Raw genomic sequence first — 57,671 nt, 5'->3', positions numbered from 1 at the left:
ATGCCAGCTTGTTGCTACAGGTGTTTTTCTTTGCCGCCAACATTTACGGTTGGTATGCCTGGTCACGACAAACCAGTCAGCATGAAGCTGAGTTAAAAATTCGCTGGCTGCCATTACCTAAAGCGTTAACCTGGCTGGCGGTTTGCGTTGCTGCTATCGGCCTGATGACGGTATTTATCAATCCGGTATTTGCTTTCCTGACACGTGTTGCAGTCACTATTATGCAGGCGTTAGGTTTACAGGTTGCGATGCCGGAACTACAACCGGACGCCTTCCCGTTCTGGGATTCCTGCATGATGGTACTATCCATCGTGGCAATGATTCTGATGACGCGCAAATATGTCGAAAACTGGTTATTGTGGGTCATCATTAACGTGATAAGCGTGGTGATTTTCGCCTTGCAGGGCGTCTATGCCATGTCGCTGGAGTATCTGATCCTGACGTTTATTGCTCTTAACGGCAGCCGGATGTGGATCAACAGCGCACGCGAAAGAGGTTCACGCGCGCTATCTCATTAATGGTGATGATGTGAATGGCCAGACACTCCTTCATTAAGGTGGCAGTCTGGCCCATGACAAGGTTGATATTCCATCTGAATGGTGGCGTGCTCAATCTGATAGTGATCCATCAGATAATGTTGGATCGTATCCAACAACGCGTCATGATCGTGTGGCGGGATCACCTGCACATGCAGCGTCATTACTGGCTTTTCACCCACCATCCACACGTGTACATGGTGCACATTGCGGACTTCCGGGATTTCCCGGCACATACGACGCTTCAGTTCAGCGATATCCAGCGACACCGGCGCCCCTTCAAGTAATTCATTCACGCTATCTTTCAATAATCGCCACGCGCTGCGCAGAACCAGAAGCGACACCAGTATCGAGAGAATGGGGTCAGCAGGCGTCCAGCCGGTCCAGATAATAATCAACGCGGCAACGATAGCACCAACCGAACCCAGCAGATCTCCCAGTACATGCAGTGCTGCTGCGCGCACGTTAAGGTTTTTCTCTTCACTACCGTGATGAAGTAACCAGAAAGAAAGTATATTAGCCAGCAGCCCAGCTACGGCAATCGTCATCATCATGCCGCCTTCCACCGGACGCGGCGTGCGAAAACGTTCTATCGCCTCCCAGACAATCAAAATGGTAATCACCACCAGGGCGATGGCATTCACAAACGCCGCGAGCGTGGTCAATCTTAGCCAACCGAAAGTGTGGCGAATGGTGGGAGGACGACGTGAAAATTGCACGGCGAGTAGGGCAAAAAGCAGGGCAGCAGTATCGGTAAGCATATGTCCCGCATCGGCCAGCAACGCCAGAGAACCTGAGAGAAAACCGCCAATAACCTCAACCAGCATAAACCCGGCGGTCACGCCGAAAGCATACAACAAGCGACGAGCATTATTATCTTCTGGCAGGTGTGAAGATGTGTGTGAGTGTGAGTGCGCCATGACGAGTCATCCCTTAATTAATCTCACTTAACTTTATGACATCATACCGCTTTTAGAGGGGAAAAATTAAAAGGGAGAGACTCTGCTCTCCCGGTATTGGCTTTTTGGCAGATTACTGCGTGGTACCGTCGGTTTTGGTATCGACATCATTATTGATGCCATCACCAGTTTGTACTTTTTTATTAATGTCCGGGCAGCGACCATCTTTGCACATCGTATTTTTGTGCTCTTCATCTTTGGTCATGCCGTCATTGTTCATTGAAGAACCATCCGGATGCAACATTGTGCCGCCAGAACCGGTATTTACCCCGTTATTGTCGACGTTATTTGGTGCGACATTTTCACGGGCGTCCGGGGCTACCTGGCCCGCATCAGCTGCGGCGTTTGCCTGGCCGTTATTAGTTTGCGCTCCGCTATCGGCGGCCAGTGCGGCACCGCTGGCAAGGCTTAGAGTGGCAGTCAGAAAAAGTGTGGCCAGTTTTGTCATTTTCATAGGATGCTCCTGTTATGGTCGTTATGTCGGATAACCTCTTCCAACAGTGCATTTGCAGGTGAATATCAGGTAATGGTTTAAGATTTCAGCCAGAAGAATAAATCCAGCAGAGAATCTTGAAAAAATTAATAAACAGAGAAGTTACAGTTAGAAATTGTAGGTCAGATCTCGTTATTCGCGACAATCTGGCGTTTTTCTTGCTAATTCCAGGATTAATCCGTTCATAGTGTAAAACCCCGTTTACACATTCTGACGGAAGATATAGATTGGAGGGATTGCATTCACTAAGATAAGTATGGCAACACTGGAACAGACATGAATTATCAGAACGACGATTTACGTATCAAAGAAATCAAAGAGTTACTTCCACCTGTCGCACTGCTGGAAAAATTCCCCGCTACCGAAAATGCCGCGAATACGGTTGCCCATGCCCGAAAAGCGATCCATAAGATCCTGAAAGGTAATGATGATCGCCTGTTAGTGGTGATTGGTCCTTGCTCAATTCATGATCCGGTAGCTGCTAAAGAGTATGCCACTCGCTTGTTGGCGCTGCGGGAAGAGCTTAAAGACGAGCTGGAAATCGTTATGCGCGTCTATTTTGAAAAGCCGCGCACCACGGTGGGCTGGAAAGGGCTGATCAACGATCCGCATATGGATAACAGCTTCCAGATCAACGACGGTTTGCGCATTGCCCGTAAATTGCTGCTTGATATTAACGACAGCGGCCTGCCTGCAGCGGGTGAGTTTCTGGATATGATTACCCCGCAGTATCTCGCTGACCTGATGAGCTGGGGCGCAATTGGCGCACGTACAACCGAATCGCAGGTGCATCGCGAACTGGCATCAGGGCTTTCTTGTCCGGTAGGTTTTAAAAATGGCACCGATGGTACGATTAAAGTGGCTATCGATGCTATTAATGCCGCCGGTGCGCCGCACTGCTTCCTGTCCGTAACGAAATGGGGGCATTCAGCAATTGTGAATACCAGCGGTAACGGTGATTGCCATATCATTCTGCGCGGCGGTAAAGAGCCTAACTACAGTGCGAAACACGTTGCTGAAGTGAAAGAAGGGCTGAACAAGGCGGGTTTACCGGCGCAGGTGATGATCGATTTCAGCCATGCAAATTCGTCCAAACAGTTCAAAAAGCAGATGGAAGTTTGCGCTGACGTTTGCCAGCAAATTGCCGGTGGCGAAAAAGCTATTATCGGCGTGATGGTTGAAAGCCACCTGGCGGAAGGGAACCAGAGTCTGGAAAGCGGTGAGCCGCTGGCCTATGGCAAGAGCATCACCGATGCCTGCATCGGCTGGGAAGATACCGATGCTCTGTTACGTCAACTGGCGAATGCAGTAAAAGCGCGTCGCGGGTAAGGTTTAATTGTCGGATGCACCGCCAGAGTGGCGTATCCGATTAATCACCGTAGGCATGATAAGACGCGCAGCGTCGCATCAGGCAATGTGCTCCATTGTTAGCAACAAAAAAGCCGACTCACTTGCAGTCGGCTTTCTCATTTTTAAACGAATGACGTTTACTTCGCTTTACCCTGGTTAGCCACCGCCGCTGCTTTCGCTGCGATCTCGTCAGCATTACCCAGATAGTAGCGTTTCAGCGGTTTGAAATTCTCGTCGAACTCATACACCAGCGGCACGCCAGTCGGGATATTCAGCTCAAGAATCTCTTCTTCGCTCATGTTGTCGAGATATTTCACCAGTGCACGCAGGGAGTTCCCATGAGCGGCGATGATCACGCGCTCACCGCTCTTCATACGCGGCAGAATGGTTTCATTCCAGTAAGGGATCACGCGGTCAATGGTCAGCGCCAGACTTTCAGTCAGCGGTAGTTCTTTCTCGCTCAGCTTCGCGTAACGCGGATCGTGACCCGGATAACGCTCATCATCTTTAGTCAGCTCCGGCGGAGTCACCGCAAAACCACGACGCCACTGTTTCACCTGCTCGTCGCCATACTTTTCAGCGGTTTCTGCTTTGTTCAGACCCTGCAACGCACCGTAGTGACGTTCGTTCAGTTTCCAGGATTTCTCAACGGGCAGCCATGCCTGATCCAGTTCGTCCAGCACATTCCACAGAGTATGGATAGCGCGTTTCAGCACCGAGGTGTAAGCAAAGTCAAAGCTGTAACCTTCCTCTTTCAGCAACTTACCTGCTGCTTTTGCTTCGCTTACGCCTTTCTCAGACAGATCCACGTCGTACCAACCGGTGAAACGGTTTTCTTTGTTCCACTGACTTTCGCCATGACGAACCAGAACTAGCTTAGTTACAGCCATATACTTACTCCTCAAATCATTATTAAATGATAATAATTCTCATTATATTGCCGTGACGAAGCAACAGCAATGCTTACGCATAACCATAGCGAAAATAGTGTCGCAGTGTAAGGTTGTTGTGAATATTGAGTTGCAAATATGTCGGTGTTTGCTGGTGATTTGAGCAATATGAGGATAAAGCCCTCATCACGAGGGCTTAAAATTATTCAGCAATAAACTGATATTCCGTCAGGCTGGAATACTCTTCGCCAGGGCGCAGGAAGCAGTCCGGCTGCGGCCATTCAGGGTGGTTCGGACTGTCTGGCAGAAATTCGCTTTCCAGCGCCAGTCCTTGCCAGTCGGCGTAAGGTTCGGTTCCCCGTGACGGCGTACCGCCGAGGAAGTTACCGGAGTAAAATTGCAGAGCCGGAGCGGTGGTGTAGACCTTCAGCTGCAATTTTTCATCTGCTGACCAGACATGCGCTGCCACTTTCTTGCCATCACCTTTGGCCTGCAACAAGAACGCGTGATCGTAACCTTTCACTTTGCGCTGATCGTCGTCGGCAAGGAACTCACTGGCGATGATTTTGGCGCTGCGGAAATCAAAAGACGTCCCGGCGACAGATTTCAGGCCGTCGTGCGGAATGCCGCCTTCATCAACGGGCAGATATTCGTCCGCCAGAATCTGCAGTTTGTGATTGCGCACGTCAGACTGCTCGCCGTCGAGGTTGAAATAGACGTGGTTAGTCATATTCACCGGGCAAGGTTTATCAACTGTGGCGCGATAGGTAATAGAGATACGGTTATCGTCGGTCAGACGATACTGCACCGTCGCGCCGAGATTCCCCGGAAAGCCCTGATCGCCATCTTCTGAAGTCAGGGCAAACAGTACCTGACGATCGTTCTGGTTCACAATCTGCCAGCGACGTTTGTCGAACCCTTCCGGGCCGCCATGCAACTGGTTAACGCCCTGACTTGGCGAAAGCGTTACGGTTTCACCGTCAAAGGTATAACGGCTATTGGCGATACGGTTGGCATAACGACCAATAGAGGCTCCCAGAAACGCAGCCTGATCCTGGTAGCATTCAGGGCTGGCGCAGCCAAGCAGCGCCTCGCGGACGCTGCCATCGGAAAGCGGAATACGGGCTGAAAGTAAAGTCGCACCCCAGTCCATCAGCGTGACTACTATCCCTGCGTTGTTACGCAAAGTTAACAGTCGGTACGGCTGACCATCGGGTGCCAGTGCGGGAGTTTCGTTCAGCACTGTCCTGCTCCTTGTGATGGTTTACACACGTAAAAAGTCTCTTTAATGCCTGTTTTTGCTTCATATTGTTCAGCGACAGCTTGCTGTACGGCAGGCACCAGCTCTTCCGGGATCAGCGCGACGATACAGCCGCCAAATCCGCCACCGGTCATGCGTACGCCACCTTTGTCGCCAATCACAGCTTTTACGATTTCTACCAGAGTGTCAATTTGCGGCACGGTGATTTCGAAATCATCGCGCATAGAGGCATGAGACTCCGCCATCAGCTCGCCCATACGCTTCAGGTCGCCTTGCTCCAGCGCGCTGGCAGCTTCAACGGTACGGGCGTTTTCGGTCAGGATATGACGCACGCGTTTCGCCACGATCGGATCCAGTTCATGCGCTACGGCGTTGAATTCTTCAATGGTGACATCGCGTAGGGCTGGCCGCTGGAAGAAACGAGCACCGGTTTCGCACTGTTCACGACGGGTGTTGTATTCGCTGCCAACCAGGGTACGTTTGAAGTTACTGTTGATGATGACCACAGCCACACCTTTCGGCATGGAGACTGCTTTGGTGCCCAGTGAGCGGCAATCGATCAGCAAGGCATGATCTTTCTTGCCCAGCGCGGAAATCAGCTGATCCATGATCCCGCAGTTACAGCCAACAAACTGGTTTTCTGCTTCCTGACCGTTAAGCGCGATTTGTGCGCCGTCCAGCGGCAGATGATAAAGCTGCTGCAATACGGTTCCGACCGCCACTTCCAGTGAGGCGGAAGAACTTAACCCGGCACCCTGCGGCACATTGCCGCTAATCACCATGTCCACACCGCCGAAGCTATTGTTACGCAGTTGCAGATGTTTCACCACGCCACGAACGTAGTTCGCCCATTGATAGTTTTCATGCGCGACAATGGGCGCATCGAGGGAAAACTCGTCGAGCTGATTTTCATAATCGGCTGCCATTACGCGAACTTTACGGTCATCGCGTGGCGCACAACTGATCACGGTTTGATAATCAATCGCGCAGGGCAGAACGAAACCGTCGTTGTAGTCGGTGTGTTCACCAATCAAATTCACGCGGCCAGGCGCCTGAATGGTGTGAGTGGCAGGGTAGCCAAATGCGTTGGCAAACAGAGATTGTGTTTTTTCTTTCAGACTCATTTCTTACACTCCGGATTCGCGAAAATGGATATCGCTGACTGCGCGCAAACGCTCTGCTGCCTGTTCTGCGGTCAGGTCTCGCTGGGTCTCTGCCAGCATTTCATAACCAACCATAAATTTACGTACGCTGGCAGAGCGCAACAGAGGCGGATAAAAGTGCGCGTGCAGCTGCCAGTGTTGATTCTCTTCGCCATTAAATGGCGCACCGTGCCAGCCCATAGAGTAGGGGAAGGAGCACTGGAAGAGGTTGTCATAACGACTGGTCAGCTTTTTCAACGCCAACGCCAGATCGTTGCGCTGGGCGTCGGTCAAATCGGTGATCCGTAATACGTGGGCTTTGGGCAGCAGTAGCGTTTCGAACGGCCAGGCAGCCCAGTAAGGCACAACGGCTAACCAGTGTTCGGTTTCGACAACGGTACGGCTACCGTCTGCCAGCTCGCGCTGAACATAATCCACCAGCATTGGCGATTTCTGCTCGGCAAAATATTCTTTTTGCAGGCGGTCTTCGCGCTCAGCTTCGTTAGGCAGGAAGCTATTTGCCCAAATCTGTCCGTGCGGATGCGGGTTAGAGCAGCCCATCGCCGCACCTTTGTTTTCAAAGACCTGCACCCATGGGTACGTTTTCCCCAGTTCTGCAGTTTGCTCCTGCCAGGTTTTGACGATTTCCGTCAATGCCGCAACGCTCAGTTCTGGCAACGTTTTACTGTGATCCGGCGAAAAGCAGATCACCCGGCTGGTGCCGCGCGCGCTCTGGCAACGCATCAGCGGATCGTTGCTTTCTGGCGCATCTGGCGTGTCAGACATCAAGGCCGCAAAGTCATTAGTGAAAACGTAAGTCCCGGTGTAATCGGGGTTTTTATCGCCTGTCACCCGCACATTACCTGCGCAGAGGAAGCAATCTGGATCGTGCGCAGGTAACACCTGTTGGGCTGGCGTTTCCTGCGCCCCCTGCCAGGGGCGCTTAGCGCGGTGCGGTGAAACCAGAATCCATTGCCCGGTGAGCGGGTTGTAGCGGCGATGTGGATGATCAACGGGATTAAATTGCGTCATGGTCGTTCCTTAATCGGGATATCCCTGTGGATGGCGTGACTGCCAGTGCCAGGTGTCCTGCGCCATTTCATCGAGTGTGCGCGTTACGCGCCAGTTCAGTTCACGGTCGGCTTTGCTGGCATCCGCCCAGTAGGCCGGAAGGTCGCCTTCGCGACGCGGTGCAAAATGGTAATTAACCGGTTTGCCGCAGGCTTTGCTGAAGGCATTAACCACGTCCAGCACGCTGCTGCCTACGCCTGCGCCGAGGTTGTAGATGTGTACGCCAGGCTTGTTCGCCAGTTTTTCCATCGCCACGACGTGACCGTCCGCCAGATCCATTACGTGGATGTAATCGCGTACGCCAGTACCGTCTTCGGTCGGATAATCGTTACCAAAAATCGCCAGTGAGTCGCGACGGCCTACAGCAACCTGGGCGATGTATGGCATCAGGTTATTCGGAATGCCTTGCGGATCTTCGCCCATATCGCCCGACGGATGCGCGCCAACCGGGTTGAAGTAGCGCAGCAGGGCAATGCTCCAGTCCGGCTGGGCTTTTTGCAGGTCGGTGAGGATCTGTTCCACCATCAGTTTGCTTTTGCCATAAGGGCTTTGCGGTGTGCCGGTCGGGAAGCTTTCAACGTATGGAATTTTGGGCTGATCGCCATAGACGGTGGCGGAGGAGCTAAAAATAAAGTTTTTGACGTTAGCGGCGCGCATGGCGCTAATCAGGCGCAGAGTACCGTTGACATTGTTGTCGTAATATTCCAGCGGTTTTTGTACCGATTCGCCAACGGCTTTCAGCCCGGCAAAGTGGATCACGGTGTCGATAGCGTGATCGTGCAGGATCTCGGTCATCAACGCTTCGTTACGGATATCGCCTTCAACAAACGTCGGATGTTTGCCGCCTAAACGCTCGATAACAGGCAGTACGCTGCGCTTACTGTTACAGAGGTTATCAAGAATGATGACATCATGACCGTTTTGCAGTAATTGCACGCAGGTATGACTTCCAATGTAACCGCTACCACCGGTAACCAGAACTCTCATAATTCGCTCCATTAGGCTTATGGTATGAAATAACCATAGCATAACAAAGATGCGAAAAGTGTGACATGGAATAAATTAGTGGAATCGTTTACACAAGAATTTAGCCGTTTTTTATGCCCGATTAAGTGATTATAAAACAGAGGGTTTATGAATGATTGCGCTTTTTATCTTAAAAAAAGACGCGGTTTCATGCCTGGATGTGTCTGACCGTGAGCCGGATAACACGTTTACGCCACATCCGGCACGGTCAGCACTACCGACTCAATTTATTTTTGTCAGCACATAGCGATAGAGTCCACCGTCCGGCACGAACTCCAGACGATGTGTAATACAGGCTGGCGCATCTTCGGCGTGGTGTGAAACAAACAACAACTGCGTTTCACCTTCGCTAATCAGCACATCAACAAATCTACGGATAAGCTGGCGATTGAGTGGATCAAGCCCCTGCAATGGTTCATCAAGAATAAGCAAGGTCGGATGCTTCACCAGTGCGCGGACGATCAGCGCCAGACGCTGTTGCCCCCAGGAAAGGCTATGGAAAGGAGCGTCTGCGGTGCGTTTATCAATGCCGAGAATATCCAGCCACTGCTGCACCAGTTTTTGCTGGCGATCCGAAACGGCCTGATAAATGCCAATCGAATCAAAATAGCCAGAAAGAATCACATTACGCACGGTAGTGCTGACCCGGTAATCCAGATGCAAACTACTGCTGACGTAACCGATATGTTTTTTGATATCCCAGATGGTTTCACCGCTGCCGCGACGCCGACCAAACAGCGTTAAATCGTTGCTGTAACCTTGCGGATGATCGCCCGTGATCAGGTTTAATAACGTCGATTTTCCTGCGCCATTTGGCCCGACAATTTGCCAGTGCTCGCCAGGATTCACCTGCCAGCTAAGGTTGTTAAGAATGGGGCGATCGTTATAAGAAACCACACCATTGTTCAGCACAATGCGCGGTTCGTTGGCGGGTAAGGCGTGACGCGCTGAAGGCTCATCCGGCTCCGGCAGTTGCATACCTTCAAGCTGTTCGCTATGCGCCAGTTGCGCAACGAGAGCTTGCTGGAGCAGTTCCTCTTTAGCTCCCGTTTCTGCTAACGTGCAATCCGCCAGCACTCCGGCAAACTGGACAAATTCCGGGATCTCATCAAAGCGATTGAGCACCAGTACCAGAGTAATACCGGACTGATGTAACGAGGCGAGCAGTTCTGCCAGTTGCTGACGTGAGGCAACATCAAGACCATCGAACGGTTCATCAAGAATCAGTAAATCAGGATCTGACATCAGCGCCTGACAGAGCAGGGTTTTTCGCGTCTCGCCAGTGGAAAGGTATTTAAATCGTCGGTCGAGGAGGGCGGTAATACCGAACTGCTGCGCCAGTTGCAAACAACGCTGTGCATCTTTAACTTCATCCTGAATGATCTCAGCCGTGGTACGCCCGGTGTCATCTTCGCCAGGACTAAGCATATCGGTGTTATTCCGCTGCCATTCATCGCTGACGAGCTTTTGCAATTGCTCGAAGGAGAGACGAGTGATGTGGAAAAACTGGCTTTGCCGTTCACCTTTCAAAAGCGGAAGTTCCCCCGCCAGCGCGCGGGCCAGCGCCGACTTCCCGCTGCCATTTGAACCGACAAACGCCCAACTATCACCCGCGTTTAACGTTAGCTGAGACAATTGCAGCGTTTTTGTGTCGCTAAGACGAAACGTGCCTTGCAAAATTTGCAACGATGACATTTTATATCCCATTTTTTGCAGCGATTACTGACAGGGATACTTGTTTCATAACAAATTGTCAACACGCTTAGCACAGCGTGGCGATAATCACGCTGTCGGCATTAAAGTAGGCCGTGACATTCTGCCCTTGCTCAAGAGAAGCCGCTTCATTTACCGGCACCGTGGCGCACAGGGTTTGCCCGTCGGGTAGCGCCATTAATACTTCGCACTGCTCCGCGCCGCGCTCAATATGACTAATAATGCCCGGCAATTGGTTGTCGGCGTTTTGTGCGACCGCCTCGTCCTGAGTAATACCTACCCACGGCGCTTTCAGCAGTATCAATACTTCTTTGCCTTCATCCAGACCCAGACGCGCGCCGCTTTGCGCGGTAATCGCGACTTTTAATCGTGTTTTACCATCAGCCAGTAGGACATCAACATGCTGTTGAACGTCATCATTATCGCGGGCGGTGATGGTGCCGAACCACTGGTTACGGGCGCTGGTCTGCAGTGAAAAACGTGAGATAGCTGCCAGCAGGCTGTTCAGCGGCAGGGCGTCGTCGTCACTTAACACATCAAAGGCTTTTTGCTGGATCTGCGCCAGGAGATCATAGAGCTGAATCAGCCGCTGGCCATAGCGGGTCAGTACCGCGCCACCGCCACCTTTTCCTCCTGTAGCACGTTCAACCAGCGTATGTTCGCTTAACTGATTCATCTCGTTAATGGCATCCCAGGCGCTTTTATAGCTGATACCGGCATCTTTCGCCCCCTGGCTGATAGAACCGGAAAGGGCAATGTGTTTTAGTAGCGAAATGCGGCGTGGGTCGGCAAATAGCTTTTGTTGAAGCTTAAGGGTGAGAAGGATTTCGGCCTGCATAACAATGTCCTGGCAAAAGTCTTATTGTGACGGAAAACGAACGCCACGCAAAGCTGACCGCACAAAAGGGGAGTGCTTTTCTGTGCTTAGCGGTTAGAATAGTGACAGGACTATATCTGGAGTTGACCATGTTAGAGTTATTAAAAAGTCTGGTATTCGCCGTAATCATGGTACCTGTCGTGATGGCCATCATCCTGGGTCTGATTTACGGTCTTGGTGAAGTATTCAACATCTTTTCTGGTGTTGGTAAAAAAGACCAGCCCGGACAAAATCATTGATTCCCTGAATGCCCGCTTAGTCGGGCATTTTCTTTTTCTCAACTTCCTGCTTTTCCTGCCGATATTTTTTCTTATCTACCTCACAAAGGTTAGCAATAACTGCTGGGAAAATTCCGAGTTAGTCGTTATATTGTCGCCTACATAACGTTACATTAAGGGGTTACCAATGGCTCGTAAATGGTTGAACTTGTTTGCCGGGGCGGCACTCTCTTTCGCTGTTGCTGGCAATGCACTAGCAGATGAAGGGAAAATCACGGTGTTCGCCGCCGCATCACTGACTAACGCAATGCAGGACATTGCTACGCAGTATAAAAAAGAGAAAGGCGTGGATGTGGTTTCTTCTTTCGCTTCGTCATCTACTCTCGCCCGTCAGATTGAAGCGGGTGCCCCTGCGGATCTGTTTATTTCTGCCGATCAGAAATGGATGGATTATGCGGTTGATAAAAAAGCGATCGACACTGCCACGCGACAGACATTGCTCGGCAATAGCCTGGTCGTTGTAGCACCGAAAACCAGTGCACAGAAAGATTTCACCATCGACAGCAAAACTAACTGGACTTCGCTGCTGAATGGCGGTCGCCTCGCGGTTGGCGATCCGGAACATGTCCCTGCTGGCATTTATGCAAAAGAAGCACTGCAAAAACTGGGCGCATGGGATACGCTCTCCCCGAAACTGGCTCCGGCGGAAGATGTTCGAGGCGCGCTGGCGTTGGTCGAACGCAATGAAGCGCCGCTGGGCATTGTTTACGGTTCTGACGCAGTTGCCAGCAAAGGGGTAAAAGTGGTCGCCACCTTCCCGGAAGATTCGCATAAAAAAGTGGAATACCCGGTTGCTGTTGTGGAAGGGCATAACAATGCGACAGTGAAAGCATTTTATGATTATTTGAAAGGGCCGCAGGCTGCGGAAATCTTTAAACGTTACGGATTTACAACTAAGTAATGATACTGACCGATCCAGAATGGCAGGCGGTTTTACTAAGCCTGAAAGTTTCTTCCCTGGCTGTGCTGTTTAGCCTGCCGTTTGGGATCTTTTTTGCCTGGTTACTGGTGCGTTGCACGTTTCCGGGCAAAGCTCTGCTCGACAGCGTGCTGCATCTACCGCTGGTGTTACCGCCAGTAGTCGTCGGCTACTTGCTGTTAGTTTCTATGGGACGGCGCGGATTTATCGGTGAACGCCTGTATGACTGGTTTGGCATTACCTTCGCCTTTAGCTGGCGCGGCGCGGTTCTCGCTGCCGCCGTCATGTCTTTTCCGCTGATGGTGCGGGCAATTCGTCTGGCGCTGGAAGGCGTTGATGTCAAACTGGAACAGGCCGCAAGAACACTCGGGGCTGGGCGCTGGCGTGTTTTCTTTACCATCACGTTACCGCTGACTTTGCCGGGAATTATTGTCGGTACGGTGCTGGCTTTCGCTCGTTCGCTCGGTGAATTTGGTGCAACCATCACCTTTGTTTCTAACATTCCTGGTGAAACGCGAACCATTCCTTCGGCCATGTATACCCTGATCCAGACCCCCGGCGGGGAAAGCGGTGCGGCGAGACTTTGCATCATCTCTATTGCGCTGGCGATGATCTCCTTGCTGATTTCAGAATGGCTGGCCAGAATCAGCCGTGAGCGGGCGGGGCGCTAATCATGCTGGAACTGAATTTTTCCCAGACGTTGGGCAACCATTGCCTGACCATTAATGAAACGCTGCCCGCCAACGGCATCACTGCTATCTTTGGCGTCTCCGGTGCCGGAAAAACCTCGCTGATTAACGCCATCAGTGGACTGACACGTCCGCAAAAAGGGCGGATTGTCCTCAATGGTCGGGTACTAAATGACGCCGAAAAAGGTATCTGTCTGACGCCAGAAAAGCGTCGCGTTGGCTATGTGTTTCAGGATGCGCGGCTGTTTCCGCATTACAAAGTGCGTGGCAATCTGCGCTACGGCATGGCGAAAAGCATGGTCGATCAGTTCGACAAGCTGGTGGCGCTTTTAGGCATTGAACCGTTACTTGAACGTTTACCGGGCAGCCTGTCCGGTGGCGAAAAACAGCGTGTGGCGATTGGTCGGGCATTGCTGACGGCGCCGGAATTGCTGTTGCTGGATGAACCACTGGCATCACTGGATATTCCGCGTAAACGCGAACTGTTGCCTTATCTGCAACGTCTGACGCGGGAAATTAACGTTCCTATGTTGTATGTCAGCCATTCTCTGGATGAGATCCTCCATCTGGCAGACAGAGTGATGGTGCTGGAAAACGGTCAGGTGAAAGCCTTTGGCGCGCTGGAAGAAGTCTGGGGTAGTAGCGTGATGAATCCGTGGCTACCGAAAGAGCAACAAAGTAGCATTCTGAAAGTGTCGATACTGGAGCATCATCCGCATTACGCAATGACCGCGCTGGCGCTGGGCGATCAGCATTTGTGGGTCAATAAGCTGGACGAGCCGTTACAAGCTGCGCTACGTATTCGCATTCAGGCTTCCGATGTCTCGCTGGTTTTACAGCCTCCGCAGCAAACCAGCATTCGTAACGTGTTGCGCGCAAAAGTTGTTAATAGCTATGACGACAACGGTCAGGTGGAAGTCGAACTGGAAGTCGGTGGTAAAACGCTGTGGGCGCGTATTAGCCCGTGGGCCAGGGATGAACTGGCAATCAGACCTGGCCTGTGGCTGTACGCGCAAATTAAAAGTGTGTCGATAACCGCCTGATTAAATCAGGTGGCTATAAATGAACTGGGCAATGCTGTCGGTGGTGTTATCCCCAATCACAATGTTGGCGCGTGCTTTTACTGCGTCATCGGCGTTGCCCATCGCTACACCCGTTCCGGCGGCTTCCAGCATACTGATATCATTAAAGTTATCGCCAAACGCAATCACATCATCCATCGACCAGCCTTGTGCCTCAATCCATTTCGTCAGGCGTCTACCTTTGCTGTTGCCGCCGCGTGCAATATCAACTTGATCGTGCCAGGACCATTCGCACTCCAGTCCTAATTCATGTTCAACATGCTTACCAAAATGCTGCAATCGCGGCAGGTCATCGTGCGTCAGGGCGAACTTCCACACCGCCTTAACTTCTTGTGCCGTCTCGGCCAGCGAGGCAACCTGGGTAAAGGTCGGACGCTGTTCTGGCGGCAGGGTTTGCGCCCAGTTAGAAGTACGAATAACATGCCCGGTCGGGTGTTCATACACCATTGCATCATCGACATACATCAGGCCGTGAATATGGTGTTCATTCAGCATCTCAATGAGTTGCAGGGCTTTATTAACAGGCATTGGATCGGCTTCAAGCACGGTTTTTGCATGATAATCATACAAATAGGTGCCGTTACAGCAAATAGCAGGTGTATCCAGCGCCAGCGCCTGATAAAAAGGATGAATAGCGACGTGATGGCGACCTGTGACGATGATTAATTGATAGCCAGCTTCGCGAGCGCGAGCCAGTGCTTCTATAGATGAGGGAAGCAGGGTCTTTTTCGGGGTCAATAAGGTGCCGTCTAAGTCGAGAGCAATCACGCGTGTGGTCATGGCGTTTTCCAGATTAAGGTTAAGAATTTTCGTCTAAGCGAATGGTACACCGATACCACTATCGGACAAAATTCTGCGCTTTAATTCAGCATTCACCGCCAAAAGCGACTAATTTTAGCTGTTACAGTCAGTTGCTAAATGCAAAGGAGCATTCATGAAGCAAACAGTTTATATCGCCAGCCCTGAGAGCCAGCAAATTCACGTCTGGAACCTGAATCATGAAGGCGCACTGACGCTGACGCAGGTTGTTGATGTGCCGGGGCAGGTGCAGCCGATGGTGGTCAGCCCGGACAAACGTTATCTCTACGTTGGCGTTCGCCCTGAGTTTCGCGTCCTGGCGTATCGTATCGCCCCGGACGACGGTGCTCTGACATTCGCCGCAGAGTCGGCGCTGCCGGGTAGCCCGACGCATATTTCTATCGATCACCAGGGACAGTTTGTCTTTGTAGGTTCTTACAATGCGGGTAACGTGAGCGTAACGCGACTGGAAGATGGCCTGCCAGTGGGCGTCGTCGATGTGGTCGAGGGGCTGGACGGCTGCCATTCCGCCAATATCTCACCGGATAACCGCACGCTGTGGGTTCCGGCATTAAAGCAGGATCGCATCTGCCTGTTTACGCTCAGCGATGATGGTCATCTGGTGGCGCAGGACCCGGCGGAAGTGACGACCGTTGAAGGCGCTGGGCCGCGTCATATGGTGTTCCATCCAAACGAACAATATGCGTATTGCGTCAATGAGTTAAACAGTTCAGTGGATGTCTGGGAACTGAAAGATCCGCACGGCAATATCGAATGTGTCCAGACGCTGGATATGATGCCGGAAAACTTCTCCGACACCCGTTGGGCGGCTGATATTCATATTACTCCGGATGGTCGTCATTTATACGCCTGTGACCGTACCGCCAGTCTGATTACCGTTTTCAGCGTTTCGGAAGATGGCAGCGTGTTGAGCAAAGAAGGTTTCCAGCCAACGGAAACCCAGCCGCGCGGCTTTAACGTTGATCACAGTGGCAAGTATCTGATTGCCGCCGGGCAAAAATCTCACCACATCTCAGTTTACGAAATTGTCGGCGAGCAGGGGCTACTGCATGAAAAAGGTCGCTATGCGGTCGGGCAGGGGCCGATGTGGGTGGTGGTGAACGCACACTAACCGTTGAGTTACCCGGCGCAGTATTTCCTGCGCCGGGGTATTACCCCATCTCCTGTAACGCATGTCTCTGGCGTTCGACGATATTGGTCCATAAATTGTCTTTATCATCAGTCCACAAATTAATCAGCAAAGCAAAAAAGCGTTCTGCTGCCGGAGAAAGCACGGCATCTTTGCGACGAATAATCCCCAATGTCCGACGTATAACGGGTTCCACCAGCGGGATACCAATAATCGAAGAATAGGGCGCATGAGGCATTGCCAGGCCTGGAAGCGCCGAAATCCCCAGTCCTGCTTCCACCAGTCCTAATGACGTCGAAAGATGACGCACTTCGTAAAACCAGTCCAGCTTCCAGGGTTTGTCGGACAATTTTTGCTCAATCAGCAGTCGGTTGCCGCTGGAGGAGCGCACGCCAATCATTTTGTAACCTACCAGTTCCTGCCATTCCACTAGCTGCTTTTTGGCTAATGGGTGGTCACGCCGACAGGCCAGCACAAACGGCTCGTTGACCAGTGGCGTAAAATCGATGGATGAATTTGTGATGTTGTTCATGTTTATGCCAAAGTCCGATTCGTTGCACAGCACCGATTCCATGCAATTATTCGTGCCTTGTTCCAGAATTCGCACTTTAATATTGGGATATAGCTCATTAAATTTGCCAATTGCCAACGGCAAGAAATAAAACACGGCGGTAGGAATACACGCTAATGTCACCATACCACGATGATAAATATTCATATCGCGAATATTAAACAGTGTTTCATCGAATTTTTTTATTAATTCCCGCGCCTCAGGAAGCAACATTCTCCCCGCTTTTGTTAAAGTAACCTTGCGAGTTGTACGCTCAAAGAGTTGAATATGTAAATCCTCTTCCATCTTTTTTATTCTGCGCGTTAATGCAGGTTGCGTAATATTAAGTAATTTAGCAGCATTGTTAAATGAACTGGACTCTGCCAGCGTGACAAATGCTTTCATACTTGATAACTCATGCTTCATTATTACTCCGGAAAATGGAAGCGGTGCTTTTTAGTGATTTGCAGTTAAACCAGTTTAACTGCCTTTTAATCACTTAAATTAATGAAAAAATGTTATTAATCGTGAAGCTAAAGTCATTAGAGATGCTTTGCCCTTAATGTAACCATATCGCAATAAGTTATGTTTTTAAATTGAGGGCATTATTATGAAAAAAATACCCTGCGTGATGATGCGAGGTGGAACCTCGAGGGGCGCGTTCCTGTTAGCGGAACATTTACCTGAAGATCAAACGCAGCGCGATAAAATATTGATGGCAATTATGGGTTCCGGTAATGATCTGGAAATTGACGGTATCGGCGGCGGTAATCCGCTGACCAGTAAAGTCGCCATTATTAGCCGTTCCAGCGATTCTCGTGCTGATGTCGATTATTTGTTTGCGCAGGTAATCGTCCATGAGCAACGTGTCGATACCACACCTAACTGCGGCAATATGTTATCTGGCGTTGGGGCATTCGCCATTGAAAATGGTTTGATTGCAGCGACATCACCGGTCACCCGCGTGCGTATCCGCAACGTCAATACAGGCACGTTCATCGAAGCCGATGTGCAAACGCCAAACGGTGTCGTCGAGTATGAGGGTAGCGCCAGAATTGATGGTGTACCAGGGACAGCCGCGCCGGTCGCGCTCACTTTCCTGAATGCTGCCGGAACAAAAACCGGAAAAGTTTTCCCGACGGATAATCAGATTGATTATTTTGACGATGTCCCGGTGACTTGTATCGATATGGCGATGCCAGTCGTTATTATTCCGGCTGAATATCTGGGAAAAACAGGCTATGAATTACCAGCGGAACTGGATGCCGACAAAGCATTATTAGCCCGCATTGAATCTATCCGTCTACAAGCGGGTAAAGCAATGGGCTTGGGCGATGTCAGTAATATGGTTATCCCTAAACCTGTACTTATTTCTCCAGCACAGAAAGGCGGGGCGATCAATGTGCGTTATTTTATGCCGCATTCTTGCCATCGCGCGCTGGCGATAACTGGTGCTATTGCCATTTCCAGTAGCTGTGCGCTGGAAGGCACCGTCACCCGACAAATCGTCCCTTCTGTTGGATACGGCAATATCAATATTGAACACCCCAGTGGTGCGCTTGACGTTCATTTAAGCAATGAAGGTCAGGATGCCACGACGTTACGCGCATCTGTTATTCGGACGACCAGAAAAATATTTTCCGGTGAAGTTTATCTTCCCTGAAAAAATTCTTTGTCGTGATAAGGACAATCAATAAAGGACTTCTGTATGAGTCATACAGAAAGAACAGGATTTTAAATGAATAAGAAATCGTTATGGAAGCTAATTCTGATATTAGCGATCCCATGTATTATTGGCTTTATGCCAGCTCCGGCAGGATTAAGTGAACTGGCGTGGGTACTGTTTGGTATCTACCTGGCGGCAATTGTGGGTCTGGTTATTAAGCCATTCCCGGAACCTGTCGTACTGTTAATTGCGGTTGCCGCTTCGATGGTGGTCGTGGGTAACTTATCCGACGGTGCATTTAAAACCACCGCCGTATTAAGCGGTTACTCTTCCGGTACAACCTGGTTGGTGTTCTCGGCGTTCACCTTAAGCGCCGCGTTTGTTACCACCGGCTTAGGTAAACGTATCGCCTATCTGCTGATTGGTAAAATTGGTAGCACAACCCTCGGGCTGGGTTACGTTACCGTATTCCTCGATCTGGTACTGGCTCCGGCAACACCGTCTAACACCGCGCGTGCGGGCGGCATTGTGTTACCGATCATCAACAGCGTGGCGGTGGCTCTTGGGTCCGAACCGGAAAAAAGCCCGCGTCGTGTTGGACATTACCTGATGATGTCCATTTACATGGTCACCAAAACCACCAGCTACATGTTCTTTACCGCAATGGCGGGGAACATTCTGGCGCTGAAAATGATCAACGACATTCTGCATCTGCAAATTAGCTGGGGTGGATGGGCGTTGGCCGCTGGTTTGCCGGGCATCATTATGCTGCTGGTCACTCCGCTGGTGATTTACACCATGTATCCGCCAGAAATTAAAAAGGTCGATAACAAAACCATCGCTAAAGCGGGCCTTGCCGAACTGGGACCGATGAAAATCCGTGAAAAAATGCTGCTCGGTGTCTTTGTGCTGGCGCTGCTGGGCTGGATTTTCAGTAAGTCTCTGGGGGTTGATGAATCCACTGTGGCAATCGTTGTTATGGCAACCATGCTGCTGCTGGGTATCGTTACCTGGGAAGATGTGGTTAAAAATAAAGGCGGCTGGAATACCTTAATCTGGTACGGCGGTATTATCGGTTTAAGCTCCTTATTATCAAAAGTTAAATTCTTCGAATGGTTAGCTGAAGTCTTTAAAAATAACCTGGCATTTGATGGTCATGGCAACGTTGCCTTCTTTGTCATTATTTTCCTTAGCATCATCGTGCGTTATTTCTTCGCTTCTGGTAGTGCCTATATCGTTGCTATGTTGCCGGTATTTGCCATGCTGGCGAACGTCTCCGGCGCACCGTTAATGTTAACTGCGCTGGCGCTGCTGTTCTCCAACTCTTACGGCGGCATGGTCACTCACTATGGCGGCGCGGCAGGTCCGGTCATCTTTGGCGTGGGTTACAACGACATTAAATCCTGGTGGTTGGTCGGTGCGGTACTGACGATATTAACCTTCCTGGTGCATATCACCCTTGGCGTATGGTGGTGGAATATGCTGATCGGCTGGAACATGCTGTAAATACTCAAAAATATCCATTCATTATTTTTCTGCGCACTTTACGGTGCGCAGATATCTGGAGCATTTGATGATCAAGTTATCTGAAAAAGGCGTGTTTCTCGCCAGTAATAACGAAATAATTGCCGAAGAACATTTCACCGGCGAAATTAAAAAAGAAGAAGCAAAAAAAGGCACTATTGCCTGGTCTATTCTCTCTTCTCATAACACGTCCGGAAATATGGACAAACTTAAAATTAAGTTTGATTCCTTAGCCTCCCACGATATTACCTTTGTTGGTATTGTACAGACCGCTAAAGCGTCCGGCATGGAACGTTTCCCGCTGCCGTATGTGCTGACCAACTGCCATAACTCACTGTGCGCCGTCGGCGGCACCATTAACGGTGATGACCATGTTTTTGGTTTATCGGCAGCGCAGCGTTATGGCGGTATTTTTGTGCCTCCGCATATTGCGGTCATCCATCAATATATGCGTGAAATGATGGCAGGCGGCGGCAAAATGATCCTCGGTTCAGACAGCCACACCCGTTACGGTGCGTTAGGTACAATGGCGGTCGGCGAGGGCGGCGGTGAGCTGGTAAAACAACTGCTTAATGACACCTGGGATATCGACTATCCGGGCGTTGTTGCGGTGCATTTGACTGGAAAACCAGCACCCTATGTGGGGCCGCAGGATGTGGCGCTGGCAATTATCGGCGCGGTGTTCAAAAACGGCTACGTCAAAAATAAAGTGATGGAGTTCGTGGGGCCAGGTGTTGCTGCGCTCTCTACCGATTTCCGTAACAGCGTTGACGTTATGACCACTGAAACCACCTGTTTAAGTTCTGTCTGGCAAACCGATGAAGAAGTCCATAACTGGCTGGCGCTGCACGGTCGCGGCCAGGATTACTGCCAGCTTAACCCTCAACCGATGGCGTACTACGATGGGTGCATTAGCGTTGATTTAAGTGCCATCAAACCAATGATTGCGCTGCCGTTCCACCCGAGCAACGTGTATGAAATCGACACGCTGAACCAGAACCTGACCGACATTCTGCGTGAGATTGAAATCGAGTCCGAGCGCGTGGCGCACGGTAAAGCCAGACTCTCGCTGCTGGATAAAGTCGAAAATGGTCGCCTGAAAGTACAACAGGGGATTATCGCAGGCTGTTCTGGCGGTAACTATGAAAACGTTATTGCAGCGGCGAATGCACTGCGTGGTCAATCCTGTGGCAACGACACCTTCTCGCTGGCGGTTTATCCGTCATCACAGCCGGTGTTTATGGATTTAGCCAAAAAAGGCGTGGTAGCAGATTTGATTGGCGCAGGCGCAATCATCAGAACTGCGTTCTGCGGCCCATGCTTTGGGGCAGGTGATACGCCAATCAACAACGGTTTGAGTATTCGCCACACCACGCGTAACTTCCCGAATCGCGAGGGCTCTAAGCCAGCTAATGGTCAGATGTCAGCGGTTGCATTAATGGACGCCCGTTCTATCGCTGCGACTGCGGCAAACGGTGGCTATTTAACCTCTGCCAGCGAGCTGGATTGCTGGGACAACGTGCCGGAGTATGCCTTCGATGTAACGCCGTATAAAAATCGCGTCTATCAAGGCTTTGTGAAAGGGGCGACCCAGCAATCGCTGATCTACGGACCAAACATTAAAGACTGGCCGGAATTGGGCGCGCTGACTGACAATATCGTCCTCAAAGTGTGCTCGAAGATCCTCGACGAAGTGACCACCACCGATGAACTGATTCCTTCCGGGGAAACCTCTTCGTATCGTTCAAATCCGATTGGTCTGGCGGAGTTTACCCTGTCACGCCGCGATCCGGGTTATGTCGGCAGAAGTAAGGCCACCGCTGAGCTGGAAAATCAGCGTCTGGCAGGAAACGTTAGTGAACTGGCAGGGGTGTTTGCGCGTATTAAACAGATTGCTGGTCAGGAACATATTGATCCGCTGCAAACTGAAATTGGCAGCATGGTTTATGCGGTCAAACCAGGTGATGGTTCTGCGCGTGAACAGGCGGCGAGCTGCCAGCGTGTGATTGGCGGTCTGGCGAATATTGCCGAGGAATACGCGACTAAACGTTACCGTTCTAATGTCATCAACTGGGGGATGTTACCGCTGCAAATGGCAGAAGTGCCGAACTTTGAAGTGGGGGATTACATTTATATTCCTGGCATTAAAGCGGCGCTGGATAATCCAGGTACAACCTTCAAAGGTTATGTGATCCATGAAGATGCGCCGGTAACGGAAATTACGCTTTACATGGAAAGCCTGACTGCGGAAGAGCGTGAGATTATCAAGGCGGGTAGTTTGATTAACTTCAATAAAAACCGTCAGATATAAAAAGCGCCATGTGAATGTAGGTCGCATCCGGCACTTATTGTCGGATGCGATGCTGGCGCATCTTATCCGACCTACAAATCACATCGACCCGTAGGCCGGATAAGGCGTTTACGCCGCATCCGGCAATGAGTTAATAGCTCTTATTTCTTTGCTTCTGCAACCACTTTGCTACCCACGCCACGGTTATTGTATTCCCACATGCGGTTGTAGTTAGTGTCATTCAGATTGCGCTGTACTTCGTCGTTATCATCAACGCTGCCGGTGTTACCCGCAAACGGACGATTAGAGATCACCGCATCGGCCCACGGTTTAGCCGTGTTAAAACCTTCGTTGATGGCGCTATCACGGATCACTACCTGACCGTTGGTATTGGCATCAACATCCAGCGAGCGGCCCAGCTGCGCGACGCCATCACCGGAAGCATTGAAACGGCTGTTTACCGCGAGGAAACCGTAGTAAATATTGGACAGCGTAGCCGGTGCAAACACATACGCTTCTTGCTGAGTACGTGAGTTCACCACGCGGAATTCGGTATTATCGAACACCACTGCACCACGGCCGGAAACGATATCCACATCCCCTTCGATGTAGCTATTAGTTACCAGAGTACGCGGCTGACGGTTGGTTTCCAGACGGTTCTGCACACCACTGTTGGTAACAAAGAAGGTATTCTGACGACCGAGAATGTTAACGTTGTTGATCTGCACTTTATCGCCGTCAGTACGCAACGCCACTGCCGGATGGTTACCCGCATCTACGCTATCGCCCAGGGTGTTTTCAATGGTCAGGTTTTGCAGTTGCAGACCATTGTTTTGTGACCAGAAGACCGCAGAACAGAGAACGCCGATGCTGTTGCTGCGTTTGCTCTGGCAGCTATCGTACATGTACCACGCTGGTTTACCTGGCATATATTTGCCGCGCGGGTTGACGTCATGACGCCAGTCGGCAGGGCTCATTCCACCATCAAGGGAAAGCCCAATCTTCACATCAATCGGTTTTTCGCCCATACCGTAGACAGTGATTCCCCCCGGAGCGGCAGGGACATAAACTGTACCTTCATACTCACCTGGCATCACGGCAATATACTGGCGCTTATTTGTACGCTTGATAATCGCCGCATCTACCGCCGCCTGAATCGTGGTATGCGTTACACCTTGAGTACCCGCCGGGCCGACAACAAAGTCAGGTTGCGCAGGCAGGGTAATCGGGGAAGGATTCCATGCTGTAGCACCTGGCGTCAGGGACGCAAAATAGTGTTGAGCATCGAAATTCTGCGCTTCTTTTGCCGACAGAATCGGGCGAGAAGACGTACCAGGTGCTACTTGATCGGAAGGACGTTGATCGGGCGGTGTTGAGCTACAGGCGGTCAGCGTCACGCCAAAAGCCAGTGCCAGCGCCAGACGGGAAACTGAAAATGTGTTCACAGGTTGCTCCGGGCTTTGAAATGGAAAAATGAATCCGTTGAAGCCTGCTTTTTTATACTAACTTTAGCGAAACGGGAAGGTAAAAAGACAAAAAGTTGTTTTTAATACCTTTAAGTGATGTCAGATGGCCTGGCACCATCTGACAGAACATTTAACTGAACATCGCGGTAATTGATGCGCTGGCGAGAGAGTGGAAATGAACGTTAAAACCGACCATCGCGCCGCTGGCACCTTCATCGACATCAATACGTTCTACATCCAGCGCGTGAACGGTAAAAATGTAGCGATGGGTTTCGCCTTTCGGCGGCGCTGCGCCATCGTACCCGGTTTTACCAAAATCGGTGCGTGTCTGGAGCACGCCATCAGGGATTGCTACCAGACCAGAGCCAAATCCTTGCGGCAATACACGGGTATCGGCAGGCAAGTTAACAACTACCCAGTGCCACCAGCCGGAGCCGGTTGGCGCATCCGGGTCGTAGCAGGTGACGACAAAACTTTTCGTTCCCGCAGGAACATCATCCCACGCCAGATGTGGCGAAATATTATCGCCATCGTAACCCATGCCGTTAAAGACATGACGATGCGGCAGCTTATCGCCATCGCGCAGATCATTACTGATGAGTTTCATTAACCCTCCTTTCTTGTTTGCAGAAAGTGTAGCCAGAAACCCTCACGCTGACTTCCCGTTATTGGCAAAAAAATGTTTCATCCAGTACGGCGTGATTTACCGCTGCGGTCAGGCGCTGCAACTGTTCCGGGCGAATAATATAAGGCGGCATCAGGTAAATCAGTTTGCCAAAAGGCCGGATCCACACACCCTGCTCGACAAAGAATTTTTGCAGTGCTGCCATATTCACCGGACGAGTGGTTTCGACCACGCCAATTGCCCCCAGCACGCGCACATCGGCAACCATTTCGGCGTCACGGGCTGGTGCCAGTTGCTCGCGTAGTTGCGCTTCAATATTTGCCACCTGCTGTTGCCATTTACCGGATTCGATAATCGTCAGGCTGGCGTTCGCTGCCGCGCAGGCCAGCGGATTGCCCATAAAAGTTGGCCCGTGCATAAAGCAACCGGCTTCGCCGTTACTAATAGTTTCCGCAACCTGACGTGTGGTGAGCGTAGCGGAAAGGGTCATCGTGCCGCCGGTTAAGGCTTTACCGAGGCATAAAATGTCCGGCGCGATCCCCGCATGTTCACAAGCAAACAGTTTGCCGGTTCGACCAAATCCGGTGGCGATCTCGTCGGCAATCAGCAAGATACCTTCGCGATCGCACATTTTGCGGATTCGTTTTAACCATTCCGGATGGTAGATGCGCATCCCGCCTGCGCCCTGGACAATCGGTTCAATGATCACCGCAGCAATTTCATGACGATGCGCCGCCATCAGGCGCGCAAAGCCCACCATATCGCGCTCATCCCATTCGCCGTCCATGCGGCTTTGCGGAGCCGGGGCAAACAAGTTTTCTGGCAGATAGCCTTTCCACAGGCTGTGCATTGAGTTGTCAGGATCGCATACCGACATCGCGCCAAAAGTATCGCCATGATAACCATTGCGGAAGGTCAGAAAACGCTGGCGCGTTTCGCCTTTGGCCTGCCAGTACTGCAACGCCATCTTCATCGCCACTTCTACCGCCACGGAACCGGAGTCCGCGAGAAAAACGCACTCCAGCGGTTGTGGCGTTATCGCCACCAGTTTGCGGCAAAGTTCGACGGCTGGCGCATGGGTGATACCGCCAAACATCACATGCGACATGGCATCAATTTGCGACTTCATCGCCGCATTAAGCTGCGGGTGATTGTAACCGTGGATCGCTGCCCACCAGGACGACATACCGTCAACCAGGCGTCTGCCGTCAGACAAAATCAGCTCGCAACCTTCCGCGCTCGCCACCGGATAAACCGGCAGCGGGGAGGTCATGGATGTGTATGGGTGCCAGATATGGCGTTGGTCAAAGGCAAGATCGTCCGTTGTCATAATTGACTTGTAAACCAAATTGAAAAGATTTAGGTTTACAAGTCTACACCGAATTAACAACAAAAAACACGTTCTGGAGAAGCCCCATGGCTCACCGCCCACGCTGGACATTGTCGCAAGTCACAGAATTATTTGAAAAACCGTTGCTGGATCTGCTGTTTGAAGCGCAGCAGGTGCATCGTCAGCATTTCGATCCTCGTCAGGTTCAGGTCAGCACTTTGCTGTCAATTAAAACCGGTGCTTGCCCGGAAGATTGCAAATACTGCCCGCAAAGCTCGCGCTATAAAACCGGGCTGGAAGCCGAACGGTTGATGGAAGTTGAACAGGTGCTGGAGTCGGCGCGCAAAGCGAAAGCGGCGGGATCGACACGTTTCTGCATGGGCGCGGCGTGGAAGAATCCCCACGAACGCGATATGCCGTACCTGGAGCAGATGGTGCAAGGGGTAAAAGCGATGGGCCTGGAGGCGTGTATGACGCTGGGCACGTTGAGTGAATCTCAGGCGCAGCGCCTCGCGAACGCCGGGCTGGATTACTACAACCACAACCTCGACACCTCGCCGGAGTTTTACGGCAATATCATCACCACACGTACTTATCAGGAACGTCTCGATACGCTGGAAAAAGTGCGCGATGCCGGGATCAAAGTCTGCTCAGGTGGCATTGTGGGCTTAGGCGAAACGGTAAAAGATCGCGCCGGATTATTGCTGCAACTGGCAAACCTGCCGACGCCGCCGGAAAGCGTACCAATCAACATGCTGGTGAAGGTGAAAGGCACGCCGCTTGCCGATAACGACGATGTCGATGCCTTTGATTTTATTCGCACCATTGCCGTAGCGCGGATCATGATGCCGACCTCTTACGTGCGCCTTTCTGCCGGACGCGAGCAGATGAATGAACAGACTCAGGCGATGTGCTTTATGGCCGGGGCTAACTCGATTTTCTACGGTTGCAAACTGCTGACCACGCCGAATCCAGAAGAAGATAAAGACCTGCAACTGTTCCGTAAACTGGGGCTGAATCCGCAACAAACCGCCGTTCTGGCGGGCGATAACGAACAACAGCAACGTCTGGAACAGGCGCTGATGACCCCGGATACCGACGAATACTACAACGCGGCAGCCCTATGACCTGGCAGGAGAAGATTAACGCGGCGCTCGATGCGCGGCGTGCTGCCGATGCTCTGCGTCGCCGTTATCCGGTGGCACAAGGCGCCGGACGCTGGCTGGTGGCGGACGAACGCCAGTATCTGAACTTTTCCAGCAATGATTACCTCGGTTTAAGCCATCATCCGCAAATTATCCGTGCCTGGCAGCAGGGTGCGGAGCAATTTGGCGTCGGCAGCGGTGGTTCTGGTCACGTCAGCGGTTATAGCGTGGCGCATCAGGCGCTGGAAGAAGAACTGGCCGAGTGGCTGGGCTATTCGCGGGCACTGCTGTTTATCTCTGGTTTTGCCGCTAATCAGGCGGTCATTGCCGCGATGATGGCAAAAGAAGATCGCATCGTTGCCGACCGGCTTAGCCATGCTTCCTTGCTGGAAGCTGCCAGTTTAAGTCCGGCGCAACTTCGCCGTTTTGCTCATAACGATGTCGCTCATCTGTCGCGCCTGCTTGCTTCCTCCTGTCCGGGGTTGCAACTGGTGGTGACAGAAGGCGTATTCAGTATGGACGGCGATAGTGCGCCGCTGACGGAAATCCACCGGGAGACGCAACAGCACAACGGCTGGTTGATGGTCGACGATGCACACGGTACGGGCGTTATCGGTGAACAGGGGCGCGGTAGCTGCTGGCAACAGCAGGTGAAACCAGAATTGCTGGTTGTTACTTTTGGTAAAGGATTTGGTGTCAGCGGTGCGGCGGTGCTTTGCTCTGAAACTGTGGCGGATTATCTGCTGCAATTTGCCCGTCATCTTATCTACAGCACCAGTATGCCGCCCGCTCAGGCGCAGGCATTACGTGCGTCGCTGGCGGTCATTCGCAGCTATGAGGGTGATGCACGGCGCGAAAAACTGGCGGCACTCATTACGCGTTTTCGTGCCGGAGTGCAGGGTTTGCCGTTTACTCTTGCGGATTCACGTAGCGCCATTCAGCCATTAATCATCGGTGATAACGCTCGTGCATTACGCCTGGCAGAAAAACTGCGCCAGCAAGGTTGCTGGGTAACAGCGATTCGCCCACCAACCGTACCCGTCGGCACCGCGCGTCTACGCTTAACGCTAACCGCAGCGCATGAAACGCAGGATATCGACCGTTTGCTGGAGGTGCTGCATGGCAACGGTCAATAAACAAGCCATTGCGGCGGCATTTGGTCGGGCTGCCTCACAATATGAGCAACACGCAGAGTTACAGCGCCACAGTGCCGACGTCTTACTGGCAATGCTCCCACAGCGTAAATACACCCACGTACTGGACGCTGGTTGTGGACCTGGCTGGATGAGTCGCCACTGGCGAGAACGTCACGCGCAGGTGATGGCGTTAGATCTCTCGCCGCCAATGCTTGCCCAGGCACGCCAGAAGGATGCCGCAGATCATTATCTGGCGGGGGATATCGAATCCCTGCCGTTAGCGACTGCGACGTTCGATCTTGCATGGAGCAATCTCGCGGTGCAGTGGTGCGGTAATTTATCCACGGCACTCCGCGAGCTATACAGAGTGGTGCGCCCCGGCGGCGTAGTGGCGTTTACCACGCTGGCGCAGGGTTCGTTACCCGAACTGCATCAGGCGTGGCAAGCGGTAGACGAACGCCCCCATGCCAATCGCTTTTTACCGTCAGCAGATGTTGAACAGGCGCTAAAAGGTTTTCGTTATCAACATAATATGCAGCCTATCACGCTGTGGTTTGATGATGCGCTCAGTGCCATGCGTTCGCTGAAAGGCATTGGCGCAACGCATCTTCACGCAGGGCGCGACCCGCGAGTATTAACCCGTTCACAGCTACAACAACTGCAAATGGCCTGGCCGCAACAGCAGGGGCTATATCCCCTGACGTATTATCTTTTTTTGGGAGTAATTGCTCGTGAGTAAACGCTATTTTGTTACCGGAACGGACACCGAAGTGGGTAAAACCGTTGCCAGTTGTGCACTGTTGCAGGCCGCGAAGGCCGCAGGTTACCGAACGGCAGGCTACAAACCCGTTGCCTCCGGTAGCGAAATGACTGCAGAAGGTTTACGCAACAGCGATGCACTGGCGTTACAGCGCAACAGCAGCCTGCAGCTGGATTACGCCACGGTGAATCCATACACCTTCGAAGAGCCGACCTCGCCGCATATCATCAGCGCGCAAGAGGACAGGCCAATTGACCCATTGGTGATGAGCGCCGGATTACGTGCGCTGGAACACCAGGCTGAGTGGGTGTTAGTGGAAGGTGCTGGCGGCTGGTTTACGCCGCTTTCGGATTCCTTCATGTTTGCAGATTGGGTAACGCAGGAACAACTGCCGGTGATTCTGGTCGTTGGGGTAAAACTGGGCTGCATCAATCATGCAATGCTGACAGCACAGGCCGTACAGCAGGCAGGGCTAACACTCGCAGGCTGGGTGGCGAACGATGTCACGCCGCAGGGTAAACGCCACAGTGAATATATGGCTACGCTCACCCGAATGATCTCCGCGCCGCTGCTGGGGGAAATCCCCTGGCTCCAGGAAAATCCAGAAAGTGCGCTAACCGGAAAATATATAAATCTCACATCACTGAAGTAGCAAAAAAATTGGTTGAATTGCGAGCGAGATCGCGTCTTCGCTCGCCCGTAATTTAACCAATAAAATGCTAAAAAAATCGCGAAAAAAATTTTACCCCCGCATTATACGATTAGTATGGGAATTGCCCAAGCGGCTGGACATAGGGGCTGCAGGCAGTTATCCACTATTCCTGTGGATAACCATGTGCATTAGAGTTAGAAAACGTAAGGTAAGCGAGAGAATACGCGGCTTGCACGCAAATTGGCGCTAAAGACGGCTTAAATAAATATTTGTTATTTTTCAATCTGTTATATAAATGCAATGGCTGTCAGGAAAGAGTCATCTCCTGCAATAAATCCGTCATCAGCTATCTTGACAAATGTTAAAAAAGCCATTGCTCTGGGGATAACCCTGCAGACCAGAGTTTTATCTCGTCACAGCGTCAATTTTACCTACGGTTTAGACCTTAGTTGACGGCGTAACAGAAATGTTGTGGTGTGAGACTGTTTTTTTATCCAGTATAATTTATTGGCATTATTAATCATGACGAGTAAAATTACACACCTGCCCGCCCATTCCTTCAGGTAGCAACTCATGAGTAAACCATTCAAACTGAATTCCGCGTTCAAACCTTCTGGCGATCAGCCGGAGGCGATTCGACGCCTCAAAGAGGGGCTGGAGGATGGCCTCGCGCATCAGACTCTGCTCGGCGTGACGGGGTCGGGAAAAACCTTCACTATTGCTAATGTCATCGCTGACCTGCAACGCCCAACCATGGTGCTGGCGCCCAACAAAACGCTGGCAGCGCAACTATATGGTGAGATGAAAGAGTTCTTCCCGGAAAACGCGGTGGAGTATTTCGTCTCCTATTACGATTACTATCAGCCAGAAGCCTATGTTCCGAGTTCAGATACGTTTATTGAGAAAGATGCCTCAGTAAACGAACATATCGAACAGATGCGACTTTCAGCAACCAAAGCGTTGCTGGAGCGGCGAGATGTTATTGTCGTAGCGTCAGTTTCCGCTATTTATGGTCTGGGCGATCCTGATTTATATCTCAAAATGATGCTGCACCTCACGGTCGGTATGATTATCGATCAACGGGCTATCCTGCGCCGCCTGGCGGAGTTGCAATATACCCGCAACGACCAGGCGTTCCAGCGCGGCACTTTCCGCGTGCGCGGTGAGGTGATCGACATCTTCCCGGCAGAGTCCGACGACGTTGCGCTACGTGTAGAATTGTTCGACGAAGAAGTGGAGCGTCTCTCGCTTTTCGACCCACTGACCGGGCAGATTATCTCGACCATTGCGCGTTATACCATCTACCCGAAAACGCACTATGTTACGCCGCGCGAGCGCATTGTGCAGGCGATGGAAGAGATTAAAGAAGAACTGGCGGATCGGCGCAAAGTACTGCTGGCAAATAACAAATTGCTGGAAGAGCAGCGACTGACCCAGCGTACCCAGTTTGATCTGGAGATGATGAATGAGCTGGGCTACTGTTCAGGCATTGAAAACTATTCGCGCTTCCTCTCCGGGCGCGGGCCTGGCGAGCCACCGCCGACGCTGTTTGATTATCTGCCTGCCGATGGGCTGCTGGTGGTTGATGAATCACACGTCACCATTCCGCAGATTGGCGGTATGTATCGCGGCGACCGGGCGCGTAAAGAAACGCTGGTGGAGTACGGTTTCCGCCTGCCATCTGCGCTGGATAACCGTCCACTGAAATTTGAAGAGTTCGAAGCTTTAGCCCCGCAAACCATCTATGTTTCTGCGACGCCGGGTAATTACGAGCTGGAAAAATCAGGCGGCGACGTGGTGGATCAGGTGGTGCGTCCAACCGGATTGCTTGATCCGATTATCGAAGTGCGTCCGGTAGCGACCCAGGTCGATGATCTTCTTTCGGAGATTCGTCAGCGAGCGGCAATTAACGAACGCGTTCTGGTCACAACACTGACCAAGCGGATGGCGGAAGATCTCACGGAATATCTCGAAGAACACGGCGAGCGCGTGCGTTATCTTCACTCCGACATTGATACCGTTGAGCGTATGGAAATCATCCGCGACTTGCGTCTGGGCGAGTTCGATGTGTTGGTTGGCATCAACTTACTGCGCGAAGGTCTGGATATGCCGGAAGTTTCGCTGGTGGCAATCCTCGACGCCGACAAAGAGGGCTTCCTGCGTTCTGAACGTTCATTAATTCAGACCATCGGGCGTGCGGCGCGTAACGTCAACGGCAAAGCGATTCTCTACGGCGATAAGATAACCCCGTCAATGGCGAAAGCGATTGGCGAAACCGAACGTCGCCGCGAGAAACAGCAGAAGTACAACGAAGAGCATGGCATTACACCGCAAGGGCTGAACAAGAAAGTGGTCGATATCCTGGCGCTGGGGCAGAACATTGCTAAAACCAAAGCCAAGGGCAGAGGGAAAGCGCGCGCGATTGTTGAGCCGGATAATGTGCCGATGGATATGTCGCCAAAAGCGTTGCAGCAGAAAATCCATGAGCTGGAAGGGCAGATGATGAAACATGCGCAAAACCTGGAGTTCGAAGAGGCGGCGCAAATTCGCGATCAGTTGCATCAGTTGCGTGAGCTGTTTATTGCCGCGTCGTGACGAGATGAGAAAGCCGGAATGTTCTTCCGGCTCAGATTAACTATGAAGTCAAAAAAGTGCTCGAACGATCCCCTCGCCCCTTTGGGGAGAGGGTTAGGGTGAGGGGAACAGGCCGCATTGCTCCAGAAGCCTGGTCAGCAATCTCAGCCACGTTAACCCAACGCTTGTAACGCCTTTTCCAGTGCGTTATGTAACAACTGGCGGTCATGACGATAGGGGATATCGCTGGCCTCCAGTACGTCCTGAATCACTATTCTGTCGGTGACCGCAGAAACATCCACTTTCGGCCCAACGACTACGGCATCAATAACCTTCTTGCCGACATACTGCTCCATAATCGCTAGCTTATTTTCCAGCTTCAGATTCGCCGCTGGTAGGCTAAGTTCACGTCCCAGATTGCCGATATAGACCATCGGTGCTGGTGTGCGGCGTAATGCCTGCGCCATTTCCTTAAGCAGCAGGATCGGCATCAGGCTGGTATAAAAACTGCCTGGCCCGATAAGAATCAGATCTGCTTCATTGATAGCATGTACCGCTTCACGCGTGGCAGGCACATTAGGGGTTAACAGTAATTCCTGAATCGGCGTGGTTAACTGGTCAATATTCACCTCGCCGTAAACTTCATGCCCCTGATCGTCAATCGCCATCAGATCAACGGGATGCTCTGACATTGGAATCAAATGCGCATCCACTTTCAGCAGATTACGAATCAAATTGATGGCTTCCAGAGGCCGTACGCTAAGGTGATCCAGCGCCTTTAACATCAGGTTTCCAAGGTTATGCCCGGAAAGTTCGCCATTACCGCCAAAACGGTATTCAAACATTGCGGAAGCGACGCTGGGTTCCGTAATCAACTGATTAAGGCAGTTGCGCATATCGCCCCAGGCAATACCGCCTTCTGAGCGGCGAATACGCCCTGTTGAACCACCATTATCGGTGGTGGTCACAATTCCCGTTAAACGAGAACCCAAAGACGAAAGTGAGGAGAGAACGCGTCCCAGTCCATGCCCTCCGCCGAGAGCAACGACACGATCAAGGTCAGCCAGCGTACGATTGCGCATATAAATTCCTGAAGTCAGATTATCCGCGCTACAGTAGCGCAACTGACAGGGAAACAGCAATTAACCTGCCAATATTGAGGATATAAATAATTGTTTTCTACCTCTAAAGGACGATATACGCACTGCATTGCTGATGATGTACATCAAAGTAAAACCGTCATTTTCCCTTATTCTGTAGTGAAATAGCACGATCATGACGCTATATATATGATTACATAGCGAAAAGTGTGAATGGTAAAAATCTCATTTACACGCTAGTATCGGCATAACCACTAAACACTCTAGCCTCTGCACCTGGGTCAACTGATACGGTGCTTTGGCCGTGACAATGCTCATAAAGATTGCCACCAGGGCGAAGGAAGAAATGACTTCGCCTCCCGTATCTGGAAAGGTGTACATGGCTTCACAACTGACTGATGCATTTGCGCGTAAGTTTTACTACTTGCGCCTGTCGATTACCGATGTGTGTAACTTTCGTTGCACCTACTGCCTGCCGGATGGCTACAAGCCGAGCGGCGTCACTAATAAAGGCTTCCTGACCGTCGATGAAATTCGTCGGGTTACGCGCGCCTTCGCCAGTCTGGGCACCGAAAAAGTGCGTCTGACAGGCGGCGAGCCGTCTTTACGTCGCGACTTTACCGATATCATCGCCGCTGTGCGGGAAAACGACGCTATTCGCCAGATTGCGGTTACTACCAATGGTTACCGTCTGGAACGCGATGTCGCGAACTGGCGCGATGCAGGCCTGACGGGCATTAACGTCAGCGTTGATAGCCTCGACGCCCGTCAGTTTCACGCCATTACCGGGCAGGATAAATTCAACCAGGTAATGGCAGGCATCGATGCCGCATTTGAAGCCGGGTTTGAGAAGGTTAAAGTCAATACCGTGCTGATGCGTGATGTCAATCATCATCAACTCGACACCTTCCTGAACTGGATCCAGCATCGCCCCATTCAGCTGCGTTTTATCGAACTGATGGAAACGGGCGAGGGTAGCGAACTCTTCCGTAAGCACCATATCTCTGGTCAGGTTCTGCGTGACGAGCTGCTGCGTCGTGGCTGGCTCCATCAGCTTCGTCAACGCAGCGACGGCCCCGCGCAAGTTTTTTGTCATCCGGATTACGCCGGAGAGATCGGCCTTATCATGCCGTATGAAAAAGACTTCTGCGCCACCTGCAACCGCCTGCGCGTCTCCTCCATTGGTAAACTCCACCTCTGCCTGTTTGGTGAGGGCGGCGTTAATCTGCGCGATCTGCTGGAAGACGATACCCAGCAACAGGCGCTGGAAGCACGTATTTCGGCGGCGCTGCGGGAGAAAAAACAGACCCATTTCCTGCATCAAAACAACACCGGTATTACGCAAAACTTATCGTACATTGGCGGTTAAAACGTCAAAAGGAGAGATCAGATGAGTCAGGTAAGCACTGAATTTATCCCGACCCGTATTGCTATTCTTACGGTTTCTAATCGTCGCGGTGAAGAAGACGATACCTCCGGTCACTATCTGCGCGACTCGGCGCAGGAAGCAGGCCATCACGTTGTCGATAAAGCCATTGTCAAAGAGAATCGCTACGCCATCCGTGCCCAGGTATCTGCGTGGATCGCCAGCGACGATGTGCAAGTGGTGCTGATTACAGGTGGTACTGGCCTGACGGAAGGCGATCAGGCGCCAGAAGCACTGCTGCCGCTGTTCGATCGTGAAGTCGAAGGCTTCGGCGAAGTGTTCCGTATGCTGTCGTTCGAAGAGATTGGCACCGCAACGCTGCAATCTCGTGCGGTGGCGGGTGTTGCTAACAAGACACTGATTTTCGCCATGCCTGGTTCAACCAAAGCGTGCCGCACCGCCTGGGAAAATATCATCGCCCCGCAGCTGGATGCCCGTACGCGTCCGTGCAATTTCCATCCACATTTGAAGAAATAAGTATGTCGCAACTGACCCATATCAACGCCGCTGGCGAAGCGCACATGGTGGATGTCTCCGCCAAAGCGGAAACTGTACGTGAAGCGCGCGCCGAAGCCTTTGTCACCATGCGCAGTGAGACGCTGGCGATGATCATTGATGGTCGCCACCACAAAGGCGACGTATTTGCCACTGCGCGCATTGCCGGTATTCAGGCGGCAAAACGCACCTGGGATTTGATCCCGCTCTGTCATCCGCTGATGCTCAGCAAAGTTGAAGTCAATTTACAGGCCGAGCCGGAACATAATCGGGTACGAATTGAAACGCTTTGTCGTCTGACCGGCAAAACTGGTGTCGAAATGGAAGCATTAACCGCAGCCTCTGTGGCGGCGCTGACCATTTATGACATGTGCAAAGCGGTGCAAAAAGATATGGTGATTGGCCCGGTACGTTTGCTGGCGAAGAGCGGCGGCAAGTCGGGTGATTTTAAGGTGGAAGCGGATGATTAAAGTTCTTTTTTTCGCCCAGGTGCGTGAGTTGGTGGGAACAGATGCAACCGAAGTGGCTGCGGATTTCCCAAACGTAGAAGCATTGCGCCAACACCTGGCAGCGCAGAGCGATCGTTGGGCGCTGGCGCTGGAAGATGGCAAATTACTGGCCGCCGTCAACCAGACGCTGGTGAGTTTTGACCATCCGCTGACTGACGGCGACGAAGTGGCTTTTTTCCCGCCGGTAACCGGAGGTTAAGATGGCAGAAACCAAAATTGTTGTCGGCCCGCAGCCGTTCAGTGTAGGGGAAGAGTACCCGTGGCTGGCGGAGCGTGACGAAGATGGTGCAGTGGTCACGTTTACCGGTAAGGTGCGCAACCATAACCTGGGCGACAGTGTAAAAGCATTAACCCTCGAACACTATCCGGGGATGACGGAAAAGGCACTGGCTGAAATCGTGGATGAGGCGCGTAACCGTTGGCCGCTGGGACGCGTCACGGTGATTCATCGCATTGGCGAATTATGGCCGGGCGATGAAATCGTTTTTGTCGGCGTCACCAGCGCACACCGTAGCAGCGCGTTTGAAGCCGGGCAGTTTATTATGGATTATCTGAAAACCCGCGCACCGTTCTGGAAGCGCGAAGCCACGCCGGAAGGTGATCGCTGGGTCGAAGCCAGGGAGAGCGATCAGCAGGCGGCGAAACGCTGGTAGTTTTTTGTTGGCCGGATAAGGCACCGCTGCATCCGGCAATTTCACCGCTCTGGACATGCGTTTACGCTGCCTCGATGCACACCCTCATCATTTGCAGTATCCTTTAGATATTCCTTATATCTTCAGGAGAAAGTCATGGACAGATTCCCACGTTCAGATTCAATCGTACAACCCCGTGCTGGCTTGCAAACCTATATGGCGCAGGTCTATGGCTGGATGACAGTTGGCCTGTTGCTGACCGCATTTGTTGCCTGGTATGCGGCTAATTCTGCCGCCGTTATGGAGCTGCTATTCACTAACCGGGTCTTCTTAATCGGTTTAATAATCGCGCAATTAGCTCTGGTTATCGTGTTATCAGCGATGATTCAAAAACTCAGCGCGGGCGTAACGACGATGCTCTTTATGCTTTATTCGGCGCTAACGGGCTTAACGCTCTCCAGTATTTTCATTGTCTACACTGCCGCCTCTATTGCCAGTACCTTCGTTGTCACCGCCGGGATGTTTGGCGCGATGAGTCTGTATGGTTACACCACGAAACGCGATTTAAGTGGCTTCGGCAATATGCTATTTATGGCATTAATCGGTATTGTCATCGCCTCGCTGGTGAACTTCTGGCTGAAAAGCGAAGCATTGATGTGGGCAGTCACCTACATCGGCGTGATTGTCTTTGTTGGACTGACGGCGTATGACACTCAGAAACTGAAAAATATGGGTGAACAGATTGATACCCGCGACACGTCGAACCTGCGTAAATATTCCATTCTTGGCGCATTAACGTTGTATCTGGACTTCATCAACCTGTTCCTGATGTTGCTGCGGATCTTTGGCAATCGCCGTTAAACGCATTTCTTATAAAATCCCGGAATGACACCGGGATTTTTTTTGTCTATTCGATAATAAGTATATATTTAAAAAATAGGCATAAAGATATAATTCATATTGATTATATCTTTATATCTATGCATGTGATGCATTTTTATAAATCTGGTATACCTAAAAGAAAATAGAGTACAATCCTACGGTTTTATTAATGGCTGGTGATATTCATCTGTTAAATAAATGCTTGCGGGTAAAAATCAATCATCTGCTGATAATATATCTCAATGGGATTAATTTTTAAATATATATTCATATAATAAATGAATTGGGGTTCTATGTCTTTCGTATTACCATCGATAACGGCTTATCCACGGCAGTCAAAAAAATACATTTTCATCGCATTGCTACTTGTATCCGTATTATTCCAGCTTTGGCCTGTTTATTTTTTACAGCCATTGAGGGTTATCCTGCGCGTCGGTATCTGCAACTTGCTAATCATCCTGTGTTTGACAGGGTGTTATCGATTATTTGTTGGAAAAATAGCAGCATTGGGTGTATCACTGTTATTGACCATTAACTTTATGGTCGCGCTTTGTACATGGCAAATTTATCAAAGTGAATTTAATATTATCTTTGCGATGAGTATCATGGAAACCCACTGGTCTGAAGTGAAAACAATGTCGGGGTTATATCTATCCTGGATGCCAGTATGTGCTGTTTATTTCTTGCTGACTTATTTTTCTATACACACGGGCGTTAAGTGTGTGTCTACTAAAGTTCAATGTGCATCACTGGTGATACTATTAATATTTATCTCATGGTTTAGCTACAATCAATGGAGTAAACAGAAAAAAGATGGTCTTGGAGGATACTCTCCATTAAGCTCCAGGGTGTTAAGATTTACACCATTTTATACTGCTGCCGATTTTATTATTGCTTATCGAGATATTTCTTTTGCCAGAGAAATAAAACAAATTGATGTGGATTTACCGGGATTGATTGCTAAAGAAACGGATATTGAAAATTATGTTATTATCGTAGGGGAGTCTGTACGGCGCAGTAATATGAGTTTGTATGGCTTTGGCATCAATACCACGCCTGTACAAAATGAGATTGGACCACAGGCGCTTATCTTTGATAATGCGGTTTCCCCAGCGGCGGCAACAGTAACTTCTGTTCCGATGATCCTCAGTAAAGCGACAACAGAAAGTTTTACCGCTGCGGACTTATCAAATAATGTTATTGCCGTAGCTAATAAAGTGGGGTATCAGACTACCTGGTTAAGTACCGTGGGTATGTCCGGGAAGCATAATAACTATATTACGCTCATTGGTCGTTCCAGTAATAATACACATTGGGTAAGCGAGGAATACGATGATAGCCTTCTTCCGTTGTTGGATGAAGCATTAAAAGCCAAGGGTAAGAAATTAATACTGCTACATGGTAATGGTAGCCATGAAATTGCCTGTACACGCTACCCTGAATGGGCAGATAAAATTAAAACTGGGGATAAATACGAGGATTGCTACAACAACTCCATACAATTTACCGATTACATCATTGGTGAAATCATGAAACGACTGGAGGGAAGTAAATCCTCATTACTCTATTTTTCTGACCACGGTCTGGAGAAAAACCCCAATATTCCATCGTATTATATGCACGCCGCAGATACTCCCAGTAAAGAAGCCTACGATGTACCGCAATTTATCTGGTATAGCCAGGCTGCTATCGCCAGTCAACCGCGTAAACTTGGACACATTCAAGAAGTTTATTCATTGCTTAATAACTATGCGATGATTCTTGACTGGCTGGGCATCTCTACCCACGAAGAGCATTGCAATTCGCCATTATCTCAGTGTTATCGTCCGCACTCCTCCATTCCAGTAACTGATGGCACCCGTGCCAAAATATATGAATATAAAGATCTGCGAGACACCTTTACATCACCGAAGAAAAAGGTTTCTTATCGCGAAGCCAGTCCGAATCCGCTGTAATTTTATGCTGAGAGGACATCGCCAGATGTCCCCTGATGATTATTAAGGAAACAACAAACATTACTCTGGCGTAAAACATACTTTGTTAAAGGGCTGTAGCGTATCAGAATGCAGAAACGCATTAGTTGTGTAGGGCGGCTAAGGCGTTCACGCCGCATCCGCCATGAACAAATAGCACGTTGCTAACAATCTGCACAAACCAAAGAACTTAACTAAACATCACATCGCCGCTTCATTTTTTGCCCGTAGCTTCTTCGCCTGGGTTTCCAGCAGCAGGTAACAGATCAGCGCCAGCAGCAGCGGGATAAAGTAGTACAGGACACGGTAAGCGAGCAGGGCGGCGATAATCGTTCCTTTTGATGTATGTTCCCCTGCCAGTAGCGCGATAAACACCGCTTCCAGTACGCCAATACCCGCTGGAATATGCACAATGACGCCGGCAATACTGCTAACCAGCAACACGCCCAGTACAAAGAAATAGTTCACGTTTTGACCAAGTAACAGCCAGATAATCGCTCCCATAACCATCCAGTTAACGCTGGAAATCAGCATCTGGGCGAGGGCGAATTTCCATGAAGGTAGTACCAGCTTTTGCCCTTTGATGGTCATATGACGGTGTTTAGCGAAGGCGCAAAACCATAAATAGACTGCAATTATCAGCAGCAAACCAATGCCGAGAATACGCAGCGTGGTTTGATCGATATACCAGTGATCCGGCAGTTCCACCACGCCCACGGTAAAAATAATCCCGGCGAGCAAAATATAGCCCAGCCAGTTGGTGGTAATACTCAGCGAGAAAATCCGTGTAATAGTGCTACCCGGTAATCCCAGGCGGGAGTAAAGACGATAACGCATACCAATGCCGCCGACCCAGGTACTGAGCGTCAGGTTGAAGGCGTAGCAGATAAATGACACCAGCATCACCTGGCGCTTCGCCAGTTTATGACCGCAGTAGAAGCGGGCTAGCAGGTCATAACAGCCGTAAATCAGATAGCTGACGACCACCAGCCCAACCGCACTGAGCAGTGCAACGCGATTGTAGTCGCGGATGACCTTCCAGACCTCTTCCCAGTCTACCTTTTTGGCGTAGACCACCAGCAACACAATCACCGCGATAAAAAACAGCCAGGTGAGGATCTTCTTTGCCCGGCGCCAGCGTGGATGCGATTTACTCATCAGGGTTTTACCCCCGTGTTTTCTGTTTCTACCCGATCCTGAGTTTCCATTGCCGGCTGCGCGGGCGGATCAACTTGCGCCAGACGTGGCGTATGCGCCGGAAGCCAGCCCACCAGCGCCGGAAAATGGCGTAGAAAGTGGAATGCCAGCACGCTTTTAGTCAGGTTCCACCAGGTGCGTTTTGGCAGCATGGTTTCATCTACCTGCTGGCAGTCAGCGGCGATGATGCCATTCAGATTGTCGCGTAACGTCTGGTTAAAATTACGATCGTGGATGATAACGTTTGCTTCAAGATTCAGCGACAAACTGAGCGGATCGAGATTACTGGAGCCCACCGTCGCCCAGTGATCGTCCATCAATGCCACTTTGCCGTGGAGTGGGCGGCGGCGATATTCAAATACCTGAACGCCGCCTTTAACCAGATAGTTATACAGCAAGCGCGCGCCGACTCTGACAATAGGCATATCCGGTTCACCCTGAATGATCAGTTTGATCCGCACCCCACGGCGTGCCGCTTTACGCAAGGCGTGTAAAAATCGATAGCCGGGGAAGAAGTAGGCGTTGGCGATAATCACTTCTCGCCGCGCCTGAGTGAGCATTTTCAGATAGTGGCGTTCAATATCGCTGCGATGTTCTTCGTTATCGCGCCAGACCAGCAATACCTGCGCTTCTCCCGGCTGGCGGTTCTCTTCTGCCTTGTGATGACGTCGCCACCAGCGCCGTGCCGCGCTTTGTCCGGGCAGGTTTTCCAGTTCAAATTGCAGAATATCTTCCACAATTGGCCCCTCCAGGCGCACCGCGTAATCCTGTTTGGCCTCTGGACCGTAGCTGGACATATGCTCGGCGGAGTAATTCAGCCCGCCAATAAAGGCGATGCGTGCGTCGATCACCACAATTTTGCGATGCATCCGGCGAAACACATTGGTGCGCATACCGAACAGGCGAGGGCGGGGATCGTAATAACGAAACACCACGCCAGCCGCCGTCAGCTCATTGACAAACTCATCGCTGAGATCCGGCGAACCGTAGCCATCCAGCAAGACTTCCGCTTTAACCCCGCGTCGCGCAGCGTCCAGCAATGCTGCGTGTAATTGTTTACCGACGTCATCCTCGAACCAGATAAACGTTTCAAGAATAATGCGTTCTTGCGCCTCACCAATCGCTTTAAATACAGCGGGATAATATTGCTCGCCGTTCTCCAGCAACTGGATCTTATTGCCTTCGCGCCAGCTACATTTCATAAATGAATCTCCGCACTCAAAGGGGCATGATCAGAAAGATGTCGCCAGGTGCGCAGCGGTAGCGAGGTTGGCGCGCTGGCGCTGGCGTTTTTGACATAGATCCTGTCCAGACGTAGTAGAGGAAATTGCACCGGAAACGTGCGCGCCGGGCGTCCGTGGGCGCGGGTAAATATCTCATCCAGCCCGGCCTGTACTTTTAAGGGATGATTGGCTTTTTGCCGCCAGTCGTTGAAATCACCCGCCACTAAAACGGGTTCGTCGGGCGGAAGCTGGTTCACCCATTCGGCGAGCATCGCAAGCTGCGCCTGACGGTGCGCCTCACGCAGGCCAAGATGCACGCACATTACATGAATCGCTTTCCCGGTCACCGGCGGCACAATGCGGCAGTAGAGCACGCCGCGCTTTTCCGCCCCATCGACAGAAACATCGCGATTTTCATAATGTTCAATGGGATAGCGCGACAGTACGGCGTTGCCGTGATGCCCTTCCGGGTATACGGCATTGCGGCCGTAGGCAAAATCGCTCCACATAGTGTCGGCGAGAAACTCGTAGTGCGAGGTATCGGGCCAGTTTTCCACATGCAGTGGATGAACTTCGTGCGCGCCCATCACTTCCTGCAGGCAAACAATATCGGCGCTGACGGTGCGCACTGCGTCGCGAAGTTCCGGCAAAATGAAGCGTCGGTTAAACGCTGTAAAGCCTTTGTGAATATTGATGGTGAGTACCTTGAACGAAAATTGTTGTGTTTGATCGGGCATAATTTTCCTGTCTTTGCCTCTTATCTCATTGAAATAGTGTAGTCGGCGTCACAAAAAGGTGCGGTCTTACGGAATTTTCCGTAAAGTTCGGTACTCTGAGTTAGTAGAGATAAATTCTTCAGGAGAGAAGCCATGAAGTGGCAACAACGTGTTCGTGTCGCAACTGGCCTAAGTTGCTGGCAGATTATGTTGCATTTACTGGTAGTGGCGCTGCTGGTGGTGGGCTGGATGAGTAAAACTCTGGTTCACGTCGGCGTGGGATTGTGCGTGCTGTATTGTGTAACGGTAGTGATGATGCTGGTGTTTCAGCGCCACCCCGAACAACGCTGGCGCGAGGTGGCAGACGTACTGGAAGAGCTGACCACCACCTGGTATTTTGGCGCGGCGCTGATTGTGCTGTGGCTGTTGTCCCGCGTACTGGAAAACAACTATTTGCTGGCAATTGCAGGGCTGGCGATCCTTGCCGGCCCGGCGGTGGTGTCGTTACTGGCGAAAGATAAAAAGTTACATCACCTTGCGTCTAAACATCGCGTACGCCGCTGACCCTGTCGTGGCCGTTATCACCAGTAGCGGCCACAAACTGTTCCACACAATATCCAGACTCGCATCCTTCAAATAAATCTGCTTGGTAATGTCCGTAAAGTGGCGGATAGGGTTAATCCACGTCAGGTTTTGCAGCCACACCGGCATGTTCTCTACCGGCGAAACGTAACCGGAAAGCAGAATGGCGGGCATCATAAAGACGAATACCCCGATAAACGCCTGCTGTTGCGTTGCACAGAGTGATGAAATCAGCAGACCGAATCCCACCAGTGACAAACCGTAAATCACCATCGTGAAATAGAACAGCGCCAGCGATCCGGCGAAGGGGATTTGATACGCCCAGATACCAATCGCCAGCACGATAGTGGCCTGGAACGTGGCGACAATTAACGCCGGTACGGCTTTACCGATGAATATCTGCCAGGTGGTAAGGGGCGAAACCAGTAGCTGATCGAGCGTTCCCTGTTCGCGTTCGCGGGCGACAGAAAGTGAAGTGACGATCATCACGCCGATAGTGGTGATCATGGCGATCAGCGACGGCACCACAAACCATTTGTAATCGAGGTTTGGGTTATACCAGTTGCGTACCACCAGTTCGCTGTTGTTGGGCTTCGGCTTTCCTTCCAGCAGCTCCTGCTGATAGTTTTTGACGATCTGTTGCAGGTAGTTGGCAGCGATTTGCGCACTGTTGGAGTTACGCCCGTCGAGAATTAACTGCAACGGCGCGGTCTGGAACGTATCCAGTTTGCGTGAGAAGTCAGCCGGGAAACGCACCAGCAGTAGCGCCTTTTGCGTATCGATAGTCGGGCGGATCTCCTGCGGACTTTTCAGTAGCAGCACATGGGTAAAGGCGCTGGCGCGGGCAAAACGCTGGGTTAGCTCCACCGAATGCTCGCCGTTATCTTCATCGTAGATGGCGATGGTGGCATTAGTCACTTCCAGCGTGGCGGCGAACGGGAACAGGATCACCTGAATCAGCACGGGTAAAATCAGAATCGCGCGGGTTTGCGGTTCGCGCAGCAACGACTGCAACTCTTTGCGGATTAACGTCCATAAGCGATGAAACATGCTCTTCTCCCTAATCCAGCCGACGTTTGGTTTTCAGCCACGTCAGGCCGATAAACATCACCGCCGAAGCGATCAAAAACAGCACGTTCACCACCAGCACCACCGGAATATTCCCGGCGAGGAACAGGCTTTGCAGGGTGCTGACGAAATAACGTGCGGGAATAATGTACGTCACCGCGCGGATCACCGCTGGCATACTGTCGATCTGAAAAATAAAGCCGGAAAGCATAATCGACGGCAGGAAAGCGGCGTTCAGTGCTACCTGAGCGGCGTTGAACTGGTTGCGGGTAATCGTAGAAATCAGCAGCCCCATCCCCAGGGTACTGAGCAAAAACAGACTGGTGATAAAAAACAGGATCAGCAGCGAACCGCGATAGGGCACGCCGAGAATAAACACCGACACCAGCATACAGAGCAGCATCGCCAGCATACCGAGGAAGTAATAGGGGATCAGCTTACACAGCAGCAGTTCCGTGCGGGTAATCTCCGTAGAGAGCAAAGCCTCCATAGTGCCGCGCTCCCACTCCCGCGCTACCACCAGCGAGGTGAGGATCGCGCCGATAACCGTCATGATAATGGTTACCGCACCGGGGATAATAAAGTGCTGGCTTATCGCCGCCGGGTTAAACCAGTAGCGTGTCTGGACGTCGATAAGTGGTTCAAAAGTCTGCCCATTGTCCTCTGCCCGCTGCATTTGCCAGATCTGCCAGATCCCTTCGACATAACCCTGCACAAAGTTGGCGGTATTCGGCTCGCTGCCGTCGGTGATCACCTGAATCGGCGCGGTAGCGTTGGCGCGCTCCATCTGTTCGGCGAAATCTACGGGAATAACCACCAGACCGCGAATTTTCCCCGCCTGCATTTTGGCGATCAGTTCCTGACGGTTATCGCTGATGGTGGCGTCAATATAGGGCGAGCCGGTCATGGTGTGGGTGAAATCCAGCGCCGCTTCGCTACGTTGCTCCAGCAAAATCCCGACCCGCAGCTTACTGGAGTCGAGGTTAATGCCGTAACCAAAAATAAACAGCAGCAACAGCGGGATCACCACCGCAATCAGCCAGCTACTCGGATCGCGAACGATCTGCCGCGTCTCTTTGACGCACAGCGCCCGCACACGACGCCAGGAAAGGATCGGATTACTCATTGCCATGCTCCTTATCCCAGTTGTGGATCAACTGAATAAAAGCCTGCTCCATGGTGGGGTCGGGTTGCTCATCGTTAGCCGACTGCGCTTTCAAATCGTCCGGCGTGCCGCTGGCAATCAGCTTCCCGCGATACACCAGCCCGATGCGGTCGCAATATTCCGCTTCATCCATAAAGTGGGTGGTAACCATCACCGTAACGCCTTTCTCTACCATGCTGTTGATATGCAGCCAGAACTCGCGGCGGGTGAGGGGATCGACGCCGGAGGTCGGTTCATCAAGAAACAGAATGTCCGGTTCATGCATCAGCGAGCAGGCCAGCGCCAGCCGCTGTTTAAAACCCAACGGCAGTTCATCGGTGGCATGTGAGGCGATACTTTTCAGGCCGAACGCCTCGCTCATACGGGAGATTTTTTCGTTCTGCGCCCGACCGCGTAAACCATACACACCAGAAAAAAAGCGTAAATTCTGTTCGACCGTCAGGTTGCCGTAGAGCGAAAATTTTTGTGCCATATAGCCGAGATGCTGGCGCGCTTTACCGGAACTCTCTTTCAGATCCATCCCCAGCACCAGCGCCTGACCAGAGGTCGGCACCAGCAAGCCACACATCATCTTAAAGGTGGTTGATTTCCCCGCGCCGTTTGGCCCAAGTAAACCAAAAATCTCACCGCGTTTAACAGCAAAATTCACGTGATCGGTGGCGGCAAAATCACCAAATTTCTTGGTCAGCTCTTTCGCTTCGATCACCGTCTCGCCGGGTGTGCCTTCTACCGTATGTAATATTGCGCCTAGCGGCGATTCCGAGGTTCCGGCACCACCCAGCAAATCAATAAACGCATCTTCAAAACGCGGCGTAGTTTCGTTGATGTTGATTTCCGGCATCCCGTCGGCATGGCGAATATCGTCTGGTGTGGCCTCTTTTTTGAGGATCAGGCGCACGGATTTCCCCTGAATCATGCCGTCGCTGACCTGCGGCAGTTTCAATGCCCGTTGCAGCAATTTGCGGTTGCCCTCGTGCGGGCTGGTCATCAGAAAACTGCGTCCGGCCATAGTCTGCGTCAGAGCCGTCGGTTCCCCCTGATACAGCAGCTCGCCTTCGTTCATCAGCAACACATCACGGCACTGCTCGGCTTCATCGAGATACGAGGTGCTCCAGAGGATCAGCATCCCTTCGCCTGCCAGCTCATGCACCATCTGCCACAGTTCGCGCCGTGAGATAGGGTCAACGCCGACGCCGGGTTCATCGAGCAGTAACACTTTCGGCGCGCCCACCAGGGTACAGGCCAGCCCGAGTTTTTGCTTCATCCCGCCAGAGAGCTTGCCCGCCAGGCGTCCGGTAAACGGCCCAAGAGATGTAAACTCCAGCAGGCGAGCAAAAGTCTGCTTCCGCGCTTCACCGGTGACGCTGCGCAAATCCGCGTACAGATTGAGGTTCTCCATCACCGTGAGATCTTCATACAGACCGAATTTCTGCGGCATATAGCCAAGCACTGCGTGCAGCGCAGCGTCGTTTTTGATCGGATCAAAGCCAATCACCGTGGCACTGCCGCTGTCGGGTTTCAGTAATCCCGCCAGCATCCGCATCAGCGTGGTTTTGCCCGCACCGTCCGGCCCCACCAGCCCCGTCACATAACCAGCGTGAATGGTGCAGTCGAGCGGCGCGACGGCGGGCTTATCCATGCCCGGAAAGCGTTTTTCCAGGCCGTTCAGCGTGATAACGGCATCATTCATGTCCTGCCTCGTCACCGAATTGCACCGTCACTGGCATACCCTGGCGTAACGCATCATCGGCGTCGGTCACCACAATACGCAGGCGATAGACGAGGTCGGTACGCAGATCCGGCGTTTCGACGGTTTTCGGGGTAAATTCAGCAGTCGGCGAAACGAAACCAATCTGCCCGTGATAGGGCTTGTCCGGGCGACCATCGGTATAGAGCAGCACTTTGCGTCCCGGCTGCGCCTGGTCAAGATTACGTTCATCAACATAAGCGCGCACCCACACCGGACGCGTCAGCGAGACGGTAAACACCGTGCCGCCTTCATTGAGCACCGTGCCAGGCTCTACTGCACGGGTTAACAGCGTGCCGTCAGACGGTGCGACCAGCGTCGAATCCTGCAAATTCAGCTCCGCCTGCGCCAGTTGCGCCTGCGCCTGTTCGAGGCTGGCTTTTGCCTGGGCGATATCCTGTTCACGGTTACCGGAACGGTACTGACGTAATTTATCCTGAGCTGATTTCAGCGTTGCCTGCGCCTGGTCGCGCGAGGAGCGGGCATTTTCCAGGTCATTTGCCGAAATGGTGCGGCTTTTCCACAACCCTTGCTGGCGGTTATAGAAGTTCTGCGCATAGTCATATGCGGCTTGTGCCTGTTTCACCGCTGCGGCGGCCTGAGCGATTTCTTCGTCGCGATACCCGGCAAGCATCAGGTCATACTGCGCCTGCGCCACTGAAACGCCGGCTTTCGCCTGCATCAGGGCAATTTCATACGGCTTATGATCCAGTTCGCCCAGCACCTGGCCCGCTTTGATCGCATCACCTTCGTCTACCGCCAGCGACTCAACGCGACCACCGACACGGAAGCTCAGATTCACCGTACGAATATCCACGTTGCCATACAGCGTCAGGCCGTTATCCTGGCGGCTTTGATACCACCAGTAGCCTCCGGCAACCACGGCGGCAAGCACCACTACCGCCAGTCCAGTCACGACAGTTTTTTTCATCACTACAAACTCCTTTGCGATAATCCTTGCAAAATCAGGTCGATATGACAGGTCACCGTCTGGTTGATCAGTTCGGTCTTTTCTTTATCGAACGCGCTCCAGCCGGTGCGTAACAGAATCGTTTCTTTACCAAGACGAAACGCCAGAATCTCGCCAAGTAATGCATGGGTATGGAGGATCATGCGGGTATCGTTGGCATCACAACCGGTCCAGGCGGCGATCAGACGCGTAAGATGGCTGTGTAGCGGGCTAATCACCTGTTCATGCACCAGATGGTAGGCCGCCGTAGGAGAGAGTTGCTCACGGGAGATAAACTTGCTGAGGTTGACAGTGTCATCCTGGGTGAGCAGTTGAATCATGTTCCTGCAGGCGCGAAGGATCAGTTCGCGGATGGCTGCGCGATCCGGCTGTGGTTGCGCGAATAAGCGTTCGGCTTCCTCGGCGTGCGGACGGAACTGTTCGCCAATAAAATCGGCAATCCACTGGGCGCAGGCGAGGTATAAATCTTCTTTCGAACCGAAGTAATAGGTAATAGCAGCGATATTCTGCCCGGCCTGGGCGGCTATCTCGCGGGTGGTGGCGTTCATTCCATATTCACCAAACTGCGCCAGTGCGGCAGCAATCAGCTGCTTTTTCGCCTGTTCACCTTTGGTTGTCATGGCAGGACTATTCATCGCACAGTCCATTCTTAATCAAATGATTGATTAAGATTATGACTCCATATGGAAGTTGTCCAGTATGGCTAAGAATTTTTGCAATGCCAGCAATAGGGATAATTTATGCGCCGCGTCACAAAAACTGCTACACTCCGCCCCCTCATGACATTGTGGTTTTTGTCATTTTCCTTTTCAGTATCTCCCTGAAAACTACACCGGTAACGGTCGGGGCGGTTCGGAGTAGTTATGTCTTTCGATTCTTTGGGTTTAAGCCCTGATATCCTGCGCGCCGTTGCCGAGCAAGGTTACCGTGAACCCACCCCTATTCAGCAGCAGGCGATCCCTGCGGTGCTGGAAGGCCGCGACCTGATGGCCAGTGCCCAGACCGGCACGGGCAAAACAGCGGGCTTTACGTTACCGCTGTTGCAACACCTGATTTCCCGCCAGCCGCACGCCAAAGGGCGTCGTCCGGTACGCGCGTTGATCCTCACCCCGACCCGCGAACTGGCGGCGCAGATTGGTGAAAACGTCCGTGATTACAGCAAATACCTGAACATTCGTTCGCTGGTGGTGTTTGGTGGCGTCAGCATTAACCCGCAGATGATGAAGCTGCGTGGCGGTGTTGATGTGCTGGTGGCAACGCCGGGGCGTTTGCTGGATCTGGAACACCAGAACGCGGTGAAACTGGATCAGATAGAGATCCTCGTCCTTGATGAAGCTGACCGTATGCTCGATATGGGCTTTATCCACGATATTCGTCGTGTGTTAACAAAACTGCCAGCGAAGCGCCAGAACCTGCTGTTCTCCGCGACTTTCTCTGACGAGATTAAAGCTCTGGCAGAAAAACTGCTGCATAACCCGCTGGAAATCGAAGTGGCACGCCGCAATACCGCCTCTGAGCAAGTGACCCAGCACGTTCACTTTGTCGATAAGAAACGCAAACGGGAATTGCTGTCACACATGATTGGTAAAGGCAACTGGCAGCAGGTGCTGGTGTTTACACGTACCAAACATGGTGCTAACCATCTGGCTGAACAATTAAATAAAGATGGCATTCGCAGTGCGGCGATCCACGGCAATAAATCGCAAGGTGCGCGTACCCGTGCGCTGGCCGATTTTAAATCGGGCGATATTCGCGTGCTGGTGGCGACCGACATCGCCGCGCGTGGCCTGGATATCGAAGAGTTGCCACACGTCGTCAACTATGAGCTGCCAAACGTACCGGAAGATTATGTCCACCGTATCGGGCGTACCGGTCGTGCCGCCGCCACCGGCGAAGCGTTATCGCTGGTGTGTGTTGATGAACACAAACTGCTGCGTGATATCGAAAAACTGCTGAAAAAAGAGATCCCACGCATTGCGATTCCGGGCTATGAGCCGGACCCGTCAATCAAAGCCGAACCGATCCAGAATGGTCGCCAGCAACGCAGTGGCGGCGGTCGTGGGCAGGGTGGTGGTCGCGCTCAACAGCAGCCACGCCGCGCTGAAGGTGGTGCGAAGTCTGGTAACGCGAAACCCGCAGAAAAACCGTCTCGTCGTCTCGGCGATGCCAAACCGGCAGGCGAACAACAACGTCGCCGCCGTCCGCGTAAACCTGCCGCTGCGCAGTAATCTTTTATGCCGGGCTATGCCCGGCATAAAACAGATGACAAAGACCCAAATATCCTGGCCTGTTCCCCTTTCCCTGAATGGATGAGAGGAAAACCCCACATCCGGAAAACGTCTTTGCGAGCAGCTTTCCAGAAACAGAAAAACCATTACCCCTGAAAACCGAAAAATGCCACAATATTGGCTGTTTATACAGTATTTCAGGTTTTCTCATGGCATTAACCGCCGCGCTTAAAGCGCAAATTGCCGCCTGGTATAAGGCGCTTCAGGAACAGATCCCCGACTTTATTCCCCGTGCGCCGCAGCGGCAGATGATTGCGGACGTCGCCAAAACGCTGGCCGGAGAAGAAGGGCGGCATCTGGCGATTGAAGCGCCCACCGGCGTTGGGAAAACGCTCTCCTATTTGATTCCTGGCATTGCGATTGCCCGCGAAGAGCAAAAAACGCTGGTGGTCAGTACCGCCAACGTGGCATTGCAGGATCAGATCTACAGCAAAGATTTACCTTTGTTGAAAAAGATCATTCCCGATCTTAAATTCACCGCCGCTTTCGGGCGTGGGCGCTACGTTTGCCCGCGTAACCTGACGGCGCTTGCCAGCACTGAACCCACGCAACAGGATCTGCTCGCTTTTCTTGACGACGAACTGACGCCTAATAATCAGGAAGAGCAAAAACGCTGTGCAAAGCTGAAGGGCGATCTCGACACTTATAAATGGGATGGCCTGCGCGATCATACAGATATCGCTATTGATGACGATCTCTGGCGACGGCTGAGTACCGACAAAGCCAGCTGCCTCAACCGCAACTGTTACTACTACCGCGAATGCCCGTTTTTTGTTGCCCGTCGGGAGATTCAGGAAGCAGAAGTGGTGGTGGCAAACCATGCGCTGGTGATGGCGGCGATGGAAAGCGAAGCTGTATTGCCAGACCCGAAAAACTTGCTGCTGGTGCTGGATGAAGGGCATCACCTGCCGGACGTGGCGCGGGATGCGCTGGAGATGAGCGCCGAAATCACCGCGCCCTGGTATCGGCTCCAACTGGACTTGTTCACGAAACTGGTCGCCACCTGCATGGAGCAGTTTCGCCCGAAGACGATCCCACCGCTGGCAATCCCTGAACGTTTGAATGCGCATTGTGAAGAGTTGTATGAGCTTATCGCCTCTTTAAACAACATTCTCAATCTCTATATGCCTGCCGGGCAGGAGGCTGAGCACCGGTTTGCGATGGGCGAACTGCCTGATGAAGTGCTGGAGATCTGCCAGCGGCTGGCGAAACTGACCGAGATGTTGCGTGGCCTGGCAGAACTGTTCCTCAACGATTTAAGCGAGAAAACCGGCAGCCACGATATTGTGCGTCTGCATCGGTTGATTTTGCAGATGAACCGCGCGCTGGGGATGTTTGAGGCGCAAAGCAAACTCTGGCGGCTGGCCTCGCTGGCGCAATCTTCCGGTGCGCCAGTGACCAAATGGGCGACGCGGGAAGAGCGTGACGGGCAGCTACATCTCTGGTTTCACTGCGTGGGGATCCGCGTCAGCGATCAGCTGGAAAGGCTGCTGTGGCGCAGCATTCCGCACATTATTGTTACTTCCGCGACCTTGCGTTCGTTGAACAGTTTTTCGCGTTTGCAGGAGATGAGCGGGCTGAAAGAGAAAGCAGGCGACCGCTTTGTGGCGCTGGATTCACCGTTCAACCACTGCGAGCAGGGCAAAATTGTTATTCCCCGGATGCGCTTTGAGCCTTCCATCGACAGCGAAGAGCAGCACATTGCTGAAATGGCGGCCTTTTTCCGTGAGCAGGTGGAGAGCAAAAAGCATCTCGGCATGTTGGTGCTGTTTGCCAGCGGACGGGCGATGCAGCGGTTTCTCGACTATGTGACGGATTTACGTTTGATGTTACTGGTGCAGGGCGATCAGCCGCGCTACCGCTTAGTTGAACTGCATCGCAAACGCGTCGCTAACGGTGAGCGCAGCGTGCTGGTGGGCCTACAGTCATTCGCCGAAGGCCTTGATCTGAAAGGCGATCTGCTCAGTCAGGTGCATATCCATAAAATCGCCTTTCCGCCTATCGACAGTCCGGTGGTGATCACCGAAGGCGAATGGCTAAAAAGTCTTAATCGCTACCCGTTTGAGGTGCAAAGCCTGCCGAGTGCTTCGTTTAATCTGATTCAGCAAGTTGGGCGTCTTATTCGAAGCCACAGTTGCTGGGGCGAAGTGGTTATCTACGACAAACGCTTGTTGACCAAAAATTATGGCAAGCGACTACTGGATGCATTACCGGTATTTCCAATAGAGCAACCGGAAGTCCCTGAAGGTATAGTTAAAAAGAAAGAAAAAGCGAAATCCCCACGCCGTCGGCGGCGTTAATGATGTGAGTCAGGTAAGGAGTCGTAAATGGACTATCGCAAAATCATTAAAGAGATCGGGCGCGGGAAAAACCACGCACGCGATCTGGACCAGGATACGGCGCGCGGTCTGTATGCCCATATGCTCACTGGCGAAGTGCCTGACCTTGAGTTGGGTGGCATATTGATTGCACTGCGTATCAAAGGGGAAGGGGAAGCAGAGATGCTCGGCTTTTACGAAGCCATGCAAAATCACACCATCAAGCTGACGCCCCCCGTCGGCAAGCCGATGCCGATTGTCATCCCCAGTTACAACGGCGCGCGTAAACAGGCCAACCTGACACCGTTGCTGGCGATTCTGCTGCATAAACTCGGTTTTCCGGTGGTCGTTCACGGCGTTAGTGAAGATCCGACTCGCGTGCTGACCGAAACCATTTTTCAACTGATGGGGATTGCGCCAACGCTACATGCCGGACAAGCACAGGCGAAGCTTGACGAGCACCAGCCGGTATTTATGCCCGTAGGCGCGTTTTGCCCGCCGCTGGAAAAACAACTGGCGATGCGCTGGCGGATGGGCGTGCGCAACAGTGCGCATACCCTGGCGAAACTGGCGACACCGTTTGCCGAAGGTGAGGCACTGCGTCTTTCCAGCGTCTCGCATCCGGAATACATCGGGCGAGTCGCGAAGTTCTTTCGCGATATCGGCGGACGGGCGCTGTTAATGCACGGCACTGAAGGCGAAGTCTATGCTAATCCGCAACGCTGCCCGCAAATAAATCTTATTGACCGCGAAGGGATGCGGGTGCTGTATGAAAAACAGGACACTGCTGGCAACGTGCTACTGCCACAAGCAAAAGACCCGGAAACCACGGCGAAGTGGATTGAACGTTGCCTGGCTGGCAGCGAACCAATTCCCGAGTCACTGAACATCCAGATGGCTTGCTGTCTGGCGGCGGCGGGCGAAGTGGCAACCATTAGCGATGGTCTGGCGCGCATTAAGCAATCATTTTAATTTCTTCCTCAGCCGGATGATGAGTGTCATCCGGTCTTTACTCCACTGCACCATGAAAGTGCAGCATCTTTATTGACCTTCCCGTGTGCGGCGCGCAGCATAAAAAAACAACAGGCATATAACATAAACAGGAGTTAACCATGGAAAGTGGTCATCGCTTTCATGCCCGGACGCTGCACAACTTTGTCCTGACTGTGTTTCGTCAGATGGGTAGCGAGGAACAGGAAGCAAAATTAGTAGCAGATCATTTAATCGCAGCAAATCTGGCAGGGCATGATTCACATGGTATTGGCATGATCCCGAATTATGTGCGTTCCTGGCAGCAGGGCTATTTGCAGATCAACCATCACGCCAAAATTGTCAAAGATGCGGGGGCTGTGGTCACGCTTGATGGCGATCGCGCATGTGGTCAGGTAGCTGCATATGAGGCCATGACTCTGGGGATTGAAAAAGCACGTCACCACGGTATTGCTGCCGTGGCGCTGCGTAACTCACACCATATCGGGCGCATTGGTTATTGGGCGGAACAGTGCGCGGCGGCGGGGTTTGTCTCTATCCACTTTGTCAGTGTGGTAGGGAGCAAGGCTGTTGCGCCGTTCCGTGGTCGTGACAGTCGCTTTGGCACAAATCCGTTCTGCGTGGTCTTTCCCCGAAAAGATAATTTCCCGCTGCTACTTGATTACGCCACCAGCACCATTGCGTTTGGTAAAGCGCGTGTGGCCTGGCATAAAGGCGTGCCCGTACCACCTGGTTGCCTGATCGACGTTAACGGTGTGCCAACGACCGATCCGGCAGTAATGCTGGAGTCACCGTTAGGAGCGTTGTTGGCTTTTGCTGAACATAAAGGTTACGCCCTGGCGGTGATGTGCGAAATTCTCGGTGGTGCGCTTTCTGGTGGTAAAACCACTTATCAGGAAACATTGCAGCACAGCCCGGATGCCGGTTTTAACTGCATGACGAGCATTATCATTAACCCGGAGCTGTTCGGTGCGCCAGATTGTGCAGCGCAGTCCGAAGCCTTTGCCGAGTGGGTGAAAGCCTCGCCGCATGATGACGATAAACCGATTTTGCTGCCGGGTGAGTGGGAAGTGAATATGCGCCGTGAACGGCAGGAGATGGGGATTCCACTGGATGCCGGGAGCTGGCAGGCAATTTGTGACGCCGCGCGGCAGATTGGTATATCAGAAGAGACGTTGCAGGCTTTCAGCCAGCAGTCAGCCAGCTAAAAAAAGCCCGTCCAGTGACGGACGGGCAAACAAGGGTAACATAGGATCAATGAGGGTTGGAGCACATGCGTCTGTCGGCAAACAGACAGGGAAATTCATAACCTGATAGCTTCTTGCCGGATACGGCGTAAACGCTTTATCCGGCCTGCGAATTACTTATAGATAACCGCTGTGCCGCTTAATTTATTGTTGTTGGTGGCGGATGTGATGCTGTATCCATTGGCGCCAGCCGCCGCCGCTTTTTCAGCCAGTTTCGCTTCCAGGGCATCGAGGGTGGATGCGCCATCGGCAGAAACTACGCCAATTTTATTCATGCTTTGTGCCTGGGATGCCGTGACCGGCTCCGCCGCGAACACGCCAAATGACAGAGTTGAAAGAGCCATAGCAGCAACAACAGTATTGATAGTTTTCATAATTAATCTCTCGCAGGTGATTTTTGTTTAAGTGACGTTGTTTCGTCGATGTGATGAGTATCACGTTTTTTTACGAGAGATAAAATCGAAGAGAATTGACCGCCTTGTTCAAATAAATTGATTGATATCTAACATGTTGATAATCCATTCATTTATCGTATGTATGAACCAATTTTGTAACATGTGGCAGTTACGGCTGCGTTAAAGGCACGGAATGCCACGAAAAACGCAAATCATACTATCTACACATCATGCTAGTTGCAGTTAACGTAACTGGCTGTCTTTCGAACCTCTGAGATTATATCCTGTATAATCCGGTTTTTGTAAATCTTTCTCCTGCTGACAGTGAATGCATAAGCGCACGCCAGGAATGGCTTCCCGACGAGCCTGCGGGATGGGAGCGCCGCACTCTTCACATTCATACAGGCTTTCGCCACGCGGAATTTCACCCCTGGCGCGGGCAATCGCATCTTCAATTGTACTGTTGATCTGTTCGTTGACGGCGTCATCGTTAGCCCAACCGGATGCCATATCGTCCTCCCCATATCAATGCTTGTACAGTTAAGTGTAGCTAATATAGGGGCGAACCTGGGCAGTTCAAGCGTCAGATCTCCGACCATTCCCGCAGCAGATTATGATAAAGATTGAGTAGTGACAGGATCTCTTCTCCTTCACCGTAGCGGTTTTTGAGTGACTGAATATTGTTGTCCAGCTCGAACAGCATGGCGCGCTTTTTATCGTCGCGGATCATTGATTGTATCCACATAAATGACGCCACCCGTACGCCGTGCGTTACTGGCGTCACACAGTGCAGGCTGCTGGAGGGATACAACACCAGATCGCCAGCCGGAAGTTTTACCCGATGTTGCCCGAAGGTGTCATTGACGACCAGTTCGCCGCCTTCGTAACTTTGTGGATCGCTCAAAAACAGCGTGGCGGAAAGATCGGTGCGCATCCAGCCGTTTTGCGGATGACTGCGTACCGCGCCATCCACATGAAAACCATAGGTTTCATTGTTCTGATAGCGATTAAACAGCGGCGTGGAAATGGTACGCGGCAAGGCAGCGGCAAAGAACAGTGCATGTTGGTTAACCGCGTTCAGCACTTCATTTTGTAATGCGGCATATAACGCGCTGCGGGTGTCTACCTGTTGATTATTCTTGACCTGCGCGCCTTGTGCGCCGGTGGTGACACGTCCATCAATCCATTCGGCTTGTTCCAGTTGGGCACGAAACCGGGCGACGTCCTGTGGCGATAACACACCGGGAATGTGGTACATCATATAGGTTCTCCAAAAAGTGGGGGCTGAGCATCACACCGATTGTTGATAGAGTGCACTTAACTCATGCCGGATGCGGCGTGAACGCCTTATCCGGTCTACAAAATGATGTAAATTCAATACATTGCACGAATTTCGCAGGCCTGATAAGCGTAGCGCATCAGGCAGTTCTGTTCTCGCCATCAATCTTAGTGCTCCCTGCACCCCACATCTGAATCAGAAATGCATATTGGCGGTGAGCAGGAAAGTTCTTGGCTCACCCGGGTGATAACGGTAGCCGCTCTTGTTGATTGAGGCGACGTAATCGGTATCGAACAGGTTGTAGACATTTAACTGGAAGTCGAGATTGCGATTAACCCGATAACCCAGTTTGGCATCGGCGACCCAATAACCTTCGGTAAACGCTGGCGTTCCCACCGCGCCGTCTGAACCTTTACGCATACTGCCGATATAGCGAGCGCCTGCACCAACGGAGATCTCATCGGTTGCCTGATATTGGCTCCATAGGGTAAAGGCGTGTTCCGGCGTATACGGCAGTGATGAGGAACCATCCTGAGCAACGTCAGCGCCGTTTTTGATAGTCGCTTTTTGCTGGGTGTAACCGCCAATCACTTGCCAGGCCGGAGTGATATTCCCGGCAACGGAAATCTCATAGCCTTCGACGCGTTTCTTACCGTATTGTGAGTAAGTCCCGTCATCATTTTGCTCAACTTCATTTTCGATATCAGTACGGAACAGCGCGGCAGTGAGTAGCAGGCGTTTATCCAGCACCTGCCATTTGGTGCCAATCTCACTGGTTTTGGCTTTTTGCGGTTTAAAGTCGGTACGGCTGGCACTGTTACCGCTGCCAGATTGCGCAAGGGCGAAATTACTGCCACCTGGTGGTTGTTGGGAAACGGCATAGTTCACGTAGACATTGCCATTGTCTGTCAGGTGGTACAGCGCCCCGGCTTTCCAGTTCACCAGATTGCCAGATTTAGCGGTGTCGACAGTGGTGACCGGAGAACCTTTCGCCACGCCAGTAGGGCAGGTAACTGCGCCGCGTCCACTGCCGCCGCAGGCGGTAGCACTGTCGTATTCAGTATGATAATTGTCCAGCCGAATTCCGCCGTTCAGCTCAAAATCACGGGTGATTTGCAGCGTATCGAAGGCATAAATTGCAAAGGTATCCGTCTGACCATTGGCATTTGCGCCGTTGCGCGTCAGGCCACCGGGATGAATGCTGCTGTCAGGATGATAAATATTCACCACCGGTAACGTCACCGGATTAACGCCGTAGTTGGTTTGCGTTTCGCGGGTAAATTCCACGCCGGTACTGATATCATGACCGATAGAGCCGGTATAGAACGTCGAGGTCAGGTTGGTCTGGTTGGTGAGAATTTTATTACTCACATCTTTGGTATTCGCAGTGCGTGACCACGTCCAGCTATTCACATCGCTGGTGGGCTGGGTAATATTCGACGCCCCGCCCATAATTGCCGTCATCAGGTAATCCTGCTTCACGCGCGACCAACGCGTAGTATTGCGAATAGTGGTGT

Annotated in this window: 54 protein-coding genes and 1 riboswitch (2 of these 55 running past the window's edge); of the genes, 27 read left to right on the top strand and 27 right to left on the bottom strand. The window is 51.8% G+C overall.

What is annotated here, in order from left to right:
• A protein-coding gene (pnuC, locus tag HEN21_RS09195) for a nicotinamide riboside transporter PnuC (RefSeq protein WP_105286596.1) crosses the window boundary here: on the top strand, positions 1–518 show its 3' portion. It extends 202 nt beyond the left edge of the window; only the last 518 of its 720 coding nucleotides appear in the window; its start codon lies beyond the left edge, outside the window; its stop codon occupies positions 516–518.
• On the opposite strand, the gene zitB is transcribed toward pnuC, so the two are convergent.
• Together zitB and HEN21_RS09185 are read right to left on the bottom strand one after the other, a co-directional pair.
• Positions 515–1,456, bottom strand: coding sequence for a CDF family zinc transporter ZitB (gene zitB, locus HEN21_RS09190; RefSeq protein WP_105286597.1), 942 nt, complete (start codon positions 1,454–1,456; stop codon positions 515–517). The two genes, pnuC and zitB, sit on opposite strands and share 4 nt — an antisense overlap.
• Before the next feature lie 112 nt (positions 1,457–1,568).
• Positions 1,569–1,949, bottom strand: a complete 381-nt coding sequence (locus tag HEN21_RS09185; RefSeq protein ID WP_000784348.1) for a YbgS-like family protein — start codon at positions 1,947–1,949, stop codon at positions 1,569–1,571.
• Between the two features lie 315 nt (positions 1,950–2,264).
• Between HEN21_RS09185 and aroG the strand changes: the two genes are divergently transcribed.
• Positions 2,265–3,317, top strand: a complete 1,053-nt coding sequence (gene aroG, locus HEN21_RS09180) for a 3-deoxy-7-phosphoheptulonate synthase AroG (protein ID WP_001109203.1) — start codon at positions 2,265–2,267, stop codon at positions 3,315–3,317.
• A gap of 158 nt (positions 3,318–3,475) precedes the next feature.
• Here aroG and gpmA read toward each other — a convergent pair whose 3' ends face one another.
• The 7 genes from gpmA to modE all read right to left on the bottom strand — a co-directional run bounded on the left by gpmA (position 3,476) and on the right by modE (position 11,279).
• Entirely contained in the window at positions 3,476–4,228 is a 753-nt protein-coding gene (gene gpmA, locus HEN21_RS09175; RefSeq protein WP_001295305.1) for a 2,3-diphosphoglycerate-dependent phosphoglycerate mutase, read from the bottom strand.
• Positions 4,229–4,430: 202 nt separating this feature from the next.
• Positions 4,431–5,471, bottom strand: coding sequence for a galactose-1-epimerase (galM, locus tag HEN21_RS09170; RefSeq protein WP_105286598.1), 1,041 nt, complete (start codon positions 5,469–5,471; stop codon positions 4,431–4,433).
• Positions 5,465–6,613 (bottom strand): galactokinase, encoded by a 1,149-nt coding sequence (gene galK / locus HEN21_RS09165; protein ID WP_000053421.1) that lies wholly within the window; start codon positions 6,611–6,613, stop codon positions 5,465–5,467. The genes galM and galK overlap by 7 nt, the downstream gene beginning before the upstream one ends.
• 3 nt (positions 6,614–6,616) lie before the next feature.
• Positions 6,617–7,663: a galactose-1-phosphate uridylyltransferase gene (gene galT, locus HEN21_RS09160; RefSeq protein WP_105286599.1), complete on the bottom strand. Its 1,047-nt coding sequence runs from the start codon at positions 7,661–7,663 to the stop codon at positions 6,617–6,619.
• A gap of 9 nt (positions 7,664–7,672) precedes the next feature.
• Positions 7,673–8,689, bottom strand: coding sequence for a UDP-glucose 4-epimerase GalE (gene galE / locus HEN21_RS09155; RefSeq protein ID WP_001265443.1), 1,017 nt, complete (start codon positions 8,687–8,689; stop codon positions 7,673–7,675).
• Positions 8,690–8,950: 261 nt separating this feature from the next.
• A complete protein-coding gene (gene modF, locus HEN21_RS09150) occupies positions 8,951–10,423 on the bottom strand; it encodes a molybdate ABC transporter ATP-binding protein ModF (protein WP_176252625.1) in 1,473 nt (490 codons plus the stop codon).
• Positions 10,424–10,490: 67 nt separating this feature from the next.
• A complete protein-coding gene (modE, locus tag HEN21_RS09145) occupies positions 10,491–11,279 on the bottom strand; it encodes a molybdenum-dependent transcriptional regulator (RefSeq protein ID WP_176252624.1) in 789 nt (262 codons plus the stop codon).
• A gap of 128 nt (positions 11,280–11,407) precedes the next feature.
• On the opposite strand from modE, the gene acrZ reads away from it, so the two are divergent.
• The 4 genes from acrZ (at position 11,408) to modC (ending at position 14,247) form a co-directional block, all read left to right on the top strand.
• Positions 11,408–11,557, top strand: a complete 150-nt coding sequence (acrZ, locus tag HEN21_RS09140; RefSeq protein WP_000891515.1) for a multidrug efflux pump accessory protein AcrZ — start codon at positions 11,408–11,410, stop codon at positions 11,555–11,557.
• 166 nt (positions 11,558–11,723) lie between these two features.
• Complete coding sequence (modA, locus tag HEN21_RS09135) at positions 11,724–12,497, top strand: molybdate ABC transporter substrate-binding protein (protein WP_176252623.1); 774 nt, start codon at positions 11,724–11,726, stop codon at positions 12,495–12,497.
• The gene (modB, locus tag HEN21_RS09130) at positions 12,497–13,186 is read left to right on the top strand and encodes a molybdate ABC transporter permease subunit (RefSeq protein ID WP_000604034.1); all 690 of its coding nucleotides are present in this window, start codon (positions 12,497–12,499) and stop codon (positions 13,184–13,186) included. Before modA ends, modB begins: the two co-directional genes overlap by 1 nt.
• Before the next feature lie 2 nt (positions 13,187–13,188).
• Positions 13,189–14,247 (top strand): molybdenum ABC transporter ATP-binding protein ModC, encoded by a 1,059-nt coding sequence (gene modC, locus HEN21_RS09125; protein ID WP_000891689.1) that lies wholly within the window; start codon positions 13,189–13,191, stop codon positions 14,245–14,247.
• Here the strand turns inward: modC and ybhA are convergent, their stop codons facing one another.
• Entirely contained in the window at positions 14,248–15,066 is an 819-nt protein-coding gene (gene ybhA, locus HEN21_RS09120) for a bifunctional pyridoxal phosphate/fructose-1,6-bisphosphate phosphatase (protein WP_000213423.1), read from the bottom strand.
• 154 nt (positions 15,067–15,220) lie between these two features.
• On the opposite strand from ybhA, the gene pgl reads away from it, so the two are divergent.
• On the top strand, positions 15,221–16,216 hold the full coding sequence (gene pgl / locus HEN21_RS09115; RefSeq protein ID WP_176252622.1) for a 6-phosphogluconolactonase: 996 nt from the start codon (positions 15,221–15,223) through the stop codon (positions 16,214–16,216).
• 40 nt (positions 16,217–16,256) lie between these two features.
• On the opposite strand, the gene HEN21_RS09110 is transcribed toward pgl, so the two are convergent.
• Positions 16,257–17,210: a LysR family transcriptional regulator gene (locus HEN21_RS09110; protein ID WP_000679976.1), complete on the bottom strand. Its 954-nt coding sequence runs from the start codon at positions 17,208–17,210 to the stop codon at positions 16,257–16,259.
• Positions 17,211–17,394: 184 nt separating this feature from the next.
• Here HEN21_RS09110 and HEN21_RS09105 point away from each other — a divergent pair, with 184 nt between their 5' ends.
• The 3 genes from HEN21_RS09105 (at position 17,395) to HEN21_RS09095 (ending at position 22,285) form a co-directional block, all read left to right on the top strand.
• Complete coding sequence (locus HEN21_RS09105; protein WP_000723669.1) at positions 17,395–18,447, top strand: 4-oxalomesaconate tautomerase; 1,053 nt, start codon at positions 17,395–17,397, stop codon at positions 18,445–18,447.
• A 75-nt stretch (positions 18,448–18,522) separates the two neighbouring features.
• Positions 18,523–19,956, top strand: coding sequence for an anion permease (locus tag HEN21_RS09100; protein ID WP_001036486.1), 1,434 nt, complete (start codon positions 18,523–18,525; stop codon positions 19,954–19,956).
• Positions 19,957–20,023: 67 nt separating this feature from the next.
• Entirely contained in the window at positions 20,024–22,285 is a 2,262-nt protein-coding gene (locus tag HEN21_RS09095; protein ID WP_176252621.1) for a hydratase, read from the top strand.
• 140 nt (positions 22,286–22,425) lie between these two features.
• Here HEN21_RS09095 and HEN21_RS09090 read toward each other — a convergent pair whose 3' ends face one another.
• The 3 genes from HEN21_RS09090 to bioA form a co-directional block, all read right to left on the bottom strand.
• Positions 22,426–23,709, bottom strand: a complete 1,284-nt coding sequence (locus tag HEN21_RS09090) for a putative acyl-CoA thioester hydrolase (RefSeq protein WP_001091595.1) — start codon at positions 23,707–23,709, stop codon at positions 22,426–22,428.
• A 151-nt stretch (positions 23,710–23,860) separates the two neighbouring features.
• Positions 23,861–24,337, bottom strand: coding sequence for a kinase inhibitor (locus HEN21_RS09085; RefSeq protein ID WP_000767387.1), 477 nt, complete (start codon positions 24,335–24,337; stop codon positions 23,861–23,863).
• 58 nt (positions 24,338–24,395) lie between these two features.
• The gene (gene bioA, locus HEN21_RS09080) at positions 24,396–25,685 is read right to left on the bottom strand and encodes an adenosylmethionine--8-amino-7-oxononanoate transaminase (RefSeq protein WP_105286604.1); all 1,290 of its coding nucleotides are present in this window, start codon (positions 25,683–25,685) and stop codon (positions 24,396–24,398) included.
• An 86-nt stretch (positions 25,686–25,771) separates the two neighbouring features.
• Between bioA and bioB the strand changes: the two genes are divergently transcribed.
• From bioB to uvrB, 5 genes are all read left to right on the top strand, one after another.
• Positions 25,772–26,812 (top strand): biotin synthase BioB, encoded by a 1,041-nt coding sequence (bioB, locus tag HEN21_RS09075; protein WP_000951213.1) that lies wholly within the window; start codon positions 25,772–25,774, stop codon positions 26,810–26,812.
• Complete coding sequence (gene bioF / locus HEN21_RS09070; protein ID WP_176252620.1) at positions 26,809–27,966, top strand: 8-amino-7-oxononanoate synthase; 1,158 nt, start codon at positions 26,809–26,811, stop codon at positions 27,964–27,966. The genes bioB and bioF overlap by 4 nt, the downstream gene beginning before the upstream one ends.
• A complete protein-coding gene (gene bioC, locus HEN21_RS09065) occupies positions 27,950–28,705 on the top strand; it encodes a malonyl-ACP O-methyltransferase BioC (protein WP_176252619.1) in 756 nt (251 codons plus the stop codon). Before bioF ends, bioC begins: the two co-directional genes overlap by 17 nt.
• Complete coding sequence (bioD, locus tag HEN21_RS09060; RefSeq protein WP_176252618.1) at positions 28,698–29,378, top strand: dethiobiotin synthase; 681 nt, start codon at positions 28,698–28,700, stop codon at positions 29,376–29,378. Before bioC ends, bioD begins: the two co-directional genes overlap by 8 nt.
• A 573-nt stretch (positions 29,379–29,951) precedes the next feature.
• Positions 29,952–31,973 carry an excinuclease ABC subunit UvrB gene (uvrB, locus tag HEN21_RS09055; protein ID WP_000042546.1) on the top strand — a complete coding sequence of 674 codons (2,022 nt, stop codon included), beginning with the start codon at positions 29,952–29,954 and terminating at the stop codon, positions 31,971–31,973.
• A gap of 152 nt (positions 31,974–32,125) precedes the next feature.
• Here the strand turns inward: uvrB and yvcK are convergent, their stop codons facing one another.
• Positions 32,126–33,034 (bottom strand): uridine diphosphate-N-acetylglucosamine-binding protein YvcK, encoded by a 909-nt coding sequence (yvcK, locus tag HEN21_RS09050; protein WP_010347415.1) that lies wholly within the window; start codon positions 33,032–33,034, stop codon positions 32,126–32,128.
• Positions 33,035–33,299: 265 nt separating this feature from the next.
• Positions 33,300–33,444, top strand: a riboswitch (molybdenum cofactor riboswitch).
• Here yvcK and moaA point away from each other — a divergent pair.
• From moaA to HEN21_RS09015, 7 genes are all read left to right on the top strand, one after another.
• Positions 33,432–34,421 carry a GTP 3',8-cyclase MoaA gene (moaA, locus tag HEN21_RS09045; protein ID WP_010351242.1) on the top strand — a complete coding sequence of 330 codons (990 nt, stop codon included), beginning with the start codon at positions 33,432–33,434 and terminating at the stop codon, positions 34,419–34,421. It overlaps the preceding riboswitch by 13 nt.
• Before the next feature lie 21 nt (positions 34,422–34,442).
• Positions 34,443–34,955, top strand: coding sequence for a molybdenum cofactor biosynthesis protein B (moaB, locus tag HEN21_RS09040; protein WP_000084634.1), 513 nt, complete (start codon positions 34,443–34,445; stop codon positions 34,953–34,955).
• Between the two features lie 2 nt (positions 34,956–34,957).
• A complete protein-coding gene (gene moaC, locus HEN21_RS09035) occupies positions 34,958–35,443 on the top strand; it encodes a cyclic pyranopterin monophosphate synthase MoaC (RefSeq protein WP_000080885.1) in 486 nt (161 codons plus the stop codon).
• On the top strand, positions 35,436–35,681 hold the full coding sequence (moaD, locus tag HEN21_RS09030; protein WP_000598607.1) for a molybdopterin synthase sulfur carrier subunit: 246 nt from the start codon (positions 35,436–35,438) through the stop codon (positions 35,679–35,681). Before moaC ends, moaD begins: the two co-directional genes overlap by 8 nt.
• 1 nt (position 35,682) lies before the next feature.
• Positions 35,683–36,135 carry a molybdopterin synthase catalytic subunit MoaE gene (gene moaE / locus HEN21_RS09025; protein WP_000852287.1) on the top strand — a complete coding sequence of 151 codons (453 nt, stop codon included), beginning with the start codon at positions 35,683–35,685 and terminating at the stop codon, positions 36,133–36,135.
• 135 nt (positions 36,136–36,270) lie between these two features.
• Positions 36,271–36,975 (top strand): Bax inhibitor-1/YccA family protein, encoded by a 705-nt coding sequence (locus HEN21_RS09020; RefSeq protein WP_000373623.1) that lies wholly within the window; start codon positions 36,271–36,273, stop codon positions 36,973–36,975.
• A 314-nt stretch (positions 36,976–37,289) separates the two neighbouring features.
• The gene (locus HEN21_RS09015; protein WP_016231637.1) at positions 37,290–38,951 is read left to right on the top strand and encodes a phosphoethanolamine transferase; all 1,662 of its coding nucleotides are present in this window, start codon (positions 37,290–37,292) and stop codon (positions 38,949–38,951) included.
• Between the two features lie 219 nt (positions 38,952–39,170).
• Here the strand turns inward: HEN21_RS09015 and HEN21_RS09010 are convergent, their stop codons facing one another.
• From HEN21_RS09010 to HEN21_RS09000, 3 genes are read right to left on the bottom strand one after another with little or no spacing between them, the layout of a single operon-like run.
• On the bottom strand, positions 39,171–40,127 hold the full coding sequence (locus HEN21_RS09010; RefSeq protein ID WP_176252349.1) for a lysylphosphatidylglycerol synthase domain-containing protein: 957 nt from the start codon (positions 40,125–40,127) through the stop codon (positions 39,171–39,173).
• Entirely contained in the window at positions 40,127–41,368 is a 1,242-nt protein-coding gene (clsB, locus tag HEN21_RS09005; protein WP_000650352.1) for a cardiolipin synthase ClsB, read from the bottom strand. Before clsB ends, HEN21_RS09010 begins: the two co-directional genes overlap by 1 nt.
• Entirely contained in the window at positions 41,365–42,126 is a 762-nt protein-coding gene (locus HEN21_RS09000; RefSeq protein WP_001113360.1) for an endonuclease/exonuclease/phosphatase family protein, read from the bottom strand. The genes clsB and HEN21_RS09000 overlap by 4 nt, the downstream gene beginning before the upstream one ends.
• A 132-nt stretch (positions 42,127–42,258) precedes the next feature.
• Between HEN21_RS09000 and HEN21_RS08995 the strand changes: the two genes are divergently transcribed.
• On the top strand, positions 42,259–42,669 hold the full coding sequence (locus HEN21_RS08995; RefSeq protein ID WP_000871987.1) for a YbhQ family protein: 411 nt from the start codon (positions 42,259–42,261) through the stop codon (positions 42,667–42,669).
• On the opposite strand, the gene HEN21_RS08990 is transcribed toward HEN21_RS08995, so the two are convergent.
• Genes HEN21_RS08990 through cecR form a run of 5 tightly spaced genes read right to left on the bottom strand, consistent with a single transcriptional unit; the run spans position 42,631 to position 48,272 of the window.
• The gene (locus tag HEN21_RS08990; protein WP_000469029.1) at positions 42,631–43,737 is read right to left on the bottom strand and encodes an ABC transporter permease; all 1,107 of its coding nucleotides are present in this window, start codon (positions 43,735–43,737) and stop codon (positions 42,631–42,633) included. The two genes, HEN21_RS08995 and HEN21_RS08990, sit on opposite strands and share 39 nt — an antisense overlap.
• Positions 43,738–43,747: 10 nt before the next feature.
• Complete coding sequence (locus HEN21_RS08985) at positions 43,748–44,881, bottom strand: ABC transporter permease (RefSeq protein WP_130214891.1); 1,134 nt, start codon at positions 44,879–44,881, stop codon at positions 43,748–43,750.
• Positions 44,874–46,610: an ATP-binding cassette domain-containing protein gene (locus HEN21_RS08980; RefSeq protein WP_021550484.1), complete on the bottom strand. Its 1,737-nt coding sequence runs from the start codon at positions 46,608–46,610 to the stop codon at positions 44,874–44,876. Before HEN21_RS08980 ends, HEN21_RS08985 begins: the two co-directional genes overlap by 8 nt.
• Complete coding sequence (gene hlyD, locus HEN21_RS08975; RefSeq protein ID WP_016159031.1) at positions 46,603–47,598, bottom strand: secretion protein HlyD; 996 nt, start codon at positions 47,596–47,598, stop codon at positions 46,603–46,605. The genes HEN21_RS08980 and hlyD overlap by 8 nt, the downstream gene beginning before the upstream one ends.
• Before the next feature lie 2 nt (positions 47,599–47,600).
• The gene (gene cecR, locus HEN21_RS08970) at positions 47,601–48,272 is read right to left on the bottom strand and encodes a DNA-binding transcriptional regulator CecR (protein WP_176252350.1); all 672 of its coding nucleotides are present in this window, start codon (positions 48,270–48,272) and stop codon (positions 47,601–47,603) included.
• 228 nt (positions 48,273–48,500) lie between these two features.
• Here cecR and rhlE point away from each other — a divergent pair, with 228 nt between their 5' ends.
• The 4 genes from rhlE to HEN21_RS08950 all read left to right on the top strand — a co-directional run bounded on the left by rhlE (position 48,501) and on the right by HEN21_RS08950 (position 54,441).
• The gene (gene rhlE / locus HEN21_RS08965) at positions 48,501–49,865 is read left to right on the top strand and encodes an ATP-dependent RNA helicase RhlE (protein WP_176252351.1); all 1,365 of its coding nucleotides are present in this window, start codon (positions 48,501–48,503) and stop codon (positions 49,863–49,865) included.
• Positions 49,866–50,074: 209 nt separating this feature from the next.
• Positions 50,075–52,225, top strand: a complete 2,151-nt coding sequence (dinG, locus tag HEN21_RS08960; RefSeq protein ID WP_105285233.1) for an ATP-dependent DNA helicase DinG — start codon at positions 50,075–50,077, stop codon at positions 52,223–52,225.
• 27 nt (positions 52,226–52,252) lie between these two features.
• Complete coding sequence (gene ybiB / locus HEN21_RS08955) at positions 52,253–53,215, top strand: DNA-binding protein YbiB (protein ID WP_176252352.1); 963 nt, start codon at positions 52,253–52,255, stop codon at positions 53,213–53,215.
• A 140-nt stretch (positions 53,216–53,355) separates the two neighbouring features.
• The gene (locus HEN21_RS08950; RefSeq protein ID WP_000443555.1) at positions 53,356–54,441 is read left to right on the top strand and encodes a malate/lactate/ureidoglycolate dehydrogenase; all 1,086 of its coding nucleotides are present in this window, start codon (positions 53,356–53,358) and stop codon (positions 54,439–54,441) included.
• Positions 54,442–54,593: 152 nt separating this feature from the next.
• On the opposite strand, the gene ybiJ is transcribed toward HEN21_RS08950, so the two are convergent.
• From ybiJ to HEN21_RS08930, 4 genes are all read right to left on the bottom strand, one after another.
• Positions 54,594–54,854: a DUF1471 family protein YbiJ gene (gene ybiJ / locus HEN21_RS08945; RefSeq protein ID WP_176252353.1), complete on the bottom strand. Its 261-nt coding sequence runs from the start codon at positions 54,852–54,854 to the stop codon at positions 54,594–54,596.
• A gap of 264 nt (positions 54,855–55,118) precedes the next feature.
• Positions 55,119–55,385, bottom strand: a complete 267-nt coding sequence (gene ybiI / locus HEN21_RS08940; RefSeq protein ID WP_100734012.1) for a C4-type zinc finger protein YbiI — start codon at positions 55,383–55,385, stop codon at positions 55,119–55,121.
• 73 nt (positions 55,386–55,458) lie between these two features.
• Complete coding sequence (gene ybiX, locus HEN21_RS08935; RefSeq protein WP_000990156.1) at positions 55,459–56,136, bottom strand: PKHD-type hydroxylase YbiX; 678 nt, start codon at positions 56,134–56,136, stop codon at positions 55,459–55,461.
• Positions 56,137–56,349: 213 nt separating this feature from the next.
• Positions 56,350–57,671: the 3' portion of a catecholate siderophore receptor Fiu gene (locus tag HEN21_RS08930; protein ID WP_176252354.1), read on the bottom strand. It continues 961 nt past the right edge of the window; only the last 1,322 of its 2,283 coding nucleotides appear in the window; the start codon falls outside the window, past its right edge; the stop codon is at positions 56,350–56,352.

It is taken from the genome of Escherichia sp. 93.1518 (assembly GCF_013368915.2).
Taxonomy (GTDB): Bacteria; Pseudomonadota; Gammaproteobacteria; order Enterobacterales; family Enterobacteriaceae; genus Escherichia; species Escherichia ruysiae.
This window is presented reverse-complemented; position numbering and strand designations above follow the sequence as displayed.

Excerpts from the sequence above, each read along its gene's own strand:
- HEN21_RS08990 (WP_000469029.1), bottom strand. The coding sequence starts at position 43,737 with ATGTTTCATCGCTTATGGACGTTAATCCGCAAAGAGTTGCAGTCGTTG.
- bioA (WP_105286604.1), bottom strand. The coding sequence starts at position 25,685 with ATGACAACGGACGATCTTGCCTTTGACCAACGCCATATCTGGCACCCA.
- ybiX (WP_000990156.1), bottom strand. The coding sequence starts at position 56,136 with ATGATGTACCACATTCCCGGTGTGTTATCGCCACAGGACGTCGCCCGG.
- HEN21_RS09020 (WP_000373623.1), top strand. The coding sequence starts at position 36,271 with ATGGACAGATTCCCACGTTCAGATTCAATCGTACAACCCCGTGCTGGC.
- moaA (WP_010351242.1), top strand. The coding sequence starts at position 33,432 with ATGGCTTCACAACTGACTGATGCATTTGCGCGTAAGTTTTACTACTTG.
- HEN21_RS09010 (WP_176252349.1), bottom strand. The coding sequence starts at position 40,127 with ATGAGTAAATCGCATCCACGCTGGCGCCGGGCAAAGAAGATCCTCACC.
- HEN21_RS09105 (WP_000723669.1), top strand. The coding sequence starts at position 17,395 with ATGAAAAAAATACCCTGCGTGATGATGCGAGGTGGAACCTCGAGGGGC.
- modB (WP_000604034.1), top strand. The coding sequence starts at position 12,497 with ATGATACTGACCGATCCAGAATGGCAGGCGGTTTTACTAAGCCTGAAA.
- HEN21_RS09015 (WP_016231637.1), top strand. The coding sequence starts at position 37,290 with ATGTCTTTCGTATTACCATCGATAACGGCTTATCCACGGCAGTCAAAA.
- galK (WP_000053421.1), bottom strand. The coding sequence starts at position 6,613 with ATGAGTCTGAAAGAAAAAACACAATCTCTGTTTGCCAACGCATTTGGC.
- hlyD (WP_016159031.1), bottom strand. The coding sequence starts at position 47,598 with ATGAAAAAAACTGTCGTGACTGGACTGGCGGTAGTGGTGCTTGCCGCC.
- yvcK (WP_010347415.1), bottom strand. The coding sequence starts at position 33,034 with ATGCGCAATCGTACGCTGGCTGACCTTGATCGTGTCGTTGCTCTCGGC.
- galE (WP_001265443.1), bottom strand. The coding sequence starts at position 8,689 with ATGAGAGTTCTGGTTACCGGTGGTAGCGGTTACATTGGAAGTCATACC.
- pgl (WP_176252622.1), top strand. The coding sequence starts at position 15,221 with ATGAAGCAAACAGTTTATATCGCCAGCCCTGAGAGCCAGCAAATTCAC.
- moaB (WP_000084634.1), top strand. The coding sequence starts at position 34,443 with ATGAGTCAGGTAAGCACTGAATTTATCCCGACCCGTATTGCTATTCTT.
- HEN21_RS08980 (WP_021550484.1), bottom strand. The coding sequence starts at position 46,610 with ATGAATGATGCCGTTATCACGCTGAACGGCCTGGAAAAACGCTTTCCG.
- cecR (WP_176252350.1), bottom strand. The coding sequence starts at position 48,272 with ATGAATAGTCCTGCCATGACAACCAAAGGTGAACAGGCGAAAAAGCAG.
- moaD (WP_000598607.1), top strand. The coding sequence starts at position 35,436 with ATGATTAAAGTTCTTTTTTTCGCCCAGGTGCGTGAGTTGGTGGGAACA.
- modC (WP_000891689.1), top strand. The coding sequence starts at position 13,189 with ATGCTGGAACTGAATTTTTCCCAGACGTTGGGCAACCATTGCCTGACC.
- zitB (WP_105286597.1), bottom strand. The coding sequence starts at position 1,456 with ATGGCGCACTCACACTCACACACATCTTCACACCTGCCAGAAGATAAT.
- gpmA (WP_001295305.1), bottom strand. The coding sequence starts at position 4,228 with ATGGCTGTAACTAAGCTAGTTCTGGTTCGTCATGGCGAAAGTCAGTGG.
- uvrB (WP_000042546.1), top strand. The coding sequence starts at position 29,952 with ATGAGTAAACCATTCAAACTGAATTCCGCGTTCAAACCTTCTGGCGAT.
- modE (WP_176252624.1), bottom strand. The coding sequence starts at position 11,279 with ATGCAGGCCGAAATCCTTCTCACCCTTAAGCTTCAACAAAAGCTATTT.
- HEN21_RS09185 (WP_000784348.1), bottom strand. The coding sequence starts at position 1,949 with ATGAAAATGACAAAACTGGCCACACTTTTTCTGACTGCCACTCTAAGC.
- aroG (WP_001109203.1), top strand. The coding sequence starts at position 2,265 with ATGAATTATCAGAACGACGATTTACGTATCAAAGAAATCAAAGAGTTA.
- modA (WP_176252623.1), top strand. The coding sequence starts at position 11,724 with ATGGCTCGTAAATGGTTGAACTTGTTTGCCGGGGCGGCACTCTCTTTC.
- ybiB (WP_176252352.1), top strand. The coding sequence starts at position 52,253 with ATGGACTATCGCAAAATCATTAAAGAGATCGGGCGCGGGAAAAACCAC.
- HEN21_RS08995 (WP_000871987.1), top strand. The coding sequence starts at position 42,259 with ATGAAGTGGCAACAACGTGTTCGTGTCGCAACTGGCCTAAGTTGCTGG.
- dinG (WP_105285233.1), top strand. The coding sequence starts at position 50,075 with ATGGCATTAACCGCCGCGCTTAAAGCGCAAATTGCCGCCTGGTATAAG.
- acrZ (WP_000891515.1), top strand. The coding sequence starts at position 11,408 with ATGTTAGAGTTATTAAAAAGTCTGGTATTCGCCGTAATCATGGTACCT.
- rhlE (WP_176252351.1), top strand. The coding sequence starts at position 48,501 with ATGTCTTTCGATTCTTTGGGTTTAAGCCCTGATATCCTGCGCGCCGTT.
- HEN21_RS09085 (WP_000767387.1), bottom strand. The coding sequence starts at position 24,337 with ATGAAACTCATCAGTAATGATCTGCGCGATGGCGATAAGCTGCCGCAT.
- bioB (WP_000951213.1), top strand. The coding sequence starts at position 25,772 with ATGGCTCACCGCCCACGCTGGACATTGTCGCAAGTCACAGAATTATTT.
- ybiI (WP_100734012.1), bottom strand. The coding sequence starts at position 55,385 with ATGGCATCCGGTTGGGCTAACGATGACGCCGTCAACGAACAGATCAAC.
- HEN21_RS09100 (WP_001036486.1), top strand. The coding sequence starts at position 18,523 with ATGAATAAGAAATCGTTATGGAAGCTAATTCTGATATTAGCGATCCCA.
- bioF (WP_176252620.1), top strand. The coding sequence starts at position 26,809 with ATGACCTGGCAGGAGAAGATTAACGCGGCGCTCGATGCGCGGCGTGCT.
- HEN21_RS09000 (WP_001113360.1), bottom strand. The coding sequence starts at position 42,126 with ATGCCCGATCAAACACAACAATTTTCGTTCAAGGTACTCACCATCAAT.
- HEN21_RS09095 (WP_176252621.1), top strand. The coding sequence starts at position 20,024 with ATGATCAAGTTATCTGAAAAAGGCGTGTTTCTCGCCAGTAATAACGAA.
- ybiJ (WP_176252353.1), bottom strand. The coding sequence starts at position 54,854 with ATGAAAACTATCAATACTGTTGTTGCTGCTATGGCTCTTTCAACTCTG.
- clsB (WP_000650352.1), bottom strand. The coding sequence starts at position 41,368 with ATGAAATGTAGCTGGCGCGAAGGCAATAAGATCCAGTTGCTGGAGAAC.
- HEN21_RS08985 (WP_130214891.1), bottom strand. The coding sequence starts at position 44,881 with ATGAGTAATCCGATCCTTTCCTGGCGTCGTGTGCGGGCGCTGTGCGTC.
- ybhA (WP_000213423.1), bottom strand. The coding sequence starts at position 15,066 with ATGACCACACGCGTGATTGCTCTCGACTTAGACGGCACCTTATTGACC.
- HEN21_RS09110 (WP_000679976.1), bottom strand. The coding sequence starts at position 17,210 with ATGAAGCATGAGTTATCAAGTATGAAAGCATTTGTCACGCTGGCAGAG.
- modF (WP_176252625.1), bottom strand. The coding sequence starts at position 10,423 with ATGTCATCGTTGCAAATTTTGCAAGGCACGTTTCGTCTTAGCGACACA.
- moaC (WP_000080885.1), top strand. The coding sequence starts at position 34,958 with ATGTCGCAACTGACCCATATCAACGCCGCTGGCGAAGCGCACATGGTG.
- moaE (WP_000852287.1), top strand. The coding sequence starts at position 35,683 with ATGGCAGAAACCAAAATTGTTGTCGGCCCGCAGCCGTTCAGTGTAGGG.
- bioC (WP_176252619.1), top strand. The coding sequence starts at position 27,950 with ATGGCAACGGTCAATAAACAAGCCATTGCGGCGGCATTTGGTCGGGCT.
- HEN21_RS08950 (WP_000443555.1), top strand. The coding sequence starts at position 53,356 with ATGGAAAGTGGTCATCGCTTTCATGCCCGGACGCTGCACAACTTTGTC.
- galT (WP_105286599.1), bottom strand. The coding sequence starts at position 7,663 with ATGACGCAATTTAATCCCGTTGATCATCCACATCGCCGCTACAACCCG.